The following is a 57671-nucleotide window of genomic DNA, read 5'->3' as shown; positions in this document are numbered from 1 at the left end:
ACTTGGAAACCGAGGGACTCGGCTACGTCACGCAGAGGAACCAGTACCGTTTGCTGACCTTTATCAAAAATCGCTGCCTGTTCGATATGCTCTCCATTTACGTTAACGGAAAGTTCCTTTACTGGTTCGGAGGTTGCCGATACTACGTTTGTTCCCAAAACGGCCAGAGCCGCCAACGTCATCATACCTGTACGTATTGTTTTCATGCTGTTTTCTCCTCCAATGTTTTTCCTACTGTGTAGTGTCTCTATAACTTGGACGACAGCATGCAACAAACGTTTCAAAATAATTTTTACGGCTGGGGCTGGATGATCTGTCCGCTGCGCGGCATCGGCACATCGGGCTTGCCTGACGGATTGTTGTAAAGATAGGTCGGAACCTTGCCGACAATCAACGCTTCGGTGATGGGAATCTGGGTAGTCACCGTCTGCTGATCGGTTGCGAACGGGATAATGACCCGCAGATCGACTTCTACGTAAATGTAGACGGTAACCAGCACCATGTTGATGCCCGCTTGCTTCATCCCGGTTTCCAGCCAGGTCTTGACTGCTCCGATGGGAACAAACGAGATCGGCACCTCAGGACCTAGATGCTCGAGAAATGCGTTTCTCGTCGCTACACCTAGCGGAACGGACATCTTGACGTTTTCGCTCTCAAATTCCTTTAGTCTGTTTTGAATCCGAGCAGTCGTCTCTCCAACAATGCGGGAATACTCCCGAAAGTTGAAATTAACGGCTTTGATATTCCCCGCCTGATCCTTTTCCATAAGCACGACCTGATTGAAATCCAGTCCTTGCTGGCTGAGCCTTTTGGTAATCGCGTCTGTAATAGCCAGCTTAGCCACTTGGTCGGCTTTCGCCTGGGCGATCAGCATCAGCGTAGGTTCAATCTGCTTTTCTGCCAACAGAAACAGTACGAATAATCCGATGATGGTGAACAAAGTCGTAGCCAGTATTCTCCTGCCCCGTCTTCGCCACCCGCCTGTTTTCTTACGCACGCTCCCAACCCTCTTTTCTGCTTCACGGCGAGAAGCCGCTTCGGTTAGTCAGGACGCACGGTACGCATGGACGAGCGTTTTTGCTTGCTGGTCTTTGGTCTGCCGCTTGCCAGAACTCCCCCGATTCCCGCCACAAAGGTAGGCACTCCAGAAGTGACCAGGATCAGTGCCCAATCGCGGAAGGACAGGTCCGTTGTTTTGAAAATCGGCTGCAGCGCATCGATGTAGACGACCCCGAGAACGAGCACTAGCGAAGAAATAACCGCCCAGACCAGATACTTGTTTTCAAACACATTGCGGTGAAAGACGCTGTACTGGCTGCGGCAGTCAAATACGTGAATAAGCTGAGCCATGACCAACGTAACGAAAGCAACTGTTTGGGCATGCACCAGATTGTTTGGATCCTCGCGCAGCGTCAGCCAGAAGGCAAGGAGCGTCATCGCCCCGATCAGGAAGCCACGGCTGATGATTTTCCATCCGAGTCCTCTGCTAAAGATGTTTTCCGCTTTATTCCGCGGGCGCTGGTACATCGTATCGGCCTCTGCCTGATCGACGCCCAGTGCCATAGCGGGCAAGCCATCTGTAACGAGGTTGACCCACAGAATCTGAATCGGCACCATCGGCAGCGGCAGGCCTAACAGCATCGCGAAAAACATGACGAGGATCTCACCCACGTTGGAAGCCAGCAGGTAGCGAATGAATTTGCGGATGTTGTCGTAGATGTTGCGCCCTTCCTCTACAGCTGCGACGATCGTCGCGAAGTTGTCGTCACGCAGCACGAGCGCGGCAGCTTCCTTCGTGACATCGGTACCCGTAATCCCCATGGCAATGCCGATGTCCGACGTTTTTATTGCAGGTGCATCGTTCACTCCGTCTCCCGTCATCGCCACGACATGCCCTTTGCTCTGCAGGGCGCGTACGATGCGCAGCTTGTGTTCCGGCGACACGCGTGCATAGACCGAGACTCTCTCTACGTATTCGGACAGCTGAGCGTCGGACAAATTATCCAGGTCACGCCCCTCCAGCACCTCACCATAGCCTCTTACCAGACCGATTTGTTTGGCGATCGCCTCAGCCGTCACTTTATGGTCACCGGTAATCATGACGGTTTTGATTCCCGCCTGGTGGCACAGATTGATCGCCGGGCGAACTTCCTCGCGAGGCGGGTCGATCATACCTGCCACCCCGACAAACACGAGGTTATTTTCCACTGAGCCGATAGGCTGAGCGGGACGGTAGCCCTGCATGGTCTTATAGGCAAAGGCCAAGACGCGCAATGCTTTCCCCGCCATGAGCTCTGTTTGCTCCAGGACTTGGTGGCGTATCGTCGCCGAGAGCGGCTGCAGCTCACCTTTCCACAGGATGTGCGTGGAACGTGCCAATACAGCTTCCACCGCACCTTTGGTAAGCAGAGAATGCACGCCGTCCGAGCCTTTCTCCACGACAGACATCATTTTCCGATCGGAATCAAACGGCAGCTCCTCTACGCGCACCGATTGGTGACCCATCTTCCCCCGATCGACAGTCCCGTTTTGTCCTTTTGCCGCGAGTACCTTGAGTGCTCCTTCTGTCGGGTCCCCCACAACATGCCAAAAGCGTGTCGTTTTTCCCATCCCCAGCAAATTGCGTGTGCTCTGTTCTTCGCAGGTCAGACGTGCGTTGTTGCATCGCTCTGCAATCCGAAGTATCTGGTTAAGCGCGCCATCACGAGTAGGAGAAACAGCTTTGCCCTGTAGCAAAAAGGAGCCCTCCGGCGCATAGCCGCTGCCGCTTATTTCATACAAGGTATTGCTGTGCCAAACCTGCGTGACGGTCATCTTGTTCTGTGTGAGGGTCCCTGTCTTATCCGAGCAAATGACAGAAGCGCAGCCGAGTGTCTCCACCGAGGGCAGCTTGCGCACGATCGCATTGCGGCGAATCATTCGCTGTACACCCAGCGCCAGCGCAACCGTCACAATCGCAGGGAGCCCTTCCGGAATCGCGGCAACCGCCAAGCTTACCCCGGCGAGGAACATCGTAAACAGCTCATGGCCATGCCACACCCCTGCCCCGATCACTACAATGGTGAGCAGCACCGCTACGACGACGAGAATCTTGCCCATTTGCTCCAAACGCAGCTGGAGAGGTGTCTCTGCTTCCTCTGCGGTGTTCATCAGGTGGGCGATTTTCCCGATTTCTGTGCCCATGCCCGTGGCAACTACGATGCCACTCCCCGTTCCCCCCGTCACCATCGTTCCCATAAAGGCCAAGTTTTTCTGATCGCCAAGCGGCACTTGGGCTGCAGCTGTAACCTCCAGTCGCTTAATTGATTTGCTGACGGGCACCGATTCCCCGGTCAGTGCCGATTCCTCGATCTCCAGACGATTGGCCGCGAGCAGGCGCATATCTGCAGGCACGCGGTCTCCAGCTTCGAGCAATACCAAATCCCCCGGTACTAGACGTGAGGCAGGAATCATCGCCAGGTGCCCTTCCCGCATCACCCTCGCCATTGGCGAAGCCAGCTCTTTCAACGCTTGCAGGGACCGCTCCGCCCGCGCCTCCTGTATAAAACCGAGAATCCCGTTGATGATGATAATGGCGATGATCGTGATGGCGTCCAGGTACTCCCCGAGAAAGTAAGAAATCAACGTGGCAATGAACAGGATGAGTACCATAAAATCCTTAAATTGATCGAGAAAGACTGTATAGAGAGGCTTGCGCTTGTTTTCAGCCAACTGGTTGGCACCTTGCTTTGCCAGTCGCCGCTCCGCCTCCTGCTGAGTCAATCCCTGCGCCGCATCGCTGTGAAGGGCTTCGGTCACGTCTGTCGCCGCCAGCGTGTACCATTTTCGAATTGGCTGTGTATCCACCTACATCTCCTCCATCCACTTCTCACTCCTTCTGATATGTATGCAGACGAGCCACAAAATAAAACAACCCATCCCTTGTGCTTGGGACGGGCAGATTAATTTACGCTATTTAAAACTTTTCGCAACCCCAATGCAGATCAAAAGAATCGGCGGCAGCCAGGTCAGCTTGGAAATCCATTTGCTTTGCCCGGCACGACGCCCCAGTGTCAGACCAATCTGCAGCAATAGTGCGCCCATCACCGCAATGCAGAGAGCGACCACCAAAGGAGAATAGCCGAGGAAGGTCAGGCTAATCCCCGCTCCAAAGGCATCCAGCGACAGCGCCAACCCGAGCATAACGGCTTCCCAGCCCATGATATGACCCGAACGGTCAGTATCCGCCTGGGCCGGATCGCGAAGAATCTGAATCATTACGCCAAATACGCGAAATTGCGAGAGCACCTTCCACTCGGGCTCTCCCTCTTTTTCCACGAGCGCTACATCCACTTTTGTGCTCTGCTCCTCCTCGGCGGTAGAGCGGGGAGAAACGAGCCTCCAAAGCGTAAATAGCCCCATCACAATCAAAACAGCCGCCCCGATTTGCTTTCCGATCTCCGGAGTCAGCCAATACGTGAGGGACGAACCAACCATCATGACACCATAAACAACGACAAACGAACAACCCGACACGACAATAAGCGACAGGAACGGCATTCTCATATTGCGCAGCCCATACGTCAACCCTACACTGACACTGTCCATACTGATGGCCAGGGAAACGAGCAGGAGCGAGAGCCATCCGCTCATATATGGTCACCTCTTTCTCGTTGCCTATTAGGTATACGCTGTTGGCCTATCCTATGTGCGGAAAAACGGAGAAAAAAGCTCCGGTTCGTAGGGCCACCCGCTCGGGGTCATCCCTGCACGGCTCCACTCAAAAGAGGAACTGCGTCCAAAAGCAGCCGTCTCCAGGAGCGTCCGCACGTTGGACGCAAAAAGATTGTTCCTCTTTTTTCTTTTCGCCTCGGCTGTGTCCCTAAGACCTCCGCTTTTTTCTCCGTTTTCCTTGGCGGCGTTTTTGAAAGGGAACACAGGGATGTCTACCTAACAAAAAAGCCACCCCCTGCCTCATCATAGGCAAGTGATGGCTTTTCCTATTGGTGTCTATTCTTACAGTTCTTCGTCAAATCCACCGAAGTCGAAACCGCCGTCGTCGCCGTCGTCGCCTTCGTCTCCGCCCATGTCATCCTCCGAAGCCATTTCCTCGTCACCGAACATCATTTCATTGAGCAGCATTCCTCCGAGGAAGCCTGCTGCCATACCGCCGATCATGCCGCCCATTCCGCTGCCGCGGTGACTGTGATGGCCGTATTGGCCTTGGCGGTAGGCTGCCATGGATACGTACGGGATTGCGCTTGGGTTGTTCGCGTATTCACGAATGGTCTCCAGCAGGAAACGGGAGAGCTCTTCTTCCTGCCCTGGCTGAAGCAGTCCTTGTGGGACCACGATTTCCGCTTTGTACTCCACCTCGCGTCTCAAGAAGCCTGTAGCGAGGTCCAGCTCGACCAGCAGCTTCAGCTCACCTGGCGCCGAGAAGAAGATGACCTCCAGCTCCTTCAGTGGCATCCCTAGCTGGGTAGCCGGGAAAAAGGAAAACTCCTGGCCATATGGGGTCAGCTTTCCGGAGTCCTGCTTTTGGCGCAAATCGAGACGCTCTAAGGCTTGCAGGACGCGTTCTACCGGTTCAGGCGGGAGCACCTGGATGAAGTCCATATCCGTCGGGTCCAGCGCCATCTCTACATCCAGCTTCGTATGCAGATAGTATTGAATGGACGGCGTGGACATAGCCAAACCTTCCGGCAATTCAAAAGCAAAAGGGATCTCCTGAACAGCAGGTTTTGGCTGAACCGTGAAATTGCTTCGTACCGGGTACAGTTGAACGGCCTTCCGCACTTCCTGTCCCTTTACATAGGCCTTCATCATCAGTACCGCGCTCAGATCGCTAATGCTCTGCTCGACATTGCCGCCTTCAATTCGCACGACACCCGTCATTGTTTCCCCGAGGCGATACCCGGAACGATCCAGCTGCAAATCTACCTTTGCTGCTCCAACACCCAATTTAGCCATCAGCTTTTTCAGCATAAAGCTTCTCCTCCTCCGCTCATAAGTAATCACTTATATCTTTAGTGTATCAGAAGAAGCTGCTCTCGCGCGAGTAGACAATACATTCGCCAGCAAATGAACAAGTCTTTCGGCCTGTTCTCCTGTCGTGTCTCGCAACGCAGAAAACTCCGTTACTTCGATGCCCACTACCCGTCGATCTTGCACCACCGCTGTCACCAAGCGTTCTGCCTCTGCCAGAGATAGTCCAACTTTGCTCGGTGCATACGCGGCAGCCATCGCTTCTTCATCCATTACATCTACGTCGAAATGGACAAGCAGTTTCGCATCTGCCGGAATTTTCTCCAAAACGGTGCGGACCCGATCCAGCAAATCAACCGAGCGAAGCTGGGCAAGTGTAACGATCTCTACGCCGTAGTTCTGCACGGGCTGCTCCTGGCAGCCAATCACTGTCATTCGCTCTGCCTTCCAGCCAGTATCCGCGATCCACGTATCACCGCCCTGCAGCAAAAACCAGAGTCCCATGCCCGCAGCCCCGATGCAGCGAGTCGCAGTGGGACGAACCGCATCGAAATGGCCGTCGATCACCAGCAAGTATGCTTTTTCTCCATACAACTGGCTGAAGGCTGCCGCTGTGCCTACGATCGTACTGCAATCTCCCCCGAGCAGAAGGGCAAAATCCTCACCCTTCAACCAGCTTCGTGCCTCTTCTGTGAGCAAGTCCCACAGCATGCGCGGTGCAGGCCAATTGCGAACCGGCGGAATATTGTGCCGTGGCAAATAATCCGGAAGCTTCAGATTTCCTGCATCCTGTACTTCCAGCCCGAGCCCTTGCATCTTTTCCACCAGACCAGCCTTTCGCAGTGCGTCTGGCGCAAGCTCCGTCCCCGAAACATACGCTCCAGCAAAATGAGGTATCCCCACCACGTTTACTTTTATCGCCAATCCCTCCTGATTACTGCTGTAAATGCCATCAGTATATCACAGCTTGCCATCCAAAAACTGGATTAACTCACTGACGGATGGACGCAGCCAGCGATCAGGAAAATTCGCCGCTTCTCCTTGGAGCAATTGACAGGCCAAAGCGTTGGGATGCACATCGCCGCTCAGAAAATAAACCTGTTGGGCGGGGATGGGCAGTGCAGCAATCGTTTCTACACATTTGCCCACATACGCCTGCAGCGCCTCCCGGTACGCAGGTGCCGTGAGCGCCGTGCCCGTCCACACCTCGATTCCCGTCAATTCTTTGGCATGTGCGGCATCCAGACTCTTCGAAAGGGAGCAGACGACAAACAGCAGCCGTTCAGGAGCCAGCTGAAACCGTTTTTGGTATTGCTTCACAAATCGTGCGATCGTCGCATTCCAAGAGTGGGTATCGTAGCTGCCCAAATCCGGAATACATTTGAGCACAGCCACGATCTCTTTATCCTTTTTGGCAAATAGCAACCCTTCCATAGCGTTAAACTCGTAGTCAGGCAGCCTCTGTGAGAGAAACACTCCAACCTTTTCGTGAATGACACGAGAAATACGCTGGGAGGACTTTCGCTTCAGCTTTTGCCTCACACGGATCTCTTCCTCATTCAAGTAAACCCGGGTCAGTAAAGCAAACAGTTGCTTTTCTGTACAGGGCTCTGACTGCTCTAAGCTCTGATGTCCATGACCCTCTAAGAACGTATCCAGCTGTCTAAAGGCGTCCGCCATCCTTTGCTCCCATCGTTCTTCCTTCTCTCCACCCATTTGTAATCCTCCCTTATCCGATGTCGGGTGTATGATCAGCTACGACCAGCACATCCATGTGGCGAACTTCCCGCAGCAGCCGCAGAATCACGGATCCTTCCCGAATTTCTTTCCACCTCGTCCTCGCTGATTGCCCAATGACAGCCTGTGTCGTTTGCCTGTCGTTCATTTGACTGACGAGCTGGGTAAAGACCTTTCGTCGGTTTGCTGCCTTCCCTTGTTCAAAAACTCCCCCAAGCCGTTCCGTCAGCTTCTTCAGCTTATCCAGCTGCTGCTGTTCCTCTGCAGTCAACGGCTCATGATCCTGTACGTAGGCTACGTACCACCTTGCCTTTAGCCGGTAAGCGATTCGAAACCCTCGACGAATCAGACGCTCACTGTCTGCACGCAAATTGACACAGACAAAAATGACTTCCTGCTGCCGCCACGGTCCGCGAAGTGTCCGCCTCTCCCAAGCCTCCAGACGCTCATCCACATCGTCCGCCACTTCGCGCAAAGCCAGCTCGCGCAAGGCGATCAAGTTCCCTGTTTTAAAAAAGTGATTTAGGGACTGCTCTACCTTTTCCATGGCGTAAATGTTTCCCTCACGCATTCTCTGACGCAAAGCTTTAGGGGAAATATCGATCAGCTCTACCTCTTCCGCCTGGTGGAGAATGTGATCGGGTACCGTTTCCCGCACACGGATGCCCGTGATCTGTTCCACACTGTCATTCAGGCTCTCCAGGTGCTGGATATTCATCGTGGATATTACAGAAATACCCGCCGACAAAATTTTCTCCACATCCTGATGGCGTTTTTCGTTGATGCTGCCCTGCACGTTGGTATGGGCAAGCTCATCGACCAGCACCACTTCCGGATTTCGGCGAATGATGGCATCCGTGTCCATCTCCTCGAGCACGACATTTTTGTACGGAATTTGTTTACGGGCGATGAGGGGGAGAGCTGCTACCTGCTCGAGCGTTTCCTTTCGTCCGTGGGTCTCCAGCAGACCTATGACTACATCAATGCCTTTTTGAGCCAGTTCGTTTCCCTCACGAAGCATCGTGTAGGTCTTTCCCACTCCCGGCGCGGCACCCACGTAAACCTTCAGTGTCCCTCGCCGAATTTTCCCGATTTCCTGCTCGACCTCTTCTTCAGACAAACGCCGATACGGATTTGGCTTCACGACGCTTCTTTTCGTCGGCAATACCCGCTCGCCATCCCGCTCTGATCGGTCCGCCACAATTAAGATGTCGATGTTCCTCGTCTTCCGCAAAATCCTGTGGACGACAGAGCCATACCAGACTTCTTCCCATCGCGTTCGCTTGGACTGTCCCATCACAATACGCGTAACGTTGTTGTCCATCCCGTAGGCGACCAGCTCATTCGCCACGTCCATATTCCGCTGCAAAGGGCGCTCCTCGAATACTCCCCCTACTTTTTCGACCAGCTTTCCGATGGAACGGCGAAAAGTTGCCTCTTCCTTCGTCAGCTTTTTCGCCTGTGACTGAAAGCAAACGACCAAGAGCTCTCCGCCGAGCCGCTTGGCCACCTGTTGGCCTCTTCTGACCAGAATCGATCCATTCCAATGATACTGGGCGGACACCAGCACACGCTCTGTTGCTCCCGAGGCACCAACCATTCCGTGCTTTTCCCGATAGTCCTCCAAGTCCTCGTTGACTCCATTGGCGACAAATCGCAAGGCAAGCTCCCTCAAGACGTGCAAATTGTCTCGCCGAAACAGGAGATTAGGTGTTTGCGCAGCCTCAATGTTCCCCTCCTCCAGCCGCTTCAGCATGGATTCAGGCGTCACATCCAAAAGCTTTACTTCGTCTGCCAGAGCGAGGGTGTCTTCTGGTACGCACTGGTCAATCCGTACCTCTGCCTTGGTCAAGCGTTCCGCCAGCTCCTTCATGCCAGCCAACTCGTAAACATTGACGGTGGCGATCACGCTGATATTGCGATTCAGTAAATACAGTACATCGTCCAGACGAGTCTGCCTGGGAGCATCCGCACGATTACGATGAGCGAGCCCGTCAACAAGTACGACCTCTGGATCACGAGCTACGATGGCGGCTACGTCCAGATCGCATTTTTCTTCGCTCTGTGCGATCCAGGAAATCGCCGGTACTTTCTCCAGCCCCTCGAGCTGCTCAGCCAGTTTCGGACGCGTGGCTGTCCCCAGCATACCGACCACCACATCGATCCCCTTCTTTTTCAAGCTCTGTCCTTCCATCAGCAAATGATAGGTCTTGCCGGAACCACTCACGGCCCCGAGGATGATTTTCAGCCTTCCCCGATGCATGTTGGAAATGGACTGCAGGATTTCTTCAGGGGACTTTCTCCGAAACTGCTCAGCCATGCGCACGCTCTCCTTTGTTTACGTAGAGAAATGATGGGTTTCCTTACTTAAGCTGATCCAGTGCCAGGTTCAGCTTCAACACATTTACCCGTGGTTCACCAAATACCCCCAGGCTTCTGCCTTCTGTCTGTTCATCAATCAGTGCCCGAAGCTTGGCTGGATCCAGGTTTCTCGCCTTGGCAATACGATCTACCTGTACCAAGGCAGCTTGTGGAGAAATATGCGGGTCAAGACCTGAGCCGGAGTTAGTCAACAGATCCGCTGGGATATCCTCCTGTTTGACACCCGGATTCGCTTCAAGAAAAGCAGCCAAATCCTTCTGTGTACGTTCGATAAGCGCAGGGTTGGAAGGCGCGTAGTTGTTGGAGCCAGAGCCTGCCGCGTTATTTTCTATAGAAGAAACGCGTCCAGAAAAGTACTTCGGATCCGTGAAGTTCTGGCCAATCAGTTCAGAGCCGAGCACCTCGCCATTTTCATCGACGATCAAGCTGCCGCTCGCCTGTGCAGGCATGACGACTTGGGATATGCCCGTCATCGCCAGCGGATACGCCAGACCGCAAATCAACAACAGAACGAAACTGAGACGCAGATTGGTAAGCCACATATATCTTCACCTTTGCTTTCTTTGCGTAAATGATGGTTACACCAGGCTAAACGTCGCGAGGATCATGTCGATCAGCTTAATTCCGATAAACGGTACGAGAATGCCCCCCAGACCGTAGATCACGAGATTGCGGCTGAGCAGCTTCGACGCACTCATCGGTGTGTATTTGACACCCTTCATCGCAAGCGGAATCAGGATCGGGATAATGATCGCATTGAAGATCAACGCCGACAAAATCGCACTTTGCGGTGTCGCCAGATTCATGATGTTAAGAGCACTCATTTGTGGAATCGCCAGCATGAACATCGCCGGGATAATCGCAAAGTATTTTGCTACATCGTTTGCGATACTAAAGGTTGTCAAGGCACCGCGAGTCATTAACAGCTGTTTGCCGATGGCTACCACCTCGATGATTTTCGTCGGGTCGGAGTCCAGGTCGACCATGTTCGCCGCTTCTTTGGCCGCGACTGTCCCCGAGTTCATCGCCAGTCCGACATCTGCCTGAGCGAGTGCTGGCGCGTCATTCGTTCCATCACCAGTCATCGCGACCAGCTTACCCTCTGCCTGTTCTTTTCGGATTAAAGCAATCTTGTCTTCCGGTTTCGCCTCTGCCACGAAGTCATCGACGCCGGCTTCTTTTGCAATAGTCGCTGCCGTCAGCGGGTTGTCGCCCGTACACATCACCGTACGAATCCCCATGCGGCGCAGCTCCTCAAAACGCTCGCGCATCCCCGGCTTGACGGTATCTTTCAAATAAATCAAACCCAGAATGGTCTTGCCCTCCACAACAGCCAGTGGCGTTCCGCCGGCTACCGCGATTGCATTCGCTTTCGTCTCCAAATCGGAGGGGATGCTGCCTCCCTGCTCGGTAACGTATTTCTTGATGGCATCTACAGCCCCTTTACGAATAAGCGAGCCGTCTGCCAGATTCGTACCGCTCATGCGGGTTTCAGCACGGAACTCTATTCCTTCTGAACCAGGCAGCTGCAGCGCTTCGCTAGACAAACCCTGTTTCTTGGCCAGCTCAATCACGGAACGACCTTCTGGCGTTTCATCGTACAGGGAGCTTTGTGCTGCTACTTTATTCAGCACCTCCAGTTTGGCTTTTCCTACGGTCACAAACTCCGCTGCCATCCTGTTTCCGTGCGTAATCGTCCCTGTCTTATCCAAAATGATGGTGTTGATATCACCAGATGCCTCTACAGCTTTCCCTGACGTGGCAATGACGTTGAATTGTGTCACACGGTCCATACCGGCAATACCGATCGCAGACAATAAGCCACCAATCGTAGTCGGGATCAGACAAACGAGCAAGGCAATCAGTGTTGCAACCGGAATGGCTGCATTTACAAATCCGGCAATCGGCAAGAGTGTCGTGCACACGATCAGGAATATCAGGGTCAAGCTTACTAAAAGCGTACTCAGCGCAATCTCATTCGGTGTCTTTTGGCGTTTCGCCCCTTCTACCAATGAAATCATACGGTCGAGGAACGATTCACCAGGATCTGTCGTTACTCGGATGCGGATCTGGTCGCTGACGACACGCGTGCCTCCTGTAACCGAGCTGAAATCCCCTCCCGCCTCTTTGATGACAGGAGCAGATTCACCCGTAATGGCAGATTCGTCAACGGAGGCTACCCCTTCGATGATTTCCCCGTCGTTAGGGATCAGCTCACCCGTTTCCACGATGACGATGTCACCTTTGCGCAAATCAGTGGAATTGACCATTTGCAGGGATCCGTCTTTGGCAATTCGGCGGGCCTTTGTTTCCTGCTTGGTTTTTTTCAGACTCTCCGCTTGTGCCTTCCCGCGCCCTTCCGCCAATGCCTCCGCGAAGTTGGCAAACAGGATGGTCACGAAGAGAATGAAGCTGACTACCGCGTTGAAAAGGGGTTTCGCTTCTCCGCCAAACAGGTTGGGAACGAAGGTGAGGAGCAGGGTTATGACAAACCCTACCTCCACCACAAACATCACCGGATTCTTCATCATGACGCGCGGGTCCAATTTTTTAAAAGACTCGACAAACGCCCTCCGATACAAATCTTTGGGAAGCGCAACCGTGCGCGTTCTGCTCATCGTAAAATCTCCTTTGCTTCTATAATTTTTAATCCGTTTGCCTTCTATCGGATGGTCAGCCATTCCGCGATCGGTCCCAAAGCCAGTACCGGCAAGAAAGTCAGTGCGCCCACGATGACGACAGTAGCAATTAGAATCACCAGGAAGACGTTATTGTCCGTCTGCAATGTCCCCATCGTTTCCGGTACAGGCGTTTTGGCAATCAAGGAACCTGCTACAGCCAGCATGGCAATGATCGAGATGTACCGACCGAACAGCATGACCAGACCGGTTGAAATATTCCAGAACGGCGTGTTGTCTCCCAGTCCTTCAAACCCGGAGCCATTGTTGGCAGCGGATGAAGTAAATTCATAGAGCGCTTGCGAAATGCCATGGAAGCCAGGGTTCGATATCCCGGCGCTGCCCATGTCCGTCGCCAAGGCAATAGCCGTAGGTGCCAAGATGATCAAAGGGTGCACCAGAATCGCGATTGCGATCAGCTTCATTTCTCTGCCTTCAATTTTTCGTCCCAAAAATTCCGGTGTGCGACCGACCATCAGGCCTGCGATAAACACAGCTAGGATCGCGTACATGAGGATGTTGATCGTTCCTACCCCGTCACCGCCAAAGACGCAGTTGAGCATCATTTCACCTAATGGCACCAGTCCACCAAGAGGTGTCAACGTATCGTGCATGTTGTTGACTGTCCCGGTAGTGGCCGCCGTCGTGACTGCCGTAAACAAAGCCGTCTGCGCTATTCCAAAGCGAACTTCTTTCCCTTCCATGCTGCCCATTGTCTGGGACAGACCCGCTCGCTCCAATGCCGGGTTGCCATTCATCTCGTTAAAGTACGCCAGAAGTAAAAATGCGAGGAACATAACTCCCATGGCACCAAAAATGATCCAGCCCTGCTTGCGGCTTTTCGCCATGAATCCAAAGGTAAAGGGCAGCGATGCCGGAATGAGAAACATCGAGAGAATTTCCAATAAGTTCGATAGCGGAGTCGGGTTTTCAAACGGATGTGACGAGTTGACTCCGAAAAATCCGCCGCCGTTTGTACCCAAATGCTTGATCGAAACAAGAGAAGCGACAGGGCCTCGAGCAATTTGCTGCTCTGCTCCCGTAATGGTAGTGGCGGTCGCCGTCGGTTCCATCGTTTGTGGAACCCCTTGTGCGACGAGCAGCAGTGTAACGATGATCGAAAGCGGGATCAGTACCCGTGTATGCGCCCGGATCAGGTCGACGTAATAGTTCCCGATGCTGCGCTTGCCTGTCAGCCCACGCATGAATGCCATGACAACCGCAATGCCTGTCGCAGGAGTGGTAAACATCAGATAAATAATGACAATCATTTGAGACAGATAAGACAGCCCGCTCTCTCCGCTATAGTGCTGCAGGTTGGTATTAGTCAAAAAGCTGACAGCGGTGTTAAACGACAGCAGCGGCTCCATCGCGGCAATCCCACTGGGGTTTGCTGGCAGTACACCTTGCAGTCGCAGTATGAGGTAGGCAATCGCGACCATCGTAATGTTGCTCACCAATACAGCCACGGCGTACTGCTTCCAGCTCATATCGGCCAGTCGTATGCCGCACAACTTGTAAATCAGTCGTTCCGTTCCGCCAAAAAAGCGATCCAACCGAGTCTCTTCCAACGCGAATGCCCGAGACAAATATCGCCCCATCGGTATGGCCAGCACGAGCAGTACGACCAAAACCAACGCTATTTGCAGAAAATCCACGACAGTTCCTCCTTAAGTCCCTGGTTAAAATCAATCAGACTATTTTAGTATTTTTCCGGATAGATCAAGGCATGGCACAAATACAAGGCCAGCGCCGCCATAATCAACAGCAACAAGATCATTTTTCCTTCCCTCCCTGTTCTCTCACCACGGCGTCACAAAATTGGATAAATCCGAAAAATACACCAAATGAAAGCGCCAAGAGCAATATGGAAACTACGTCCATTTCTTCCCCCTCCTTCTTCGATTCTTGTACGAAAGCGGCAATAAAATAGACCAATGCTTACCATTTCCCCGATAGATCGCCATGCAGTGGCTGGGCAGGCGAAACAAACGAACGCTCTCGTTTGCATCACGCGGCCTTAACGATCTTTCCTCGGAGAAAAAGTACTCATTGGTCTACCGAACGCCCAGCTGGCAGGGGTTTGCCATCTTTGCGTTTTGTCTCCCGTTTCCTTTTTCTTCAATACGGCTTATTCTTTTTTGAGGCAAAACAAAAAGACCTGCAGAATGTTTCGAGCAAAACTCTTCTCTCCTGCCAATATGGCAACAAAAAAGGCCTCCTCGAATAGGCGGTCTTTATGACCTCCCTCGCTTTAGCCGACGAAGTTAGCTGACGGGTAGGATGGCGAAAGAGTTTCTCATCCCTCCCACAAGAATGTGGGATTAACCCCTACTGATTGGGTCCTCCGTTCCCGAATGCCTCGGGATTTGGCCAGAATTTGCAATTGTTGGTTACGAGTCTCATTATACGTCCGGCATAACTGAATGTTAATGTCCTGTATCTGCCTGTTTCGAACGATTTACGGATTCTTTATTGATGTAAGCGTTTTAACGTCAACAAGCCTCATGCGCTCATGTTATTTCAAGGTTTCTCTTGCTTTTTCAAATGTCTGCGCTGATGACATCACTGATTTTTCAGATCAGGTCATCCGAATGAGACAAACCGTACTGAATCGATCGGATCGTAGCTTCGAGTTCATCTGCTAACATCTTTTGGTCCGTTTTCATTCAGAATCTCTCCATTGGTCTGCCACTCTTCTAGTTATACCCTTTTCCAAAACAGCCAATTTATGCAGGTGGGAGTCTTGCCATAGGTTCCGGTTGACAGCTATCGGACCCCTGAGTAATATAAGGCACAATAATAACTACGGGAGGAATGGCACTTGGCCATCTCTAACAAAAAGAAGCTGGAGGCCGAGATCAGCGAAGCCTTCATCAAGTTTCAGCGGGAATTGATTGGACGAGGCCCCCAGGAAGCCAAGACCTATATTGTGGGAGATATGGTCATCGCGCGGTTTAAAGGTGTACTCACGGTGGAAGAGAAGCACCTCTCCAGTCACGAAAAGGGCCGTCGTATTGTGAAAGAAATGCGCGAGGTCTTGCGGGAGATGTACAGCGAGGAATCGGAGGCGATCGTGGAGAAGCATACGGGGTGCAAGGTACTTTCCAGCCACAGCGATATTAGCACCAAAATGGGCGAGCGTATCGAGGTGTACGTGTTGGACAAGGACCTTGAGAAAATACTGGTCTGAGTCCATTTGGCAAAAACGAATTACATAAAACAAGGCTCCGTCTAATGAGAGAGACGGAGCCTTTTCCTTCTTTCATTCTAGATTTCTAGCTGCCGATCTGTACCGCAAGCCACTTGGCCGAATCTTGCTCGGGCAAGCTGAGGATCACGTGATTGGCGCCTAGTCGCTTGTATACGCTGACAAAGCTCTGCCGCAGCGTGTCGTGCGCCCCGCCAGCCTGATGTCAGTGAAAACGCGGCTGTCTTTGCCTCGAGAAAAGCTGGTTCCTTTCCATTGCTGAGCGTATGGACAAACGAATGGAATGCATCCCCTACACGCATACCTCTACTTCCACCTGCTGGTCATACCCAAACGGCTCGCGGGTATCCGTAACGACCTCCCACTCTTCCTCTCCTACACGGATGGAATACAGCCATTCTCTCCCCTGAAACTGAGCGTGCCGGACCGTGCCCAGAACACCGCCTGACCCCACTTCCCACGGACGCAGCTTGAGCTGATCGGGACGCACCGGTAGCACTTGATGCGCGTGAAATGCAGAGCAGTCGCGCGAGACATGGATTGGTATGGTTCCCTCACCGTTTGCTAGCATGAACGTCCTAGCGTCTGCCCAATTCCCCTGCAGGAAGTTGGAGCGACCGACGAACTTGGCGACAAAGGGAGACTGCGGCTCGTAGTAGATGGCATGGGGAGTCCCTGCCTGTTCGATTTGTCCCCCTCGCATCACCACAATCCGATCCGCCATACCCAAGGCTTCAGACTGATCGTGCGTGACGTAGATGATAGCGGTCCCGAGCTCACGGTGAATATGCTGGATTTCCTTGCGCATTTGCATGCGAAGCTCCGCGTCCAGACTGCTCAGCGGCTCGTCCATGAGCAGCAGGTTGGGGTTGAAAACGATGGCGCGTGCCAATGCTACCCGCTGCTTTTGGCCTCCTGAAAGCTGGCTCGGGTAACGGTTTTCCATCCCCGCCAGTCCGACCATCTCCAGCATGTTCGCTACTCGTTGGCGCGGATTGTCCCGGTAATCCGCTGGGACATGCTGCTGATATTGCAACGGGAACGCCACATTCTCATAAACCGTCATGTGCGGCCACAAGGCAAAGGACTGAAACACCATGCCAATACGCCGCGCCTCAGGGGGAATCATCCTCGTTTTATCCGCGACCCGCTCCTGATTGATCCAGATCTCCCCATCTGTCGGCGTCTCGAATCCTGCCAGCAGCCGCAGCAAGGTCGTCTTTCCGCACCCGCTTGGTCCGAGCAGCGCTACAAACTCCCCTCGTCCTACAGACAGATCGATATGGTTTAGAGCTGTGACATTGCCAAACTCTTTGGAAACGCCAATCGCCATCGCACTGTTCATTCTTCTATCCTCCGTTGCCATAGTTGTTTCAACCAGCTGCCCACTGAAAGGACGAGCAAAATCGCTGCGACGATCAGGGTGGACAATGCCGTGCTGTGAGTAGTCGAGCCTGCCTGCTCAAAGCTGAAAATAACCACACCAATGGTTTCAGAGCCAGACGTCCACAGCAGCGAGGAAATCGTCAATTCGGTAAAGGCAGTCAAAAAGACGAGAAACAACCCTGTCAGCATCCCTGGTGAATAGAGAGGCAGGAGCACCCGGCGCCATCTCGTCCAATAACGCGCCCCGTTGATTCTGGCGGCTTCCTCCACTTCTTTGCCCACCTGCATGATCGACACCGTGCTGCTTTTTACCTGCAGAATAAAAAATCGGATAACATATGAGAGGAAAATGAGCCACACGGTCCCGTACAAGCCCGGCTGCGACCCCGGAATCGGCTCGATCCACGTCAAAATCATTGCCAGACCCAGTACCATTCCCGGCAGGGCATAGGGCAGCGCGATGGCTCCTTCCATCGCTTTACCTGCAAAGGAGGGCCGCTGGATACGCCAATGAGCGAACCACGTACCCGCGATCAGGCAGAAAAGACCCGCCATCCCTGCAAGCATGAGACTGTTGCTGATGGCTGCCCGTGTTCCCGCATGATTTTGCAGGACGAACTCGAAGTGCTTCCACGTCAGATTCTCCCAGACAAAAGGCAATCCATACGCTTTGAGAAATGCAGTGGACGCCATCGACAATAGCGGCAGCACACTTGTGACCAGGAGAAACCCCCAGACAGCCAGCTCGGCTCCCGGGCGTCTGTTTCCCAAAGGCACGCGTACTGATTTATCGGCTGCACTGGTCTGATCCACCTTGCTTTTTCTGACGATCAGCCACTGCAGTCCCGTTCCGGCAAGCGCGAGAATGGCGAGCAGGATCGATAAAACCGATGCACGCGCAAACGCACTTGGGCCAAATCCAATCACCTGCTCGTAAATTAATGTACTCAGTACAGAAACATTCTCGGGTATTCCCAAAAAAGCCGGGATTCCGAAGTTGTCCAGGCCGGAGATAAACGCGAGCAAGCCGCCTCCTGCTATTCCTGGCAGCGCTAGCGGCAGAGTGACCTTGCGAAACATCAGGTATGCCCCTGCTCCCGAAGAGCGTGCGGCCCACTCCAGCTCTTTGGGGATACGATGCAGGACGGACAGTGTCAGCATGTACACCAGTGGATAGTGGGTCAAGCCCATCACGACAATGATTCCGTCCAGTCCGTAGACACTCCACAGCTCTACCGGGCTTCCCGAAAGCCAGCTCGCCACCCGGTTCAGGACCCCCTGCGGACCGGCCATCTGTGTCCAAGCCAGCGTCATTACATACGAAGGAATGAGCAGCGGCAAAAGCGCCAGGAGATGAACCGCTCCTTTGAACCGAATATCGGTATAAGCGCAAAGCCAAGCCAGCCCAACGCCAAGCAATAGCGCGATAACCGTCGAAGCTCCTGCCGCCGCGACAGTATGACCAACTGCATCCCATGTCCGCACATCTTTCAGTACCTCAGAGAAATACGCCAAGCCGAATCCGGTTTCCGTCTCGACAGAAAGAGCGAGCAGCTTCCACAGCGGGTAGACAAAAAAGAAGGCGACTGGCACCAATACAAGCCACGTCGTCATCTTTTCCGTGGACCAGGGGGCGGCCCATCGTCGCCCCTTGTCCGTCTGCTGCCCCCGCTCCGTCAGCGCGGTCTGCAGGTTACTTGCCACCCATCATCTCTCCAAATTTCTTTTTGTCGTCTTCTCTCGCCGCTTCCAGCTCATCGATGCTGGCTGAGAGCACTTTGATCTCTTCGATGGACTTCAAGCCTGCCGGTGCCGCCACTCCTTTGCGAATCGGCGTATAGCCGAGACTCGCCGCCAATTTTTGACCATCCTCCGATAGGACAAAATCGACGAACGCTTTTGCCGCTTCCTGGTTCTGGGAGGCCTTCATAATTCCGATCGGCTCTGTGATAACGGGTACACCTTCGCTCGGGTACACCATTTCTACTGGAGACCCTTCCGTTTTTGCACGAGCAACGAGATAATCGACGATCATGCCGTAATCCTTTTCTCCGCCTGCTACGCTCTTGAGTACCGCGCCGTTTCCTTTGATGACCGTCATGGCGTTGGTCTTCAAGCCTTGCATGTAGTCCCAGCCAAAATCAGCTTGGCGTGTCAGCACCCCTACGTTGTATGCCGCTGCTCCCGAGTAGAGCGGACTTGGCATGATTGCTTTGCCGGAAGCCTCTGGGCTGGTCAATACCTTCCAGCTGTCTGGCATCGTCTTGACCTTATTGCTGTTGACCGCAAGAACGGTTGCCATCACTTTCGTCCCCGTGTAAGCCCCATCTGCATCCTTGTAATCCGCTGGAATGTCGGCTGCCTCAGGTGAAGAATAAGACAGCAGCAGATCTTGTTTTTTCAAGCTGGCAAAGGTCGGAGCGTCTGCAACCAGCAGCACGTCTGCCTTGACTTGCCCAGCTTTCGCCTCTGCCTGCAAACGACTGACCACTTCCTCTGTCCCGGAGCGGAACAGCTCGACCTTCACATCCGGATATTTTTTCGTGAAGCCCTCAATCAATGCCGCTGCATCCGTATCGGGCTGAGAGGTATAGAAGCTCAAGGTGCCTTCCACTTTTGGCGCAGTCGTAGCTGGTGCAGGAGCAGGCGCAGCCGCCGGAGTCGTGCTAGGCGTCGAAGCGGATGGGGCCGGTGCAGACTGGCTCCCGCAAGCAGCCAATCCCACTACCGAGATCGCTGCAAATAAAGACAAGGTCCATTTACGAAGAGTGACACTTTTCATTTCTGATTCCTCCTAATCATGAGTGGATGCGGATAGCGCACTTTGCTTGACTCCCTGAAACCATTTGCTGATCTTGGTCTTCATGGCGATGTTGGTCATGTTCAGCTGAAGCGGAGTAACCGTGATGAAACCATCCCGCAGCTTGAAATAGTCGGACTCCTCATCCTCGAAGTACAGCTCACCCAGATTGTCGGACAGCCAGTAGCAGAGATAGCCCTGCGGATCGTTCATCCCGACATACTGGTAGCGCAGCACATCCATAGCCAGCGGTACTGCAGCTACGCCCTTCACCATCTCCTTTGACAGATAGGGCAGGTTGATATTGAGAACCGCCTCTGCGCTGAGCTTGTGGCTAAACAGCGTTTCAAACACTTCGTAGGCGAGTGGCTCCACGATGGAAAAAGAGGCGTTTGGCTTTAAGGTGGCGAGTGAGACAGCGATGGACGGAATCTGGTACATCGCGCCTTCAATCGCTGCTGAGATCGTACCTGAGTAAAACACGTCCCTCCCCAGATTAGGACCACGGTTTATGCCGGAGACGACGACATCCGGCTTCTCCCTGAGAATGACCTCGATAGCCATCTTTACACAATCCGCTGGCGTTCCATTGACCGCCCATGCTTCGATCGATGTATCGAAAAAGTTAACTTTGTTTGCCTTTATAGGCGATTTCAGCGTAATGGCGTGGCTGATCGCACTGCGTTCCTGGTCCGGGCAGACAACATAAACATTGCCAAAGGGCTGCAGCGACTTCGCTAGACTGAGAACACCTGCGGAAAAAATGCCATCATCATTGGTCACGAGAATATTCAAGATTTAGGAAACCTCCTATCACATTGAGACACAATCCGGATGCTGCAAAAAGAGCAGGTTTTGCTTGAGCATAGATAAATCACGTGAATCGTCGAAGCCTTCCACTACGACAGGGCAATGCTTTTCCCACAATAGCGGCCAAATCCCCGGAAGATCGATCTCTCCCGTCCCCAATGGAACATGCAGCTTCGTTGCCGTTGCATCGCTGACATGGATTTTGTCGATGCCATCAAGCTCCTGATAAAATTGCGTCAGCGAGCTGGTGAGCGGAACGTGGGCGATATCAAAGGTAGCCGATGTCGGGTAATCGAGCGAGGCGCGCAGTCGATTCAGGTCCGCTGGAGTCACGATCATTTCCTTTGGCAGCGGCTCGATATGCTCGATGGACAGCACCCTTCCCAACCGACAGGCTTCCTGCGCCAGCTCGTTGAGACTCTCGATCAGAATCGGTTCATGCCACCCACGGTTTTTGGCGGACAACGTCACACGCCCCGGATGAACCGTAACGCTTTTGGCCCCGATCTCGCGGGCCAGCGACAGCGAGCGCTTGATTTCCAGGATCGATTGTTTGCGAATCCCTTGGTTGAGCGAGCACATATTCAAGTCCCAGCTCGCTGCGTGCAAAGTCAGCTTCAGCCCGGAACGCTTCGCCGCATCCAGAATCTCCTGAGGATTGCTTTGATGAAACCAGACGTGCTCCGCCCATACCTCCATTCCTGAAAATCCGTACTGCCGGGCGATCAGGATGGCCGCCTCCACCGGGTACTTCCACATCAGTGTCGAGGAAACATACAGCATGCCCACCACTCCTTTACCTCCGCCGGAATCGCGACGCTTCCCACGGGATAAGGACTGCGAGAGCCGTGTCCGTGGAAATCACTTCCTCCCGAGCGAATCAGATGATGCTTTTTCGCCTCTCGCTCCCAGAATGCCATCTGTGCAGCGGAGTGACGGGAGTAATACACTTCGATCCCGTCCAGCCCATAATCGAGCAAGGACGCTAGCTTTACCTCAAACGAGTAAATGCCGGGATGGGCTAAAACGGCGATGCCTCCACATTCGTGGGTGTACTCGATGGCATCCCGAGCGGAAAAGGACGGACGAGGGACATAGGCCGCAGCCCCTTTGCGCAAATAGCTGTCGAACAGCCCCTGCACCGAGCTTCCATAACCGCGAGCGAGCAAAGCTTCTGCAATATGCGTCCGCACAATCACGCTGCCTTTTGCCCGCTCCAGACACTCTTGCGCTGTAATCGACATACCCAATCGATTACAGCGCTCCACGATCTCACTCACCCACTCGATGCGCTCCTGCTGCCTTTTGTCCATCAGGTGCAAGAGGCGTGAATCAGAGATATCGAAGCCATAGCCCAGAATGTGCAGCTCATCCTCTGGTCCATCGGTATTCCATTCAATTCCCGGCACGATCCGAATGCCCAGCTGCCGGGCTTCCTCCCGCGCTTTCAAATAGCCATCTATGGTATCGTGATCCGTAATCGCGATATGACTGACATCGCGTGACTTTGCCTCGGCCAGCAATTCCGTTGGCGACATTCTCCCATCCGAAGCCGTGGTGTGCATGTGCAAATCCATCATGCCCGTTGCCCTCCCATCCCTACCGTTTTTTCGCTTTTGTTTGATTTCATTGTAAATTCGCTTTTTTAACGACGTATAAAGGCAGAACCAAGCTTTGATAAAAATGAGAAGGCGCTCCTGACGCCTGTTTTCAGTCGAAACCTCCTCCTTTATGAAGCGGAAGTAAACTATTTACAGATTCTTTACAAATTTGTTCTTTCTCCAAACAAAAACACCAGCTTCACATGCCTCTGTGTCAGCTGGTGCTTTTCGTTTTCCTTTTTGCCATGCCTGATCCAAAACAAAAAGGCCGATGCACAATCCCTCTGAACCAGATGGTCCAAAAGAACAGCAGCATCGGCCTTTCCCTAGCTTGCGGCACCCGAATTCGCATGGACGGTGGGCGCCCTCCTTTTATCGTCCTTACACGACGTCGTAGCCTTGCTCCTCGATGGCTTCCTTGATTGCTTCCTTCGACAAGCCACTTTCGTCATAGGATACTTCAACGGTTTTCGCTGCCAGATTCACCTTGCCGGTAGCTCCCAGCTCTTTCAGTGTTTTCTCGATGGTGTTGACGCAGTGGTTGCAGGACATTCCTTCTACATTCAGGGTAATGGTTTGCATGATGATCTCTCCTTTGGATTTATCGATATAGTTATGCGGACAAAGCCGCTTGTTGCCTGATTTTTAAGATGTTACCGATTTACAGCTTCACCCTTTGCAGACGCAGGGCATTGAGTACGACAGACACCGAGCTGAATGCCATCGCTGCGCCTGCCAGCCACGGAGCTAGGAAGCCCAATGCGGCAAACGGAATCCCCAGCGTATTGTAGGCAAAGGCCCAAAACAGGTTTTGCTTGATGTTGCGAATCGTCCGCTTGCTCATCTCGATCGCATCGGCTACACTGGTTAGCTCGCCGCGCATCAGCGTGATGTCTGCTGCTTCCATCGCCACATCGGTACCTGTCCCGATCGCCATTCCAATATCGGCAGTAGCCAGTGCAGGTGCGTCATTGATGCCGTCACCGACCATGGCGACTTTTTTGCCCTGTTCCTGCAGCTTTTTCACTTCAGCCGCCTTGCCCTCCGGCAAAACTTCTGCGATTACGTGATCGATTCCTGCCTCGCGGGCGATCGCCTCGGCTGTTTGCCGGTTGTCACCCGTCATCATGATCACGGTCAGACCCATTGCTTTCAGGCGCTCTACCGCCTGTTTGGAGGTAGGCTTGATGGTATCCGCCACCGCGATCAATCCCGCCAGCTTGCCAGAGGCGACAGCCAGCATTGCTGTTTTTCCTGCCTTCTCCAGCGCCAGCATCGTTTCCGCTACAGGCGTAAACGAGATACCTTCCCGCTCCAGCAGACGGCGTGTTCCCACCAGGACATCATGTCCGTCTACCTCTGCACGAATCCCGTATCCAGGGATGGCTTCAAAAGAGGTAGTTTGGGTGAGCGCGATTCCCTTCTCGCCAATGCCTTTCACGATAGCCTGCGCCAGTGGATGCTCGGAGTTTTTCTCAGCGGCTCCCACCAGTGCCAGCAGCTGTTCCTCATTCATTTCGATCGCCAAAACATCTGTCAGCTCGGGCTCGCCTTTTGTGACGGTACCCGTTTTGTCGAGAATGATCGTATCCAGATGGTGTGCGGTTTCCAGATGCTCGCCGCCTTTAAATAGAATACCTAGCTCAGCCGCGCGTCCCGAGCCCGCCATGATCGATGTCGGCGTCGCCAAACCGAGGGCGCACGGGCAAGCGATGACGAGTACGGCAATTGCCTTTTCCAATGCCTCGGCGAAATTGCCAGGGATGACCCAGAAATACCATGCGACGAAGGTCAGGACTGCGATACCTACCACAATTGGCACAAACACACCCGAAATACTGTCTGCCAGACGCTGGATTGGCGCTTTCGTTCCTTGCGCTTCCTCTACGACCTTGATGATCTGCGCCAGTGCCGTTTCCCTGCCTACCTTGGTGGCTTTCACTTTCAAAAAGCCGTTTTTGTTCAGAGTCGCACCGATGACAGAATCCCCTGCCGCTTTATCAACGGGAATGCTCTCGCCTGTCAGCATCGATTCGTCAACAGCCGATTGCCCTTCCAGAACGACACCGTCGACAGGAACCTTCTCGCCCGGTTTCACGTGCACGATGTCGCCTTGTCTCACTTCTTCCAGCGGAACGGTCATCTCCACGCCGTCACGTACGACGACAGCGGTCTTGGCTTGCAGTCCCATCAGCTTGCGAATGGCTTCGGATGAGCGGCCTTTCGCTTTTACCTCAAACAGTTTGCCCAGCAAGATCAGGGTGATCAATACCGCGCTGGTCTCGAAGTACAGCTCGAGCATGTGCGCGTGAGTCCCGATCGAAGAGATCGCCACATACAAGCTGTAGAAATAGGCGGCAGATGTACCGAGTGCGACCAGCACATCCATGTTGGCACTCTTGTTACGCAGTGCCTTGTACGCGCCGACGTAAAACTGTGCGCCGATGATGAACTGGACCGGTGTCGCCAAAGCTAGCTGAACCCATGGATTCATCAAGGCATCCGGCAGCCAGATAAACGAGGTAAAGGAGAAGTGGCTGACCATCGCCCAAAGTAACGGCAGCGAAAAGAGCAGCGAAACCCAAAACTTGATCGTTTGACGCCGGATCTCCATTTGCCGGCGGTCTGCTTGCTCCTGTTCCTTCCCTTCCTCCTTGCGTGCTGCCTGATACCCCAGCTTTTCGACCTGGCGGATGAGATCAGCCGTACCGATCTGGGAAGCATCATACTCCACTTGCGCTGTCTCCAAAGCCAGATTGACATTCGCCTTCAGGACGCCAGGCAGTTTGTTCATCCCTTTTTCGATCCGGGTCGCGCAAGCCGCGCATGTCATTCCGGTAATGTTCAGCTCTACTTTATCTGCTGCCACACCATACCCGAGCGATTCGATTTTCCCGCGGATATGATCCAGATCGGTAACAGCCGGATCGTAGACGACGGTGGACTTTTCCAATGCCAGATTGACATTTGCCGTCTCCACACCCTCCAGCTTTTTGAGACCTTTTTCTATCCGCAGTGCACAAGCCGCGCACGTCATTCCGGATATCGGCACTGTCGCTTCAGCTGTTTTGGCACTCATTTTGCTTCACCTCTAGATACCCCTCGAGGGTATATTTTTACGTATTGTTCCCCCAACGTTGTTTCGTTATCACATCTTTACTATACAATACCCCCTCCGGGTATATCAAGTGGTTAAATGAAAAAAAGCCCCATTTTTTCGGGGCTTTTCCTGAGCGATCGCAATTGCGTGCTTGTGTCGCTTCGTTAGTTTGCTTGGTTCGCTGCTTGCTGGTAGGCAACTGCGATTTTTGCAGCTACCTCTGCGTTGTGCTTCACCAGTGCAATATTGGTTTGCAGGCTTTTGCCTTCTGTCAGCTGCTTCACTTTGTCGAGCAAAAATGGCGTTACCTTTTTACCGGCGATGTTGTTGTCTTTCGCTTCTTTCAGCGCTTGCAGAATCACCGCTTCGATCTTCTGATGATCCAGAGCGTCTGCTTCAGGCACCGGGTTGGCGATGATCATACCGCCGTTCAGGCCCAGCTTCCATTTGGTATCCATCAAGGTTCCCACTTCTTCCGGGGTATCCAGGCGGAAATCTACCCCAAAGCCGCTTTCACGGGCAAAGAAGGAAGGGAATTCTGCCGTACGGTATCCAACGACAGGTACGCCGTGCGTTTCGAGGTATTCCAGCGTGCGTCCGATATCCAGGATCGATTTTGCGCCCGCGCATACGACTGCCACGTTTGTTTGCGCCAGCTCGGTCAGGTCAGCGGAAACATCCCACGTAATCTCGCCTTCGCGGTGTACCCCGCCAATTCCTCCGGTCGCAAACATGTGGATGCCCGCGAGCTCAGCTGCGATCATCGTCGCTGCTACGGTCGTCGCTCCGATTTTTCCGCTCGCCAGGATGTATGGGAAATCACGACGGCTCACTTTTTCTACCGATTTGTTCGTCGCAAACTCTTCCAGCTCGCTGTCCGACAGACCGATCTTGATTTTTCCGTTCATGATCCCGATCGTTGCTGGTACGGCTCCGTTGTCGCGGATAATTTGCTCAACCTCTTTGGCCATTTCGATGTTTTGCGGATAAGGCATACCGTGCGAGATAATGGTGGTTTCCAGCGCAACTACTGGCAGGTTGTTCTCCAGAGCGTGACGTACTTCCTCGGTAAAGGTCAGGTATTGTTTCATAAGTTATCTCTCCTTTTCGTATTGGTCTACGGTTTGCTCGAGCTGTTCGGGTCGCAGCAGCGGAGATACCGACTGCTCTGTTTTCAAGGTCAGAGCAGATGCGGCCAACCCCAGCTGGCAAGCTCGTTCAAAAGATTCTCCATTCACGTATCCATACAGCAGGCCAGAGGCAAACGCATCTCCTGCTCCCGTCACATCCACTACCTCCGTTGGGTATGGAGTGAACTGCTCGTCTGCATCCTCTGCCTGATAGTAAATGCCTTGCTCACCCATCGTGACGATGACACGCTTGACGCCGCGTTCCCTGATCCTGCGGCAAGCCTCGGCACACTCCTCGATCGATCCGATGCTCATCCCCGCCAACAGCTCGGCTTCCTCCCGATTGGGCAAAATTGCTTCTACTCCGTCCAATCGCTGTGGCAGCTTTTTGGCTTTAGCAGAAGAGACCGGGTCCACAAAGAGCGGAATACTCTCTTTTCGGCAGCGTTCGATGATGTAGGCTAAGCAATCTGCCGGTACGTTTGTATCCAGGAAAATTGCTTGGGCCGAAGCGATGTGCGACCATTTGTCCGCGTACATCTCAGGTGTCAGCGCATCGTAAATGTCCATATTCGCGAGGGAGACAACCATCTCTCCGTCGATGTCCAGCAGTGCTGTGTACGTACCTGTCCGCTGGGTAGGCAGTCTCCACACCTGGCTGATATCAACGCCATGCTTACGCGTTTCCTGCAGGATCCATTCGCCTTCCTTGTCTTCCCCGATGCTGGTAAACAGCGAAGTCTTGCAGCCCAGCCTGCCCAGATTCTCTGCGATATTGCGGGCGACCCCTCCGCACGATTCCATGATCGTCACGGGATTGGAGGAATGCAGGCGCACTTGCTGTTTGCCGCGCGCCTTGCGATCCAGATTGGCGCCGCCGATGCAGGCAATCGAGCCTTCGTCGCGTAGTACGTAAGCCCGTCCCTTGATCTCGCCGCGCTTGGTTAGCTGGGCGATATAGCCTGCGACAGCCGAACGGGAGATGCCCATGAGATCAGCCAATTCCTGCTGGCTGATAAACGGATTGTGGCGAATATGCTGCAAAATCTGCATTTCTTTATCCACGGTCATCCTCCTTTCTTCCTCAGTAGCATTCACAGCTTCGTTTACAAACAAAAGTCTATCACTTAAACAAAAGTTTTGCAACCAGGTGAAATATGTCTAATTTGCTAACGCGAGGCTTTCGTGGAGGGGCGTGCGCCATACGACAGTAGCCGCCACGCGGAGCATGAATAAAAGGGTCCGACCCAACAAGTGCTTGCGAGCGACGAGCATGAATCGCACGGATTGGAGAACAATAGGAAAAAAGACAAGGAGGATTGTCATGCCAGATCAGCGCCCTAAACAAGCGAAAAAGGACCCGCCGGAATACTTTTATTTTGACCTTTCCGATGAAGGACATGAGAAATTGCTGCAGCGCGAGCTTGAAGAAGCAAATACGAATCCCCTTTCTCCATTAGAAGAGGTAACCAAAATCGAATACTAAAGCACAGCCCTCCCTGACGCTATTTATCTAGGTCAGGGTTTTGTTTGACAAGCCTAAATCAATCATGTACCATAAACATTATCTTAAATTAAAGATATTCACCTGAAAGGAGGGGGAGCCATGTCAGAACAGTATGTTCGAGACGATTCCCTCGATCTGATGGTCGTCCTGTCGAGATCGTACAACTGGGTAACTGCCCATACCAATCGTGACATTCGCCGGCACGGACTCAATCCTACCGAGTTTGGCGTGCTGGAGGTTCTTTTCCATAAAGGACCGCAGCCTTTGCAGCAGATTGGCGAAAAGATCCTTATCTCCAGCGGAAACATTACCTACGTGGTGGACAAACTAGAAAAGAAGCAGCTTCTGATCCGCAAACCCTGTTTGGAGGATCGCCGGGTCATATATGCAGAGCTGACGGAAAAAGGAAACCAGCTACTGGCGGATATTTTCCCTTCACACAAGACAGCCATTGAAAGAGCAGTCAGCGGTCTTACTCCGGAGGAACAGAAACAAGCTATCCAATTGTTAAAGAAACTGGGTCGTGCCGCACAGGAGAGCTATTAGCCGAAGCGGTGCGGCCACGCTCCACCAAAAAAGCGCTTGACAAAACCTTCAATGCATAATAGTCTTAAAATCAAGATTTACGAATTTAATGTTAGCGACTTACAAAACGAAAGGGGAATATTCCTTCCATGAGTAAAGTACTATTGATTAAAGCAAACGATCGACCAGTCGAGCAAGCAGTGAGTGTAAAACTTTACGAAGCTTTCGCTCAAACTTATAAAGAAACTCACCAAAACGATGAAATCGTTGAGTTGGACCTGTTTGCTGAAAACCTGCCATACTACGGCAACGACCTGCTGACTGCTATGTTCAAATCAGGCAAAGGTATGGAACTGTCTGCAGAAGAGCAAAAAGGCGCTGAGCTGGTTAAAAAATACCTGACTCAATTTGCTGAAGCGGATAAAGTTGTGATCGCGTTCCCAATGTGGAACTTCACTGTACCAGCTCCTCTGCACACTTACATGGATTACCTGTCCCAAGCAGGCATCACATTCAAGTATACAGCGGAAGGCCCTGTAGGTCTGATGGGCGACAAAAAAGTGGCTCTGCTGAGCGCACGCGGTGGCGTTTACTCCGAAGGCCCAATGGCAGCTATTGAATTGGCTAACAAATACGTTCGCACCCTGCTTGGCTTCTGGGGCGTTTCCAACATCACTGAAGTGATCGTGGAAGGCCACAACCAATTCCCAGACAAAGCAGAAGCAATCGTGCAAGAAGGCATTACAAAAGCTGCAAAACTGGCTGAAACATTCTAAGACTTGCTTATGCAATAGAAAGCCTCGACTGAGGCTTTCCCTTAGTCAAAATATCTCAAATTTAAAATACTATAATTTAAAACATTTAAGGAGAGATGAAACATGATGGATCTTGGACTGCTTATTATTCGTTTGGTGATAGGTTTGACTTTCGCTGCGCACGGTACACAGAAGCTGTTTGGTTGGTTTGGTGGTTACGGCTTGAAAGGAACGGGCGGTTGGCTTGACTCTATCGGTGTTAAACCTGGTGTCTTGATGGCGCTGCTCGCAGGATTGGGTGAGCTTGTTGGCGGTCTGTTGTTTGCGGCTGGTGTCGGTACTTGGATTGGAGCGATCTTGATTGCATTTACCATGCTGATTGCGATTGTAAAAGTTCACGGTCAAAACGGATACTGGGCTACCTCTAACGGCTATGAGTACAACCTCGCTTTGATCGCGGTTGCCATCGGTGTAGCTTTGATCGGACCTGGCGCTTACGTTCTGTTTTAATCGACCAGACTTTTCTTGGACGCCAATGACTTGAACTAAAGGAGGCAGAAATCATGGATATCCGCATCTACACACGAGATGAACAAGCAAAAGGGCATTTTGGCGAAGGAGAAATCGTGGAAAACAAACCGATTGGCTTTCCCCGTGAAGGATCGGCAGTCACCCGAGTGGGTCCCCTCTTTTACTGGGCCTGGGCCAAATCATTGAAAACCTTTGAGATTCCGCTGCATCCGCACTCCGGCTTTGAAATTTTAACCTATGTCTTGGATGGCACAGTTGGTCACCGCGATACCTTGGGCAATGTTCAGCGAGTTACCACGGGCGGTGTCCAGATCATGCAGACTGGTTCAGGCGCCCATCACGCGGAAGAACTGAGTCAGGATTCGGAGCTGTTTCAGATCTGGTTCGAGCCGCATCTCAGAGCTGCCGTGAAGCGTCCGCCGACCTACAATCAATACGATCACGAAGCATTTCCTGTTGATGGAGAAGGCAGCGTACTAATCAAACGAATCATCGGACCAGATACGCCGATCGAGCTCGTTACGGACTCTCGAATGAGCGACATCACGATCCCGGCTGGCCAGTCCTATCGCCTGAGTCTTCCTGCTGGGTACGCCCATGCAGTGGTAGTGGTCTTCGGTGACGGCACCATCGAAAGTGACGAGCTTCAGGAGGAGCAATCGATGACACGAGGTGATTTTGTAGTTGCATCGTCCGATTCCGATAGTGAATTGGTCTATGAGGCTTTCGGGAATACCCCCCTCCGACTTGTCCTGATTCAGGTGCCAACAGAAGTTGATTATCCGCTGTATCGGAAATAATCCTACTCCTTTTCCTTCATTAGAAAACTTGGCTCCGCCAAGCCATGTGGCGGAGCCTTAGTTGCACTTATACTGGCTAAGAATCTTATCTAATCTTACTGTACGAAAACAGGGCTCCTCAGAGCAGTTCATCTGCTCCGCGGGGCCCTCTTTTTTATGCTTTCGCCTCTAATAGAAAAACAGATAAAAATTTCTTTACACTAATTCGGCACTTCGTTGTTTTCTCTCCTGCCTCTAATTCCTGCATGCGCATCCGTACCTCTTGAAAGTCAAACAATCGGGGCGCGAAATGCTCAAAGGTGGGATTGGCGTAATCGGTCAGCCCCAACGAGGACAAATGGGTAAAAGCCTGTATCACCATGCGCCGAATACGCTGCTCCATGGCGCGGACTTCCTTTACGATCGATTGCTCGTCCAGATTCCCGTGCAGTTTTTGCAGGATGAACGTATACAGTTCCTTGAGCTGCAATTCGCGAAGCTTATCTCCCCTCTGCTCCTCCTCGCCTAGCCAGCGCATGATCAGCAAAAGATCAGGGGCGCCCGCCTCGCTGGCAATACCGAGCTGCAGCAGCAATTGCCGCGCCTTTTGCTCCAGACTGCTTTCCTGCGAAATTTTGCTTTTATGGTCTGCATCTACAGGTTCTTTGGCCTTCACGTCTAAGATCTGCAGTGATTTGCGGATGGATTGCAAGGAAGCTTCCAGTGAAAGATGATCCACTACGCGCTTCAACACCGACATCACTTCCAAGCGATTGATAGGCTTTTGGATAAACGTATCGATCCCTTGCAAGTACGCCTCGCCAATCATCTCTTTATTCTCCACCTGTGACACCATGATAAATCGACCGGCAAATCCTTCCGATCGCAGCTTCTTGATCGTCTGGATACCGTCCTGGCCCGGCATCAGCAGATCGATCAGCACGATATCGACACCGTACAGTTGATCGATGGACACGCCGATGCCATCGCTCGCCTGCCCTGCGATTTCCCCCAGATTGCATTCCATGATGATGCGCTCCAGCATTCTCCGTATTACAGGGTCATCCTCAATAAGAAAGAAACGTATCATCATACGCCCTCCTTTCGTAAAAGTTGATCCGTCGGGAGGCTCACTTTAAAATGTGTGGTTAGCCCCCAGTCGTTGATAATCTGCAGGCTTCCTTGCAAACTGTGTACGATCCCCTTTGCATGTGTTAACCCAATTCCCGTCGAGGCATTCCCGGTCTCGTCAAACTTCGTGGTATACCCTGGCTGAAACACCCATTCCCTTTCCTCACTAGGTATCCCCGGTCCGTTGTCTACGACATGAAATAGAATGTTCCGCTGATCCAGCTTCACCTCAAGCTCGATCCAGCCGGAGGAATAGATCGCTTCTACTGCGTTCGACACTAAATTGTTCAAAACAGATAGCAGTGCGTAAATCCGGCTCGTACTCAAATTTACGTCACACCGCAAAGAAAATTCGATATCTTTTCCCAGCATTTCGGCATATTTACGATTCGCTCGCATCACCAGCCCACACAGCTCTGCGATAGGAAGCTGCGGCGCAAGCACCTCCTGATTGATCAGCTTGGACAAACCGGCCAGCATGCGCTGGGAATCCTTTTTCACCTCGTGGACATTTTCCGCGATGAGAAGAGCCGCTGACGATTCCGTATTTTCAGAAGAGAGAAGCCGTGTATACAGCTGATAGCTATCCCGCGTGATCTCTTCCAATTGCGACATGGACTTTCGCAGATAAAATGCTTCTTGATACAGCTCCGTGTTGATCATCCGCAGCTTCTCCAACTCTTGTTGGCGCACCTCTCCTACAGCCCTGACCTGACGGATCGAAAAGCTGTTGTACAAACCCACGGCAAAAAAACTGCGCAGGACCCCAAAAAAGAGAAGCATAAAGACACTCTCCCAGGTAATGGGAGGGAAATCATTAAACAAATGCCTCACCTGAAGCTCCACCATATTGGAAACAAAATCGACGGAGGCACCAATCAAACCGACGATCAACGGAGCTTCCAAAAACCGCCTTGCCTTAAGGAAATGAAAAAGCAATGAAAAGCTGAAATAGTAAAAGGCGGACGGCAAATGGATCTGCAGGCTCTCCATCCATCCTACTTGGCTGAAGATGTGATCAAGCCCGACCCGAAACCCGAGAATGAATGTCCCGGTGAGAAAACCAGTCAGCAGCACCGGCACCGACTGGAACCACAGCAAACCAAAAAAGAAAGCGGCAATTCCCAGTGAGAAACGAAAAGAGCCCCCTAAAGGGTTTACCTTCATTTCCCCAAAGAAGGCGGTTGCCAGCATAATAATGAAAAGTACCAACAAACGCTCTCGCATAGACGCCCCTCTCTCCATAGAAAAGATCTCCCATTCCTATTGTACTGAGAATCGGAGACCTGCAAAGTGTTAAAGATTAGGCGTGTCTATTTTCCAGGCGCTTGGAGATGATGGACAGCGCATAGTTCACCACAAAATACATGACCGCTACCAGCAGGAATGTCGGAATGACGTAGTTCACGTTTCGGCCGTTGATGATTTGTGCGTGGTTCATCAGCTCTGGGAGGGCAATCACGACCGCCAGCGACGTATCCTTCAAAAGCGAAATGAATTGGCTCACCATTGGCGGCACCATGCGGCGAAGAGCTTGTGGCAGCACGACATGCCACAGCGTTTGCATGTAGGTAAGACCAGAGGAACGGGCCGCTTCGATCTGCCCCTTTTCGATTGAGTTCAAACCACTGCGCACGATCTCAGAAATCATGGCCGATTCAAAAATGACCAGTGCCAGAATCGCCGCATAAAACTTATCCAGCTTGATGCCGATTTCCGGCAATGCGAAGTACGTGAAGAAAATAATCAGCAAGAGAGGCAGGTTTCGAACGAGCTCTACTGCTGTGGCAAGTACTTGAGACAACACTGGAATGCGTGCATAGCGTATGACCCCGACGATAACGGAAACGACAAAGCTTAGAGCAATGGACAGGAAAGCCACCTGCAGTGTGACCCAAAAACCTTCAAGCAGGAAGGTAAGATGACTGGGAGCATATGCGCCAATAAAGTCCATGGATTACCCTCCTTTTATCTGGCTCTCGCCAAGCGCCGCTCCAGGTATCCTACGAGCAGACTCAGCGGAAGAGTGAGTATCAAGTAAAAAACAGCCACAAAGATGTACACGTCAAATGTAACGAAAGTATCTGCCGAAATCAGATCGCCGAAATACATCAAGTCGAGACCTGCGATTACGCCCAGCACAGATGAGTTTTTCACCAGATTGATAAACTGGTTGCCCATCGGAGGAATCACGATCTTGATCGCTTGCGGCAAAACAACGTAGCGCATGGTTTGGACATAGGTAAGCCCAGAAGAGCGAGCAGCCTCCGTTTGTCCTTTGGATACAGCCAAAATCCCTGCACGAATGGTTTCCGCGATGAAAGCTGCGGTGTATACAGTGAGCCCCAGCGTCCCAGCTACAAAGGATTCCAGACGGATACCAATGGCAGGAAGTCCGACGAAGAAGACAAACACAACGAGAATTAACGGGATATTGCGGATGAATTCCACATACGCTGTCCCCAGCCAGTTCAGAGGGCGTACAGGCGCAATCCGGAAGACAGCCATGAGCGTACCTAACAGAAAACTTCCAATGAGTGCAAGCAAGCTCGCTTTCAGTGTGTTGCCGAATCCTTGGAGAAACATATCCCAGTGATCAAACAAGATGGACATATCAATCATCGCTATGATCGATCCCCCTTTGCCAGTTAGAAATAAGTGGATGAGCGGTAGGGTATCCGCTCATCCTTCTTGAAGTCCTACCGCTTTACTTTTTCGGTTTTTCGCCTATCCATTTTTCATAGATCTTGTCGTATTCACCATTGTCCTTCATTTCTTTCAACAGGTCGTTCACCGTCTTCACGAATTCTGCATCGCCTTTGTTGATCGCGATACCGTATGGCTCTTCGGTGAACGTCTCTTCGGTTACACGGTAATTCGGATCTTGCTTGGCCATGCCGTACAAGAGAGCGTTATCCGTAGTCAGCGCATCGCCTTGTCCCGCTTTCAGTGCAGTGAAGGCTTCCGCGTAGTTTTCAAATTCCAGCACTTCTACGTCTGGTGCTTTTTCACGGATGTTTTTCGCAGAAGTAGAGCCTTTGGCTGTTACAACCTTCATGCCCTTTTGCAAATCTTTGAGTCCGTTGATCGGGCTGTCCTTTTTCACCAAGAGGGATTGACCCGCCATGAAATAAATATCTGAGAAATCGACTTCTTTTTTGCGCTCTTCCGTTACGGTCATCGTCGCGATAATGGCATCAATTTCACCGTTTTTGAGCATCGGGATCCGCGTTTTGGAAGTAACCTCTTTCAGTTCGATTTTGTTTTCATCACCCAGTACCTTTTTGGCGATAGCTTTGGCGATATCGATATCAAAGCCTTCAACGTTTCCTGTAGCAGGATCTTTTAAGCCAAACAAGTTCAGATCATACTTCACGCCAACAACGAACTTGCCTCTTTCCTTGATTTTCGCCACTGTGCCAGCTGCTGCTCCAGAAGCTGCTTGACCGCCTTGGCTTGCTCCCTCGGAGGTTTTGCCCGCGCCACAGCCTGCCAAAACGCTTGCGCCGAGCATCAATACCAGGCCCAAGCCCGTTACTTTCTTCCAAACACTTTTTTTCATGTGAATGCCCCTTTTCTCTATGTTTTGAAAGCTTGTTACCTCTGCGTAAAAACTAGTGATTCAAGATGCGGCTTAGGAACAGACGCGCCCGCTCTTCACGTGGGTTGGCGAAGAATTGGTCAGGCGTGGACTCTTCCAGAATCTGTCCTTGGTCCATGAACACGATGCGGTCCGCGACTTCACGGGCAAAGCCCATCTCGTGAGTAACCACCACCATCGTCATGCCTTCCTGCGCCAAGCGTTTCATGACGTCGAGCACTTCACCGATCGTCTCTGGATCGAGCGCTGACGTCGGTTCATCAAACAGCATGATTTTCGGCCTCATCGCCAAACCGCGGGCAATCGCCACGCGCTGCTGCTGTCCACCCGATAGTTGCAGCGGATATTTTTCAGCCTTTTCAGGAATACCTACTTTTTCCAGGTAGTACATTGCGGTCTCGATTGCTTCCTTTTCAGGAATCCCGAGCACCTTGATGGGAGCCAGCGTAATGTTCTGCAGCACGTTTTTGTGAGGATACAGGTTGAAATGCTGGAACACCATGCCAATATCGCGTCGCAGCTTGTTGATGTCGGTGCCCTTGTCATTCACCTTCACATTGTCAACGACTAGCTCACCGCTTGTAATCGTTTCCAAACGATTGATGCAACGAACCATCGTGCTCTTCCCCGACCCGGATGGTCCGATTACCACGACGACTTCGCCCTGGTTGATGTGCAGGTCAATGTTCTTCAAGACGTGGAAGCTTCCGTAATGTTTGTTCACTTGATGAAAACTGATCAACCAGAATCCCCCTCTTCTCTGTTTGTTAGACATATCGTAACGGGACTCTACACGAAACTACACGAAAAGACGAAAGAAATATCTCTCTCTTTGTAATTTTCTAAATACAAACGGTTACATAATCACTTCCCCGAATTGGGATATGACCAATTGCTGTTTACCATTCCATGCTGCTGTCTGGTTAGATGTGCGGATTTGCGTACTGGTTCCCGGCATCATTGACTTCTGGCGGCTTTTTTTCCAAGCTAGACATTCCTCATTCGCAAAAGTCTCGCAAGCATAAAGGAACTTGCAGCTGCGTTCCAGCAACAAAAAACCCGCCGAGGCAGTGCGCCAGGCGGGTTTGCATTTTCGCTATTGTTGAATCGCTTTGATTTATCGCTTTCGGTTTATCGCACTAGGGCTGGTTCTTGCTCCAGCATGGTACCTTCCTCAGCATAGCGTACGTGCCACGCAAGTGCTTTTTCCAAAACGTGTGGGGTATGTCCACCGCGTGTAAGAGCTTCCGCATAGTAGGCACGCAGCTGATCACGATACATCGGATGCGCACAGTTGTCGATGATTTTCAGCGCGCGCTCACGAGGAGCCAGTCCACGCAGATCAGCCAGTCCTTGCTCGGTCACGATGACGTCTACGTCATGCTCGGTATGATCCACATGAGACGCAAACGGAACGATGCTGGATACCTTGCCGCCTTTTGCGATGGACTTGGTCACGAAAATACCCAGACGTGCGTTGCGGGCAAAGTCGCCTGAACCGCCGATCCCGTTCATCATTTTCGTCCCCGAAACGTTGGTGGAGTTTACGTTTCCGTAGATGTCCGCTTCGATCGCCGTGTTGATGGCAATCAGACCTAGTCGGCGAATGATTTCCGGATGGTTGGTGATCTCCTGTGGACGAAGCAAGAGCTTATCACGGTATTGCGCGAAATTTTCCGTTACGTGCTTCATTTTTTCATCCGTCAGGGTGATCGAACAGCCGGAAGCAAAGGCAATCTTTCCTGCATCCAATAGATCAAATACGGCGTCCTGCAGAACCTCGGAGTATACCGTCAGGTCCGTAAATTCGGAATCCAAAAATCCGTTGAAAACCGCATTCGCGACTGACCCGATGCCCGATTGCAGCGGAGCGAGATTTTGCGGCAATCGCCCTGCTTTTACCTCATCCCGCAGGAAATTAATCAGATGGGCTGCGATATGAGCGGTTTCCTCGTCAGGCTGTACAATGGAGGATGGCGAGTCCATGATGTTGGTTACCACGATTCCTTTGATCTTGTTCGGATCAACCGGAATTCCTTTTGTACCAATACGCTGGTCTACAGCAGCGAGCGGAATCGGCTCGCGCTCTCCTTGTTTGGCAGGTGTGTAAATGTCGTGAATGCCTTCCAGCGCATCTGTCTGCGCCAGGTTCAGCTCGATGATGACGTGGTCAGCCTGCTCTACAAAAATATTGGAGTTGCCCACTGAGGTCGACGGAATGATCATGCCATCCTCTGTAATTGCAACCGCTTCCACGATCGCGAAATCGATGTGCTTCAACGCACCATTGCGAATCAGCTCTGCCGTATGCGATAAATGCTGATCGACAAACATGATGCTGCCATCGTTAATTTTTTTACGCATTGTCGCATCAGCCTGGAATGGCAAGCGTTTGAGCACGATACCTGCTTCCGCCATCACTGAGTCAACATCGGCTCCCATTGAAGCCCCTGTATATACATTCACCCCGAAAGGCTGATTCTCATGTTTTGCCCGTTCTGCCAATGTCACTGGCACCACTTTGGAATCCCCTGCGCGAGTAAAGCCACTTAGCCCGATCGTCATGCCATTCTCGATCCAGCTCGCTGCTTCCTCAGCTGTCACGATTTTTTCTGCCATCCGTTTATCGCGTAAGCGCTCCCACATGATAGTGACCCCCTCGAAATGTTTCATTCTGATTGTATCTACCCTAGCACATGCAATCTGAGCGCACACTCGATTTCGGACAAAACAGAATTTGTAGAGGCAAAGTCAGAAAAACAGGCTGCAAACCATTCTCATTTACCGCGGGATTAAAAGCCCAATAATTGGCGGAACGAACTGGAATACGTTTGGCTTACAGGTACTCGTGTTTTCTGTTTATCTTTCATTTCCAGCAGAAACGTGGAATGAAAATGCGGGTGAATGAATCCGATCGCTTCCATGTTCACAAAATAAGAACGATGACAACGGACAAACTGGGTAGGCGGCAGCATGCCTTCCAGCTCAGCCATGGAAAATTTGTTGGCGTACGCCCCTGTCGCCGTGTGCAAAAGGGTCCTGCCCTCGTTGGAGCTGATATACACAATCTCACTTAAGGAGAGTGGCAGCCAGCCATTTTCATCCTTCCCGATCAAAACGGTTACGCGGGGCTCCTGCGGTGCAGCCAACGGCAGCGCCTGTGGAGCATAAATAGCCGTAATGCATCCCATGACTTGACCATGACTGACCAGTGGCAGGGAAAGGCCGTAGTAGGCCACTCCAAAGACGCGGCTTTCTACATAATGCGCCACTTTTCCCATCTCTTGCAGTGCTTTATAGGTAGCAGACCCGACCGGTACAGAATCGCCTGGTGTGATTTTCAGATCAATGATGGAGCTTGGCTGGTAGTACAGGTAGTGTGCACCATCTGATATCGCGATAGATACGCCGTCAGGCACGACTTCGCCAATCATCTGCAGCACTTCTGGCACCAATGAGTTCTCCATTATGATTCCCCCTGCTCCCACGCAATTAGTCTTTCCTTATATTAAACCACATTTCAAGTGCCTCCGAACGAGCCTTGTCTTTCCATTCTGTGTACATAATCCCCAAGCTGGGGCCACCCGGTATGCTATCATAAAAGGCAACCGAGAAGGAGCCTCTGCTGAGGTCTGTACGTTGGAAAAGGCGGTGCAGCATGGAACATACCATAGTCTTGATTGCCAAAGGCACAGATACTTTGGATTTTTTGCTCAAAGAATTGAAAGCGTACTTCGAACCCTATTGTCGTGTCATCGGCTACGCCACACACCAGCACATCCCGGATTTGCGCCACGCTTCCCACGTTTTTCTTACGACCAAATCCCCGGAGCTGTACACGATCGCTCGCCAGGTCGTCGCTGATGAGGTTCCCATCACGGTTCTGAACCGCGTCTTTGAGCTTCGCAAGCTGAAGGCTTTGATGCAAATTCCTCCAGGCACGACCGTACCCGTCATGAACAATTCGCCTGTCACAGCCCAGGAAGTCATCCAAAACTTGCTGGAGGCAAACGTGGATCACCTCCACTACATTCCGTTTCATCCCGGCTGTACATTTGATGACCCCACACTTCAATATGCTGTCATCATGAGCATTCCCGATGTACCGCCCCCGCCCCATCTGGAGCTGATCGATCTGGGCTTTCGCAAAATTCATATTCACGATCTGATTGATATTGGTCGCAAAATAGGGATCCCTGTCGAGTGGGAGCGCGAGTACCTCTCTGCCTATATCGCGGAAATGTCGGAGCTGTCCAAGCTGCTGGGCACTTCCTACGCGGAGGTGCAAAAGCTGAACAGCCAGCTTCAGTCCACGTTTCAAGCGGTTCGCGATCCCGTGATTGCCTGCAACCAGCAAGGCATGATTACCTTCATTAACGATGTCGCGACCCAGCTTTTCTGCCCGCACGAGGCAGCTGTCGTTGGACAGCCCTACACGGTGCTTGCAGAGCACAGCTTTCTTGCGCCGTTTTTCGAGCAGGAGGGCCAGGAAGATACGTTGGTCACACTCGCCAGCAAGCAATTCATCGTCAGCAGCCAGAGCATCCGCCGACGCCAAGAGCGTCTCGGTTTCGTCTGCACCCTAAAGGACGTCACCGAGCTGCAGCGTCTGCGCACACAGCTTGTTCAACGCGGGCACACAGCGACATATAACTTTCAGGACATCAAAGGAAAAAGCGAACCGATCCAGCATGCGATCGAAGTCAGCAAAAAAATGGCGCGAAACAACCAGACCATCCTGCTGCTCGGAGAAAACGGGACGGGGAAGGAGCTGTTCGCCCATGCGATTCACCAGCACTCCCTGCGCAAAAACGGCCCTTTCGTGGCGATCAACTGTGCGTCCCTCCCGGAGAATCTACTGGAAAGCGAGCTGTTTGGCTACGAAGATGGCGCTTTTACCGGAGCGCGCAAAGGTGGCAAGCCCGGTCTGTTTGAACAGGCGGATGGCGGTTCGATCTTCCTCGACGAGATCGGGGATATCTCCCCCGCCATTCAGGTCAAGCTGCTGCGTGTCCTGCAGGAGAAGCAGGTCATTCGGGTAGGTGGTACGGGCATTATCGCCGTGGATTGCCGTGTCCTTGCAGCTACGAACCGGGATTTGGAGAATGCAGTAGAGCAAGGGCATTTCCGCGAAGATCTGTTTTATCGCCTCGCTGTCCTGCCGATTGAAATCCCTGCGTTGCGCGAGCGGATCAGTGATCTTCCTTTATTGATCGAGGATCATTTGAGCAGTCAGGGCTTGCGAAAAACGTGGTCGCAAGAAGTCATGGAGCTCTTGCACAGCCATGATTGGCGCGGAAACATCCGTGAACTGAAGAATGTCGTGGACTATGCGACTGCGGTCAGCGAAGGACCAGTCATTACTATCGAGGATTTACCCAAGCGTTTAACCCAGCGGCTGGCTCAAAAGTCGTATGAAAATGCAGCTTCTTTCCGGGCAAGCGATGAGCGAGACGTCGATCTTTTGCTGTGCCTGTACCAATATTACATCACCAACAAACCGGTCGGACGTTACCAGCTAGCGAACTCCCCTGTCCTGCGGTCAACAGGCTGGACGGAAAGCGTTCTACGCAACAAGCTTAAGCAGCTGGAAGAGCGCGGGCTTGTACGCTCAGGAACGACACGGCAAGGTACGACCATTACAGCGGACGGAATCGAGGTTCTGCGCAGTCTCGCTCGTATCTAGGCCTTTTTTATTCGGTCATTATTAGGTGTTATTAGGAGCGCGGAAACCTAATAAACATTCCTAAAAGGACGCCCATCCTATTTTGACCCAGGAAAAACGCCTGAGAAATCGCCCTTTTCAGGTTTTGTCGAATCTTGGCACGCACCTTGCAATTCACCGAGATGTAACCATTCATAGCGAGGTGACCTCATGACTCCGAACAAAGTTCCAGCCAAAAAACGTTTTTCTGTGCCTCATACCTATGCCATTCTCTTCATCATGATCGTATTGGCAGCGCTTGCTTCATACGTGCTCCCTACTGGGGAATTCGAGCGCATCAAGGACGCGACCTCCGGCAAAACCATCGTCGTGAACAACAGCTACCATGCAGTCGAAAGCAGCCCCGTCGGATTCTTTGACATGTTCAAAGCGATTCCGGACGGGATGCAAAAAGGTGCGCAAATCATTTTCTACATCTTTATCGTCAGTGGGGTTTTCGGCATCATTCGTTCTACCGGTGCCATCGAATCGGGGATTCACAAAGGCGTACGCCATTTAGAGGGACGGGAAAAGCTGTTGATTCCGGCCTCCATGTTCCTCTTTTCCATTGGTGGCTTCACGATGGGGATGGCGGAAGAAAGCATCATCTTCGTGCCGATCGGGATCGCGCTTGCCCGTGCGATGGGCTTTGACGCTGTTACCGGTACGGCCATGATCACCATGGGGGCAGCCAGCGGCTTCATGGGCGGGATGCTCAATCCATTTACAGTAGGGGTCGCTCAATCTCTTGCCCAGCTCCCTCTTTTCTCTGGCCTTGCTTTCCGTACAGTAGTCTATATCATCGTCCTCGGCTTTGCCATTTGGTACGTCATGCGCTATGCCTACAAGGTAAAAGCTGACCCGACCAAGAGCGTGATTTACGAAGTAGAAAAGGAAGCCGTCGCTGAAAAAGTAGAAATGGATATTCCTGAGCTGAATATTCGACACAAGCTGGTATTTTTGGTCATGGTGATTGGACTTGCTTGCAACGTCTACGGTGTCTTCAAATACGAATGGTTCCTGACCGAGCTGACCGCTTCCTTCCTGATCATGGGTCTGGTCGCAGGTCTCGTCGGTGGACTCTCGGTTAACAACCTGTTTGATTCGTTCGTGGGAGGCGCCAAAGCCGTTACGTTCGGTGCTCTGATCGTCGGCTTTGCCCGCGCCATCACGGTGGTCCTCGAGGACGGCAAAACGATTGATACCATGATTTACGGTCTGACCTCTGCCATCGGACATTTGCCAGATGCAATCAACGTAGTGGCGATGTTCTTGATCCAGGCGGTTCTCAACCTGTTTATCTCCTCCGGAAGCGGACAAGCTGCGACGACCATGCCTATCATGGTGCCGATTGCCGACCTTTTGGGCATCCAGCGTCAAGTAGCGGTACTCGCCTTCCAATACGGAGACTCGGTTACCAACTCGATCATCCCGACTTCTTCCGCATTGATGGGCTATTTAGCTGTCGCGGGTATCCCTTATGAGAAATGGGTCAAATTCATCTGGAAGCTGCTCTTGGGCTGGGCGCTGATCGCCTGCGTCGCGCTGATTGCTGCCGTTTATCTCGGCATCGTCTGATCTTCGTGACTACATCCTGACACCCATCCTAGGAGGAATCATGCGTACCACTATCGAACAATTACGCCCTGTCATCTTTTCACTGTACGACCACTTGCATCAGCATCCAGAAGTGAGCTGGCAGGAGCAGGAGACCACCACGTTTATCGCGGATTTTTTGCGTAAGCACGGCTGCGACGTCACCACCTTTGAGGATGTGACCGGCGTCGTAGGAGACTATGGCCCCGCTGCTCCCGGCTCGATCACGGTGGGAGTGCGCGCTGATATGGATGCCCTGTGGCAAGAGGTCGACGGTGTCTTTCGCGCCAATCACTCCTGCGGGCATGATGCCCATATGACCATGGCGCTGGGGGTTCTCTTGGTACTCCAAGCCCAGAACATCCAGCTGCCTGGTCGGCTGCGTTTCATTTTTCAGCCAGCCGAAGAAACCGGGAACGGTGCGCTCACCCTCGTGAACAAGCAGGTAGTGGACAACATCGACTATCTGTACGGCGTTCATTTGCGTCCCATTCAGGAAATTCCAAATGGAACGGCGGCCTCAGCCATCCTCCACGGTGCAGCAGGTACCATCTCCGGTCACATCCAGGGAAGCGACGCACACGGAGCGCGCCCTCACCTCGGAGTCAATGCGATCGAGGTCGCTGCCGCCATTGTGGAGCAGCTCAAAGGCATTCACCTGGATCCACTGATCCCGTATTCCGTCAAAATGACGCAGCTGTCCGCCGGTGGAAAGAGCACAAACATCATTCCCGGTTCGGCGCATTTCCATCTCGATTTGCGGGCGCAGACGAACGAAGCGATCCATGCGCTGTTTACGAGGGTCGAGCACATCCTGCAGAATATCGCCAAGCTGTATGATGTACCCGTCCACTACGACATCACCGAGCGAGTCTACGCCGCCGAGGTGCACGAGGAAGCCCGCCAGATCATGGCCGAAGCGATCTCGCAGACATTGGGACCTGCTAATCTAGAAGCTCCCATCTCCACTCCTGGCGCCGAAGATTTCCATTACTATACAAAGGAACGGCCGCATCTGCGCGCTACGATGCTCGGACTCGGCTGTGGTCTTCATCCCGGACTGCATCACCCGCAGATGACCTTTGATCGGGAAGCACTGCTTTCCGGGATCGAGATTCTGACCCGAACTGTCTTGTCCACCTTCGAACGCCATAGCTGATCCACCCTATCCCATTGCCTAGGAGAGATGATCATGAAAATCGAACGCGTTGACCTGCAGCGTATCAAAATCCCGTTAACGGCTCCGTTTGTTACAAGCATGGGCCTCGAAACGCACAAAGAGTGCATCCTCGTCCGCGCCTACAGCGGTCCATACGTCGGTTTTGGGGAAAGCGTTGCGATGGACGTCCCGGTCTACAACGAAGAGGACGTAGATACAGTGTGGTACATGCTGGAGAAGTATTTGATCCCGCAGCTGTTCACCCGCCAGATCGAGCATCCTGACGATGTCTCCCGCCTTTTTTCGTGGATGCGCCGCAATAACATGGCCAAAGCTGCGCTGGAAGGCGCCATCTGGGATCTGTATGCGAAAATGAACGGCATCTCCCTCTCCCAAGCATTGGGCGGTACACGCACGCAGATCGATGTGGGCGTGAGCATCGGGATCGAGCCGACCATCGAAAAGCTGCTGGAGCGCGTTGACGGCTTTATCCGTGACGGCTACAAGAAGATCAAGGTTAAAATCAAGCCGGGCGCTGACGTAGAACCGATGCGGGCGATCCGCCAAAAGTTTGGTCCAGATGTTCCGCTTATGGCGGATGCCAACTCGGCCTATACGCTCAAGGACATCGCTCTGCTGAAAGAGCTAGATGAATTCGGACTGATCATGATCGAGCAGCCTCTGGCTCATGACGATATCATCGACCATGCGACCCTGCAAAGAGAGCTGAAAACGCCAATCTGTCTGGACGAGAGCATCCACACCGTCGAGGATGCGCGCAAAGCGATCGAGCTCGGAAGCTGCCGAATCATCAACATCAAGATCGGGCGTGTAGGCGGACTGACCGAAGCGAAAAAGGTACACGACCTTTGTCAGGCGCACAACGTCCCGGTTTGGTGCGGCGGCATGCAGGAAGTCGGGATCGGACGCGCTCACAATATCGCGATCGCCTCCCTCTCCAACTTCACGATTCCGGGTGACACCTCGCCATCCCATCGCTACTTTGCAGCGGATGTCGTCAGCCCGATGATCGATTTCGCGGCTCCGGGTGTTCTGGACGTACCGACTGCTCCAGGGATCGGGATGGTCATCAACGAAGATGTCGTCCGCGACGCCCTTATTGAGCACAAAAGCTATTTCGCCAACCGCGAATCGACCACGACTGTCATTCCCAACTTTTAAATACGAATAAGAAAAGGGAGATCCTCAGCGATCTCCCTCTTTCATGATTGCGAGACGGATTACATTATCGTGAGCAGCTTGCATACCTCATGCTCGGCTTTAGCCCGCTTTTTCTGCGGCAACCGTTTCAATAAATCCAGAGCAGCATACGGGACCTTGAGCGCATGCGGATCGCTGTATGTCTTTGCCCAGTACACCGGGGAGGTAATTTGCTCAAAAGCTGGCTCCCTCACTTCCTCCGCCAAGACAAAGTCAGGGATTTGCCGATTGAGCTGTAGCTGCAGGCGGTGATTTTTCATGCCCATCTCTGTCAGCTCACCATACCCGAAGCGCTCCAAATCCGTAAGTGCATGGGCATGGGTAATTCCGTGCTCCACTTCCCCCGCCAGATGATAGACGACCCCTTCAATGGCACGCCCACGCGCGATGGGAGGAATGGTCTCAAACGTCCTTTCTGCCATCTCCAAAGTCGTATTGTAAGCCGCCACGTCTTGGATGTCATCGTCAGTCAGGTCGAAGTAATTCGGAACACCCCAGTAACGACCCGGTTTGTCTTCCAAGGTCTTTTTCAAAAGGGTGACCAGACCGTCCACAACAGAGGGACGAATCAGATCCGGACGCTCACGCAAAGCCTTCAAGGCAAGCACCCCAAGCGCGAGCCCATGGCCAGAGGTACGCAGCTTTTGCACGTTTTCCTTCAAGCCATCCAGGACCTTTTGCAGAAGAGCTGGATCTGCGGCTTCACCCTCATCTGACGGTTCAAACCACTCCGGCTTCAACAGGCGATACGACTCACAGGTACGCTCGATGCCCTCGATGACATGCTCTGGCAAATCGTGCTCGCGCGTCATGAAATAGCCTGCAAGCAGCGCCGCTCCGTAGTGACCCCCGAACCAACCCGATGCGGCTGCCCGTGCCATTCCAACTACCCCAAGCTCCAAGTAAGAATCAACCAAACGTCCCATCTTCCATTTCCTCCCTTTTCTTTTGACTATGCATTCATAATATAACAAACATTTTTATTTGTTAAGTATTTAAATCAAAAAAATAAAAAAGCCCCGAGCATTTCGGAGCTTCCCGTAAAAGGATTACGCTATCCAATAACGCAAAAGCATAATAGTGACAATGCCAACCACGACCGTTCCTAGCAGGCTGCGCGTTTTGATCGCCACCAAAAATGTCGGGATCGCTGCGAGCAGCTCCACGTTTGACGATAGGGGAGCCCATTTCCCATCGCTTAAGAACAGCTCCTGCCCAACCAAGGCCGCCATCACGGAGATCGGGACATGACTCAGCCAACGTACTCCCCATTCAGGCAGTGTCATACGGCTGAGCAGCATGAGAGGCACTACTCTCGGGAGAAAGGTAACGAGCGCTGAACCCAAAATAATGATGAGGACATCCCATCTCACTTCCATCTTTCTATCACCATCCCTATCGTTGACGCAATCAAGGTCGCAGCGATTACCCCAATATTTCCACCCAATACGAGTGATACTCCTACCGCAAGTACCACTGCGCTGATCCCGACCACGATATCGAGACGCCACTGTTTTCGGCTAACCATGGACAGCACCAGCAACCCGATGAACATGGCTGGCAGGGCAAAATCCAGACCGAACTTCTCCGGATCGGCAATCCACTGTCCCAAATACGCCCCTGCGATATTGGCAATGATCCAGTTGGCATAAGCAGTAATATTGAGACCGTGCATCCATTTTTCACTGATCCGTTTGCGCTTGGCTGCTTCATTGATCGCTACCCCAAACGTCTCATCGGTTAGCAGCGAACCGATCAGCATATTGCGCACCGGTGTGAGATGCCGAAAATAGGGTGATAAAGCGGCGCTAAGTAAAATATGCCTTAGGTTTACAAAAAAAATCGTGATAATGATGGCAGATGCTGAACCGTTGGCGGCCATCATCCCCGCTGCTATGAACTGAGCGGAGCCTGCGTATAGACAAATGGACAGCAAAGCGATCTCTGTGATGGAAAGCCCTGCCGTTTTTTCTACGACGCCTGCAGCAAATCCGATACTTAAATAACCGAGCAACGTGGGGATACAATCCTTTACACCTGCAAGAAAGGTTTCTTCTCCCTCTATGACTGCTTCTGCTTTCAGTCGAATGTTTTGCTCCCTCATTACGCTTCCCCTTTTCGTTTCTATCCCTTTACTTGAAGCGCTTCCCCGTTACCACGTGATAGAGATCCGGCCTTGTTCTCCAAAGCGCTTCTACTTTCTCAGGTCCCAACTCTTTGGTCACTTCTGCAAACATGATGTCATGCCTGATGTACTCCATTGCTACCAAAACCAGGGCAGGATCTCGCGTTTTCACCGCCCACGCGCTCTTGCCAGGTGCAAAATTCCCGATCAACACTTCCTCCACATCACGGGCGGCAATAGTCAAACGTCCCCCCATGCGTTCCTCTGCCACTTCTGGAGACATGTAATCATGATGATAGGTGTTTCCCACTCTCGTTTCTGCCTTTCCGAAAAGGACGGTAAAAACATCAATCCCCTCGTCACAGCAACCATCGATTTGTGTTTGGATAAATGGTACCTGCAGCTCCCAGATGGACAGCCAGAGCTCTGCTTTCGCATTTCCGATCAGCTCTTTCATTTCCGCGATCACCAGCTCATCCCCATCGATCCGCTTGATGACATCCACTTCCCGTTCACTTTCCATGGCAGCGAGCTCTTTTTCCAGATAATCAAACGATTGTTCAAATTGCCGGCGTTGCCGGGCAATCAGCTCTCTGGCCGGCAAAGGCGAATACGTCACGGGCTCGGAAGGTACGATATAGACGGCCCCTTTTTCAACAAGCTTCCCAACCACCTCGTAGATCATTGACCGAGGCACACCGGTTCTTTTGCTGATTTCATACCCGGTAATCGGATGATGTTTCAGCAGTCCAATGTAGGCTTTGCATTCGTACTGGGAAAATCCCAGCCTTTGCAGCTCCTTATAAATTTCTTCCATAGCCGCTCCTTTAGTAGTTAGTATTATACTTACTATAAAATCGCTCGTTTGCCCCTGTCAATTGGAAAAAGAAAAAAGCAGAGGAACACGTCCCCTGCCTGTTGATGATGGCACTTGATGCTGTTATGTCAGTTTAAAATCAACCTCGTCTGTCGCGGGCAAGTAATCGACCGTCAAGCCCTGCCCATTCATGTACCACAGCTCATCCTTCTCCATGTAAAAGGTAATGCCGTCCACTGTTGTGGAAAGCCCGATTTCGTTCGGCTGCTCCTTGGCGATCCCCATGGAAAACGAGTCCTGCACCGTGCTGACTCCTCCATAGCGAACAAAAAAGCGAATGGTATCCCCAGCCTCACAGCCCCATTCCTGGCGAAACCAGTCCACTGCTGCTGCTGTTACGTTTAGATTCATCTATTCCACACTCCTCTTCGGAAAGCTCTCTTTCGTAGTATTCCTCTCCTCAGTAGTTTACCTCACTTTCTAAATATGTACAGTAAAAAAGTATAGAAACGCAACTTTCGGGAGAGATGCTCACGTCGTTTCTCCTTTCGGAAGCAATAAAAAAGCCGATCTCCCTGAAAAGGGAAAACGACTCCTTGCCCAGAATGCCATTACTTTATGGGGAGAGAGAGATAAAAGCTTGTTCCCACTCCTTCTTCACTGCTTACCTGAATCTTGCCATGGTGTGCGTCGACAATCCATTTGGCGATGGATAATCCCAAGCCGGTCCCTTCCGTTTGCCGTGAACGCATCTTATCTACGCGGAAGAATCGATCAAACAAATACGGGATGTCGTCCTTGGGAATGCCGATTCCCGTATCCTTGATCATGACAGTCACTCTTTGTCCCTCGCGCTTGCAGGAAACGAAGATCTTGCCGCCTTCGTTTGTGTACTTGAGCGCATTGTCCAGCAGGATGACCAAAAGCTGATGCAATCGCTCTTCATCCCCGACAATTTCCAATGGCTGCTCGATCTCTGTCTCCAGGTTGATTTCCTTGACGATCGCCATCTGGGCAAACACCTGGGTGCACTTTTGCACGAGCTCGTCCAGCCGCAGCTTCTGCTTCATGATTTGCAATTCGTTGGAATCACTGCGAGCCAGTGTCAAAAGGTCTGCTACGAGCTTGCTTAGTCGACGTGTTTCCTGCATCCCGATCATGATTTTCTCGCTCTCTTGTTCAATCGTATGATCCGGATAGCGAAACAGCCGCTCCAGATTGACGAGGATAGCAGTCAACGGTGTACGCAGCTCATGGGACGCATCGGCGATGAACTGCTGCTGCTTTTCCCAAGAGACTTGGATGGGGATGAGTGCCCTTCTCGCCAGAAAAAGACCTGCTACAATGGCAATCACTACACTCACCGCATCCCCGATCGCCACGACGTAGAGCAGGCTGCTTAGCATGTTTTGTTCCGGTGCCAGATTGTACACAACTTGATACTGCATGGCGATCTGAAGCCGATCACCGACGATCACCTTTTTCGGCATGGTGACCGTGTGCACGCGAAAGGTCTCGCCATTGAAGGAAAGCGTCTCAATTCCATCCTGTTTCGCGACGCTCCGAAAACGCGGTAAATCCTCTGGCTCTAGCCGTTCTCCAAAAGCGGTTCCGATAGCCGTCCCTAAACTGTCCCAAGCGATCAGGGCATATCTGCGGTCCATCTCGTTGAATTTTTTTCGATCCATGCGATTGTAGGGGAACTGATCCTCGTTGTTCCGCTGCAAGCGTGGCAAGGGATCGACCATCAATCGCTGCGCCACTTTGGCCAGTTCCCGGTCCACCTGCGAGTACAGGCGATACTTCATCGTAAAGTACACCGCGCTCCCTAGACCGTTTAACAACAGAAATACAACGATAACGTTTAAGGTTACCAGGCGAATCCGGGTTTTTTGAAACATTATCGCTCTTCCTTTTTCAAAATGTAGCCTACGTTGCGGATCGTGCGGATAAAGCTCTCGTAGGGCCCTAGCTTCTTCCGCAAATAGTGGACGTACAGATCGACTACCCCGTAGTTGGCGTCCGAATCAATGCCCCACACCCGGTCAAAGATTTGCTGGCGCGTCAGAATTTGCTCCCGGTTTTGCAAAAAGTATTTGAGCAGCTCGTATTCCTTGCTCGTCAGCTTCATCGGCTCGTCGTCGATAAAGCCGTCGTACTCATTCACTTTCAGAGAGAGAGGGCCATAAGCCATCTCCCCCTCTGCTCCTGTCTTTCCATTGCGCCGCAATAGCGCTCTGGCCCTTGCACTCAGCTCCTCTGCAGCAAAGGGCTTGACCAGATAGTCATCTGCTCCCGCGTCCAAGCCTTCCACACGGGACTTTACACTGTCCTTTGCCGTCAAAAACAGCACAGGAGTCGTAATTCCTTTGGCACGCAAAGTTTTGACCAGTGTCAGTCCATCCATTCCTGGCATCATGATGTCGAGTACCAGCAGGTCGTAGATGCCTCTTTGCGCCAGCAACAGTCCGTCGTCACCACGATCGGCCGTGTCCACTTGATAGCCTTCATCCGTCAGGACTCCGGCAATTGCCTGAAGCAGAGCCTGTTCATCCTCCACTGCGAGAATCAGCATATCTATCCCTCTTTCATCTGTACAAAGCCTCTTGCGAACGCTCGTTTATTTTTCAATGCCCACCGTCTTCGGTTTGCGGAACGGCAAGGTGATTCGTACGGTTTTCTTCAATCGGACTGTCATATCATCCAGAATAGCATAAACGACTGGAATCACAACGAGTGTCAGCATGGTAGAGAACAGCAAACCGCCGATAACCACCGTCGCCATCGGAGCCTGGCTTTCTGCACCTTCTCCCAAGCCAAGCGCCAAAGGCAGCAGCGCCAAAACGGTACAAAATGTCGTCATTAAGATAGGACGCAGACGTACAGGGCCTGCGGTGAGCAAGGCTTCCGTCCGACTCATGCCTTCCCGGCGCATAATATTGGTAAAGTCGATCAATACAATCGCGTTTCGAACAACCAGCCCTGCGAGCAAGATCAGCCCGATAAAGGCTGGTACGCTGACCGGTCTTCCCGTTACCCACAGGCTGAACGTAGCCCCAAAGATCGACAAAGGAACGGACAGCATGATCGAGAGCGGATAGACCACAGACTCGAACTGGGCAGCCAGGATAATATAAACCAGGACGATCGCGAGTCCAAACGCAATCAGCATGCTTTTCGTAGACTCATCCATCTGTTGATTTTGTCCTTGCTTCTCCAGTGTATACCCCGGCGGCATCGGATACGTCGCCAGCACCTGATCGATCGACGCCGTAACCGTACCCAGGTCTTGCCCAGGCGCTGTGGATGCCGTGACATTGACCACGCGCGTCTGGTTGTAGCGCTGGATCGCTTGCGGACCATTCGCCATCACGACTTCTGCTACGTCTTTGATCTGAATCAGCTCGCCTTTCGGTGTCGTCAGGAGCAGATTGCCGATTTCCTGCATGCTGCTGACCTGTCCGTCACCGAGGCTAAGCGTCACATCTACTTCTGTACCGGCTGTTTCATATTTGGTCGCGACCTGATCTCTCAAGGCCGTTTGAATCGTACTGGAAATGAGGCTTTGTGTTACTCCCAGATCAGCTGCGCGCACACGGTCCAGCTTGACCTGAATTTCCGGACGGGATTCCTCGAGGTTGTTGTCTGCCTCGCGAACACCTGGTACCTCACTGATGGCAGCCGTCAAGCCTTCTGCCACTTCCTTCAGTGTATCCTCGTCGTTTCCGCGAATCGCGTAGGAGATCGGCGCAGCTCCACCGAACGATCCTCCCCCACCGCCGCCCATACCTGGCAGGGTCGTGCCTCCTGCTTCACTGACACGTAGCCTTGCTCCTGGGAAGCGATTCAGCTTTTGTCTGATTTCATCTGTGACCTCGGCAGTCGTACGTTGACGCTCTGACTTGTCGGACAAGATCAGCAGGAACGATCCGGCTGAGGTAGAAGCAGAGTTCCCGCGTGTCGCGTTAGTCGAGCCCAAAGCGGTAAAGATCGTTTTGACCTCCGGAATGGTCGCCAAAATGGCTTCTGCCTGGGTGACAGCTTCTCTTGTTTTCTCCAGCTCCGTTCCGTTCGGCATGGAAATCGAAACGTTGATTTGTCCCTGATCAGAGGTAGGCATAAACTCGGAGCCGATGAACGGGATCAGTCCTACACCTGCTACCAGAGAAGCGAGGCCAATAGCGAGAACCGATTTGCGATGATGCAGCGACCAGTTCAAAATGCGGCGATACATAGCAAGGCCGCGCGACTCTTTGCTTTTCACACCATGTGCAGCTGCCTTCAGCGTTTCCTTTTTATGCGACCTCGTCCATTTTGAAGTCAGCATTGGCGTGACCGTCAGCGATACGATCAACGATGCCAAGAGGGAGAAGGATACTGTGACACCCAAATCCCGGAACAGCTGAGCAGTGACTCCCTCTACGAATACGATCGGGAAGAAAACCGCAACGGTGGTGAGCGTAGCGGCAATAACCGGCATCGCTACTTCCTTCGTCCCTTTCACCGCTGACTCCTTGATAGACAGGCCTGTCTCGCGATGGCGATGAATATTCTCCAACACAACGATCGCATCATCGACGATCATCCCGATCCCGAGAGTCAAACCACCCAAGCTCATGATGTTAATCGACATGTCAGCAAAGTACATGAGCGTAAACGTAGAAATGACAGAGATCGGAATTGCAGTTGCGATGATGACGGTATTGCTTGCGCTTTTCAGGAAAAGCAGGATGATCAGGATCGCCAGCACCCCACCAATCAGGGTGTCGTGAACCAGCGTGTCAATCGACGCACGTATGAACGACGACTGATCCGAGAGTGCCATGACAGACATCGACTGCGGCATGCTGGCTCGCTGCTTGTCTATCTCCGCATAAAGCTCATCGGCGACAGCAACCGTGTTGGTGCCGGACTGCTTCATGATCGACATGGTAACAGTAGTCTGTTTGTTCATTGTATTTTCGATAGAAGCTTCTTTAAAGCCATCCTGGATGAGAGCCAGCTCTTCGAGGAAGATGCGGCTGCCATCCTTCAAAGGAATGGATACTTTGCGAATATCATCTACCGATTTGAATTTCCCTAAAGAACGGACGGTGTAAGATACGCCGCCTTCCGTGATGTTCCCACCTGACGAATCTAGGTTTTGACTTTTCAACTGCGAGCTGATGTCGGAGATCGAGATGCCGTATTGCTCCAGTTTCGCTTGGTCAACGACGATCTTAATTTCCCTGTCCAGCCCGCCTGATACCGTTACGGAGGCGACTCCGTTCACACGTTCGAGGGAAGGAGCCATCTGGTCTTGCACGTAGCTTTTCAGCTGGTCAGCTCCCATGTCTGCAGAGACAGCCAGCGTTAATACAGCTGTACTGTTCGGATCCATTCGGGCAACAGTCGGAGAATCTACATCATCAGGCAGCGAGCGCTTCGCACGCTCGACCTTTTGTGTTACCTCTGTCACTGCTTTATCCAGGTCGGTTCCGTAGGAAAACTCGACGATCACCATTGATGAGCCTTCCCTGGACGTAGATGTTATCGATTTGATACCAGCTACGGAGGCGACTGCTTGCTCTACCGGTTTCGTCACCAGGTTCTCCATCTCTTCAGGACCTACTCCTGAATAGCTGGTGATGACGGCAATCGTTGGTATTTCAATTTTGGGGTACAGATCGATGGGAATCCGGGTCAATGACATAATTCCCAAGATAAGCACGATGAGGACTCCCATCATTACCGTGACGGGACGACGAATAGCGCGTTCCGATATATGCATGGGGCTCACCTATCCTTTTGGGGTTGCCGAAGGCTCGGGGTTCCCTGTACTGTTTGTTTGTCCTGATGGGTTTGCTTGACCTCCCGGGTTGGCTTGGTCCCCAGTGCCGCCTTGGTTTCCTTGTCCGCGTTGCCCGCCTTGTCCATTGCCTTGGCCTCCACCTTGACCCTGCCAGCCGCCATTCCCTTGTCCATTGCCTCCAGACTTTTTGCCGGCTGCATTCTTCGCTTGATTCGGATCGATTACGGCGACAGTAGCATTTCCGGTCAGCGTATTTTGACCTTGTACCACGACAGACTCTCCGCCCTGCAATCCGGTCAGAATTTCAATTCTTGTTCCATCGGACTCCCCGGTTGTCACGGTTACTTGCTTGGCCTTGTCGCCTTCGACTACAAAGACATACGAGTTCTGTGCCTTCGTGATAACGGCTTCACGCGGGACGAGAATCGCCTGATGCGGATTTCCTTTCACTTCAACCGAAGCAACCATGCCCGCCTTTGCTTTCAAATCCGTATTGGCTACCTCAATCTCAATCGGGTACGACTTGCTCGAATCCGCCATTGGGCTCACCGAAGTGATTTTTCCATTAACGGTTACATTAGCAGAAGGAATTTTTACCGATACGCTTTGTCCCGGCTCGAATTGTCCTACCTGCCCTTCACTTGCTTTGGCAGTTACTTTCATCGTAGATATGTTAATGACCTGGGCGACAACTGCATTATTCGAAACGTTTTCCCCGACTGTTGCCGTCAGTGATCCTACGATGCCATCAATGGGAGATTTGATCGTTAAATTCGAAACATTTAATTGAGACAGGGCGTAATCAGCCTCAGACTGCTTCAATGTCGCGACCGCCGAATCCAATGCTGCCTGAGTTGGTCCCTTTTTCTCCTGTTGGGCTTTTTGTTTTTGATTCTCTAGATTCGTTTGTGCAGTTGCGAGCGCCAATCTGGCTTTCTCTACCTCTGCCGTCGAAATGGCCCCTTCACTAAACAGCTTCTGGGCACGCTCCAAGTCTACTTTAGCTGCGTTCGCTTTATTTTGCAGATCTGCCAAGGAATTGGCTGTTTGCGCAAGCACCTCTGCTTCGGTCCCTTCAGTCGCCTCTGCATATCGAGCCTTGGCTGACATCATAGAAGCCTGGGCCTTTTGCATCTGAATTCGCAGTTCTTCCCCATCCAAGACCACAAGGGGCTGTCCACTTTTAACATTATCTCCTACCTTCACGAGAAGCTGCTGCACTCTCCCCGTCGCTTTCGTAGGAATCTCTACCTGCTGGATGGCTTCCAACCGTCCAGAGAGCGACATTTGTACGGCGAATTCCTCTTTTACTGCCTTTTTCACTTCAACAGGCACTGCTCGGGCTGCCTGAGCATTTCTCCTATTTGCACCTTCAGGATTGCTAGAGCACCCACTCACCACAGCCAGTACCAATAGACCCATGGTGATGTTACGAATCATTCGATTCACCTTGCTTTCCTCCGTTTCGTCTGCGATCTGGCTTGGGCCAAAAGGCAGGCATATGTATAGATAAATTCATTAGAGCATGGATTTTTTTGAATTAAATTTGAAAAAACAAAAGATACCGCTTTCTCCCTGGTAAAACAAAAAAAGCTGCATTCTCCATCACTTTTTCAAGTAATCGAGAATGCAGCCTTTTCATTTCCGTACCTTCAAAACTGGATCTGCATGTTTGCTAAGAGTGTGGATAAGTCCTCGACCGATTAGTATTCGTCAGCTCCACGTGTTACCACGCTTCCACACCGAACCTATCAACCTCATCGTCTATGAGGGGTCTTACCAGCTTGCGCTGTGGGAAGTCTCATCTTGGAGGGGGCTTCACGCTTAGATGCTTTCAGCGCTTATCCCGTCCGCACATAGCTACCCAGCTGTGCCACTGGCGTGACAACTGGTGCACCAGCGGTGCGTCCATCCCGGTCCTCTCGTACTAAGGACAGCTCTCCTCAAACTTCCTACGCCCGCGACAGATAGGGACCGAACTGTCTCACGACGTTCTGAACCCAGCTCGCGTACCGCTTTAATGGGCGAACAGCCCAACCCTTGGGACCTACTTCAGCCCCAGGATGCGATGAGCCGACATCGAGGTGCCAAACCTCCCCGTCGATGTGGACTCTTGGGGGAGATAAGCCTGTTATCCCCAGGGTAGCTTTTATCCGTTGAGCGATGGCCCTTCCATGCGGAACCACCGGATCACTAAGCCCGACTTTCGTCCCTGCTCGACTTGTAGGTCTCGCAGTCAAGCTCCCTTCTGCCTTTACACTCTACGAATGATTTCCGACCATTCTGAGGGAACCTTTGGGCGCCTCCGTTACCTTTTGGGAGGCGACCGCCCCAGTCAAACTGCCCACCTGGCATGGTCCTCTCGCCCGATAAGGGCGACGAGTTAGAAACTCCGTACATCAAGGGTGGTATCCCACCGACAGCTCCACAGAGGCTGGCGCCCCTGCTTCTCAGCTTCCCACCTATCCTGTACATGATGCACAAAGTTCCAATACCAGGCTACAGTAAAGCTCCATGGGGTCTTTCCGTCTTGTCGCGGGTAACCTGCATCTTCACAGGTATTATGATTTCACCGGGTCTCTTGCCGAGACAGCGCCCAAGTCGTTACGCCTTTCGTGCGGGTCGGAACTTACCCGACAAGGAATTTCGCTACCTTAGGACCGTTATAGTTACGGCCGCCGTTTACTGGGGCTTCGGTTCAAAGCTTCGCTTGCGCTAACCCATCCCCTTAACCTTCCAGCACCGGGCAGGCGTCAGCCCCTATACTTCGCCTTGCGGCTTCGCAGAGACCTGTGTTTTTGCTAAACAGTCGCTTGGGCCTTTTCACTGCGGCCCCCTCGGGCTATTAACCCTACCGAGGCGCCCCTTCTCCCGAAGTTACGGGGCCATTTTGCCGAGTTCCTTAGCAAGAGTTATCCCGCGCACCTTAGGATTCTCTCCTCGCCTACCTGTGTCGGTTTGCGGTACGGGCACCTTGTTCCTCGCTAGACGCTTTTCTTGGCAGTGTGAAATCAGGGACTTCGGTACTAAAATTTCCCTCGCCATCACAGCTTGCCCTTACGGTGTGCGGATTTGCCTACACACCAGGCTTGCTGCTTGGACGGCCATCCAGTAGGCCGCTCACCCTATCCTCCTGCGTCACGCCATTGCTCAAGCGGAACAGAGGTGGTACAGGAATATCAACCTGTTGTCCATCGCCTACGCCTTTCGGCCTCAGCTTAGGTCCCGACTAACCCTGGGAGGACGAGCCTTCCCCAGGAAACCTTAGGCTTTCGGTGGACAAGATTCTCACTTGTCTTTTCGCTACTTACACCGGCATTCTCACTTCCAAGCGCTCCACCGCTCTTTCCAGTACGGCTTCACTGCTGCTTGGAACGCTCCCCTACCCAGTCCGTAAGGACTGCCATAGCTTCGGTGATACGTTTAGCCCCGTTACATTTTCCGCGCAGAGTCACTCGACCAGTGAGCTATTACGCACTCTTTAAATGGTGGCTGCTTCTAAGCCAACATCCTGGTTGTCTGGGCAACTCCACATCGTTTCCCACTTAACGTATACTTGGGGACCTTAGCTGATGGTCTGGGCTGTTTCCCTTTTGACGATGGATCTTAGCACTCACCGTCTGACTC

General features: G+C 52.2%; 50 protein-coding genes, 1 rRNA gene and 1 riboswitch (2 of these 52 cut by a window edge). Of the genes, 10 read left to right on the top strand and 41 right to left on the bottom strand.

The window, feature by feature from the left end; all coding sequences use genetic code 11:
• The 12 genes from ACLIN2_RS02315 to kdpF form a co-directional block, all read right to left on the bottom strand.
• A protein-coding gene (locus ACLIN2_RS02315; protein WP_400586968.1) for a copper amine oxidase N-terminal domain-containing protein crosses the window boundary here: on the bottom strand, nucleotides 1-206 show its 5' portion. The gene continues 778 nt to the left of window position 1, outside the view; the window shows 206 of its 984 coding nt (coding positions 1-206); it begins with the start codon at nucleotides 204-206; its stop codon lies off the left edge, out of view.
• Between the two features lie 86 nt (nucleotides 207-292).
• Nucleotides 293-997: a sporulation protein YunB gene (gene yunB / locus ACLIN2_RS02310; RefSeq protein WP_092270611.1), complete on the bottom strand. Its 705-nt coding sequence runs from the start codon at nucleotides 995-997 to the stop codon at nucleotides 293-295.
• Between the two features lie 44 nt (nucleotides 998-1041).
• The gene (locus ACLIN2_RS02305; protein WP_411503130.1) at nucleotides 1042-3846 is read right to left on the bottom strand and encodes a calcium-translocating P-type ATPase, SERCA-type; all 2805 of its coding nucleotides are present in this window, start codon (nucleotides 3844-3846) and stop codon (nucleotides 1042-1044) included.
• A gap of 105 nt (nucleotides 3847-3951) precedes the next feature.
• Complete coding sequence (gene ytaF, locus ACLIN2_RS02300; RefSeq protein WP_411503129.1) at nucleotides 3952-4632, bottom strand: sporulation membrane protein YtaF; 681 nt, start codon at nucleotides 4630-4632, stop codon at nucleotides 3952-3954.
• Nucleotides 4633-4995: 363 nt separating this feature from the next.
• On the bottom strand, nucleotides 4996-5967 hold the full coding sequence (locus tag ACLIN2_RS02295) for a sporulation protein (RefSeq protein WP_411503128.1): 972 nt from the start codon (nucleotides 5965-5967) through the stop codon (nucleotides 4996-4998).
• Nucleotides 5968-6000: 33 nt separating this feature from the next.
• A complete protein-coding gene (locus ACLIN2_RS02290; protein WP_411503127.1) occupies nucleotides 6001-6891 on the bottom strand; it encodes an arginase family protein in 891 nt (296 codons plus the stop codon).
• A 36-nt stretch (nucleotides 6892-6927) separates the two neighbouring features.
• Nucleotides 6928-7683, bottom strand: a complete 756-nt coding sequence (locus ACLIN2_RS02285) for a hypothetical protein (protein ID WP_411503126.1) — start codon at nucleotides 7681-7683, stop codon at nucleotides 6928-6930.
• Nucleotides 7684-7696: 13 nt separating this feature from the next.
• Entirely contained in the window at nucleotides 7697-10024 is a 2328-nt protein-coding gene (locus ACLIN2_RS02280; RefSeq protein WP_411503125.1) for a histidine kinase, read from the bottom strand.
• Between the two features lie 43 nt (nucleotides 10025-10067).
• The gene (gene kdpC, locus ACLIN2_RS02275) at nucleotides 10068-10628 is read right to left on the bottom strand and encodes a potassium-transporting ATPase subunit KdpC (protein WP_411503124.1); all 561 of its coding nucleotides are present in this window, start codon (nucleotides 10626-10628) and stop codon (nucleotides 10068-10070) included.
• Nucleotides 10629-10664: 36 nt separating this feature from the next.
• Nucleotides 10665-12704 carry a potassium-transporting ATPase subunit KdpB gene (kdpB, locus tag ACLIN2_RS02270; protein ID WP_411503123.1) on the bottom strand — a complete coding sequence of 680 codons (2040 nt, stop codon included), beginning with the start codon at nucleotides 12702-12704 and terminating at the stop codon, nucleotides 10665-10667.
• Nucleotides 12705-12748: 44 nt separating this feature from the next.
• Nucleotides 12749-14422: a potassium-transporting ATPase subunit KdpA gene (gene kdpA, locus ACLIN2_RS02265; protein WP_411503122.1), complete on the bottom strand. Its 1674-nt coding sequence runs from the start codon at nucleotides 14420-14422 to the stop codon at nucleotides 12749-12751.
• A gap of 44 nt (nucleotides 14423-14466) precedes the next feature.
• The gene (gene kdpF / locus ACLIN2_RS02260; RefSeq protein ID WP_122925751.1) at nucleotides 14467-14544 is read right to left on the bottom strand and encodes a K(+)-transporting ATPase subunit F; all 78 of its coding nucleotides are present in this window, start codon (nucleotides 14542-14544) and stop codon (nucleotides 14467-14469) included.
• Nucleotides 14545-15005: 461 nt separating this feature from the next.
• Nucleotides 15006-15149: riboswitch (cyclic di-AMP (ydaO/yuaA leader) on the bottom strand.
• Nucleotides 15150-15588: 439 nt separating this feature from the next.
• Here kdpF and ACLIN2_RS02255 point away from each other — a divergent pair.
• Nucleotides 15589-15957, top strand: a complete 369-nt coding sequence (locus ACLIN2_RS02255) for a DUF2294 domain-containing protein (protein ID WP_092270581.1) — start codon at nucleotides 15589-15591, stop codon at nucleotides 15955-15957.
• A 77-nt stretch (nucleotides 15958-16034) separates the two neighbouring features.
• Here the strand turns inward: ACLIN2_RS02255 and ACLIN2_RS02250 are convergent, their stop codons facing one another.
• The 11 genes from ACLIN2_RS02250 to ACLIN2_RS02200 all read right to left on the bottom strand — a co-directional run bounded on the left by ACLIN2_RS02250 (nucleotide 16035) and on the right by ACLIN2_RS02200 (nucleotide 27867).
• On the bottom strand, nucleotides 16035-16277 hold the full coding sequence (locus tag ACLIN2_RS02250) for a hypothetical protein (protein WP_411503121.1): 243 nt from the start codon (nucleotides 16275-16277) through the stop codon (nucleotides 16035-16037).
• On the bottom strand, nucleotides 16268-17320 hold the full coding sequence (locus ACLIN2_RS02245) for an ABC transporter ATP-binding protein (protein WP_092270575.1): 1053 nt from the start codon (nucleotides 17318-17320) through the stop codon (nucleotides 16268-16270). The genes ACLIN2_RS02250 and ACLIN2_RS02245 overlap by 10 nt, the downstream gene beginning before the upstream one ends.
• On the bottom strand, nucleotides 17317-19065 hold the full coding sequence (locus ACLIN2_RS02240; protein WP_411503120.1) for an ABC transporter permease: 1749 nt from the start codon (nucleotides 19063-19065) through the stop codon (nucleotides 17317-17319). Before ACLIN2_RS02240 ends, ACLIN2_RS02245 begins: the two co-directional genes overlap by 4 nt.
• Nucleotides 19055-20143 carry an ABC transporter substrate-binding protein gene (locus ACLIN2_RS02235; RefSeq protein WP_092270569.1) on the bottom strand — a complete coding sequence of 363 codons (1089 nt, stop codon included), beginning with the start codon at nucleotides 20141-20143 and terminating at the stop codon, nucleotides 19055-19057. Before ACLIN2_RS02235 ends, ACLIN2_RS02240 begins: the two co-directional genes overlap by 11 nt.
• Nucleotides 20144-20155: 12 nt before the next feature.
• On the bottom strand, nucleotides 20156-20956 hold the full coding sequence (gene surE, locus ACLIN2_RS02230; RefSeq protein ID WP_092270566.1) for a 5'/3'-nucleotidase SurE: 801 nt from the start codon (nucleotides 20954-20956) through the stop codon (nucleotides 20156-20158).
• Nucleotides 20957-20974: 18 nt separating this feature from the next.
• Nucleotides 20975-21754: a sugar phosphate isomerase/epimerase family protein gene (locus ACLIN2_RS02225; protein WP_092270563.1), complete on the bottom strand. Its 780-nt coding sequence runs from the start codon at nucleotides 21752-21754 to the stop codon at nucleotides 20975-20977.
• Nucleotides 21730-22551 carry a PHP domain-containing protein gene (locus ACLIN2_RS02220; RefSeq protein ID WP_411503119.1) on the bottom strand — a complete coding sequence of 274 codons (822 nt, stop codon included), beginning with the start codon at nucleotides 22549-22551 and terminating at the stop codon, nucleotides 21730-21732. The genes ACLIN2_RS02225 and ACLIN2_RS02220 overlap by 25 nt, the downstream gene beginning before the upstream one ends.
• A 402-nt stretch (nucleotides 22552-22953) precedes the next feature.
• The gene (locus ACLIN2_RS02215; protein ID WP_122925620.1) at nucleotides 22954-23154 is read right to left on the bottom strand and encodes a copper ion binding protein; all 201 of its coding nucleotides are present in this window, start codon (nucleotides 23152-23154) and stop codon (nucleotides 22954-22956) included.
• A 79-nt stretch (nucleotides 23155-23233) separates the two neighbouring features.
• Nucleotides 23234-25651: a heavy metal translocating P-type ATPase gene (locus ACLIN2_RS02210; RefSeq protein ID WP_411503118.1), complete on the bottom strand. Its 2418-nt coding sequence runs from the start codon at nucleotides 25649-25651 to the stop codon at nucleotides 23234-23236.
• Nucleotides 25652-25836: 185 nt separating this feature from the next.
• Entirely contained in the window at nucleotides 25837-26763 is a 927-nt protein-coding gene (locus ACLIN2_RS02205) for a pseudouridine-5'-phosphate glycosidase (RefSeq protein WP_092270550.1), read from the bottom strand.
• A 3-nt stretch (nucleotides 26764-26766) separates the two neighbouring features.
• A complete protein-coding gene (locus ACLIN2_RS02200) occupies nucleotides 26767-27867 on the bottom strand; it encodes a carbohydrate kinase (RefSeq protein WP_400586997.1) in 1101 nt (366 codons plus the stop codon).
• Nucleotides 27868-28126: 259 nt separating this feature from the next.
• Here ACLIN2_RS02200 and ACLIN2_RS02195 point away from each other — a divergent pair, with 259 nt between their 5' ends.
• From ACLIN2_RS02195 to ACLIN2_RS02175, 5 genes are all read left to right on the top strand, one after another.
• The gene (locus tag ACLIN2_RS02195; protein WP_170184351.1) at nucleotides 28127-28288 is read left to right on the top strand and encodes a hypothetical protein; all 162 of its coding nucleotides are present in this window, start codon (nucleotides 28127-28129) and stop codon (nucleotides 28286-28288) included.
• A gap of 120 nt (nucleotides 28289-28408) precedes the next feature.
• Nucleotides 28409-28855 carry a MarR family winged helix-turn-helix transcriptional regulator gene (locus tag ACLIN2_RS02190; RefSeq protein WP_122925617.1) on the top strand — a complete coding sequence of 149 codons (447 nt, stop codon included), beginning with the start codon at nucleotides 28409-28411 and terminating at the stop codon, nucleotides 28853-28855.
• Nucleotides 28856-28983: 128 nt separating this feature from the next.
• The gene (locus ACLIN2_RS02185) at nucleotides 28984-29610 is read left to right on the top strand and encodes an FMN-dependent NADH-azoreductase (RefSeq protein WP_092270544.1); all 627 of its coding nucleotides are present in this window, start codon (nucleotides 28984-28986) and stop codon (nucleotides 29608-29610) included.
• 102 nt (nucleotides 29611-29712) lie between these two features.
• Nucleotides 29713-30099: a DoxX family protein gene (locus ACLIN2_RS02180; RefSeq protein WP_092270541.1), complete on the top strand. Its 387-nt coding sequence runs from the start codon at nucleotides 29713-29715 to the stop codon at nucleotides 30097-30099.
• Nucleotides 30100-30152: 53 nt separating this feature from the next.
• Entirely contained in the window at nucleotides 30153-30920 is a 768-nt protein-coding gene (locus tag ACLIN2_RS02175) for a pirin family protein (protein ID WP_411503117.1), read from the top strand.
• A 154-nt stretch (nucleotides 30921-31074) separates the two neighbouring features.
• On the opposite strand, the gene ACLIN2_RS02170 is transcribed toward ACLIN2_RS02175, so the two are convergent.
• The 8 genes from ACLIN2_RS02170 to ACLIN2_RS02135 all read right to left on the bottom strand — a co-directional run bounded on the left by ACLIN2_RS02170 (nucleotide 31075) and on the right by ACLIN2_RS02135 (nucleotide 39098).
• Nucleotides 31075-31989, bottom strand: coding sequence for a response regulator (locus ACLIN2_RS02170; RefSeq protein ID WP_411503116.1), 915 nt, complete (start codon nucleotides 31987-31989; stop codon nucleotides 31075-31077).
• Nucleotides 31989-33257 carry a sensor histidine kinase gene (locus ACLIN2_RS02165; protein WP_411503115.1) on the bottom strand — a complete coding sequence of 423 codons (1269 nt, stop codon included), beginning with the start codon at nucleotides 33255-33257 and terminating at the stop codon, nucleotides 31989-31991. Before ACLIN2_RS02165 ends, ACLIN2_RS02170 begins: the two co-directional genes overlap by 1 nt.
• A 76-nt stretch (nucleotides 33258-33333) precedes the next feature.
• Complete coding sequence (locus ACLIN2_RS02160; protein WP_092270529.1) at nucleotides 33334-33984, bottom strand: amino acid ABC transporter permease; 651 nt, start codon at nucleotides 33982-33984, stop codon at nucleotides 33334-33336.
• Between the two features lie 14 nt (nucleotides 33985-33998).
• Complete coding sequence (locus ACLIN2_RS02155) at nucleotides 33999-34652, bottom strand: amino acid ABC transporter permease (protein WP_092270526.1); 654 nt, start codon at nucleotides 34650-34652, stop codon at nucleotides 33999-34001.
• A gap of 85 nt (nucleotides 34653-34737) precedes the next feature.
• Nucleotides 34738-35592, bottom strand: coding sequence for a transporter substrate-binding domain-containing protein (locus ACLIN2_RS02150; protein ID WP_092270523.1), 855 nt, complete (start codon nucleotides 35590-35592; stop codon nucleotides 34738-34740).
• Between the two features lie 52 nt (nucleotides 35593-35644).
• Nucleotides 35645-36373 (bottom strand): amino acid ABC transporter ATP-binding protein, encoded by a 729-nt coding sequence (locus ACLIN2_RS02145; RefSeq protein ID WP_092270520.1) that lies wholly within the window; start codon nucleotides 36371-36373, stop codon nucleotides 35645-35647.
• A 389-nt stretch (nucleotides 36374-36762) separates the two neighbouring features.
• The gene (locus tag ACLIN2_RS02140; protein ID WP_411503114.1) at nucleotides 36763-38277 is read right to left on the bottom strand and encodes an acetyl-CoA hydrolase/transferase family protein; all 1515 of its coding nucleotides are present in this window, start codon (nucleotides 38275-38277) and stop codon (nucleotides 36763-36765) included.
• Nucleotides 38278-38423: 146 nt separating this feature from the next.
• Nucleotides 38424-39098 (bottom strand): LytTR family DNA-binding domain-containing protein, encoded by a 675-nt coding sequence (locus ACLIN2_RS02135; RefSeq protein ID WP_411503113.1) that lies wholly within the window; start codon nucleotides 39096-39098, stop codon nucleotides 38424-38426.
• Between the two features lie 191 nt (nucleotides 39099-39289).
• On the opposite strand from ACLIN2_RS02135, the gene ACLIN2_RS02130 reads away from it, so the two are divergent.
• From ACLIN2_RS02130 to menC, 4 genes are all read left to right on the top strand, one after another.
• Entirely contained in the window at nucleotides 39290-41317 is a 2028-nt protein-coding gene (locus tag ACLIN2_RS02130; protein WP_411503112.1) for a sigma 54-interacting transcriptional regulator, read from the top strand.
• A 189-nt stretch (nucleotides 41318-41506) separates the two neighbouring features.
• A complete protein-coding gene (locus ACLIN2_RS02125) occupies nucleotides 41507-42913 on the top strand; it encodes a YfcC family protein (RefSeq protein WP_411503111.1) in 1407 nt (468 codons plus the stop codon).
• Between the two features lie 40 nt (nucleotides 42914-42953).
• A complete protein-coding gene (locus ACLIN2_RS02120; RefSeq protein ID WP_411503110.1) occupies nucleotides 42954-44090 on the top strand; it encodes a M20 peptidase aminoacylase family protein in 1137 nt (378 codons plus the stop codon).
• Nucleotides 44091-44123: 33 nt separating this feature from the next.
• Complete coding sequence (gene menC / locus ACLIN2_RS02115) at nucleotides 44124-45272, top strand: o-succinylbenzoate synthase (protein WP_092270501.1); 1149 nt, start codon at nucleotides 44124-44126, stop codon at nucleotides 45270-45272.
• Nucleotides 45273-45331: 59 nt separating this feature from the next.
• Here the strand turns inward: menC and ACLIN2_RS02110 are convergent, their stop codons facing one another.
• The 10 genes from ACLIN2_RS02110 to ACLIN2_RS02065 form a co-directional block, all read right to left on the bottom strand.
• Entirely contained in the window at nucleotides 45332-46237 is a 906-nt protein-coding gene (locus tag ACLIN2_RS02110; protein WP_411503109.1) for a hypothetical protein, read from the bottom strand.
• 123 nt (nucleotides 46238-46360) lie between these two features.
• Nucleotides 46361-46690, bottom strand: coding sequence for an AzlD domain-containing protein (locus ACLIN2_RS02105; protein WP_411503108.1), 330 nt, complete (start codon nucleotides 46688-46690; stop codon nucleotides 46361-46363).
• On the bottom strand, nucleotides 46681-47415 hold the full coding sequence (locus tag ACLIN2_RS02100; RefSeq protein ID WP_092270492.1) for an AzlC family ABC transporter permease: 735 nt from the start codon (nucleotides 47413-47415) through the stop codon (nucleotides 46681-46683). Before ACLIN2_RS02100 ends, ACLIN2_RS02105 begins: the two co-directional genes overlap by 10 nt.
• A gap of 28 nt (nucleotides 47416-47443) precedes the next feature.
• Nucleotides 47444-48253, bottom strand: a complete 810-nt coding sequence (locus ACLIN2_RS02095; RefSeq protein ID WP_411503107.1) for a TrmB family transcriptional regulator — start codon at nucleotides 48251-48253, stop codon at nucleotides 47444-47446.
• 123 nt (nucleotides 48254-48376) lie between these two features.
• A complete protein-coding gene (locus ACLIN2_RS02090) occupies nucleotides 48377-48664 on the bottom strand; it encodes a HesB/YadR/YfhF family protein (protein ID WP_400587021.1) in 288 nt (95 codons plus the stop codon).
• 200 nt (nucleotides 48665-48864) lie between these two features.
• A complete protein-coding gene (locus ACLIN2_RS02085; RefSeq protein WP_327932298.1) occupies nucleotides 48865-50154 on the bottom strand; it encodes a sensor histidine kinase in 1290 nt (429 codons plus the stop codon).
• Nucleotides 50154-50828 (bottom strand): response regulator transcription factor, encoded by a 675-nt coding sequence (locus tag ACLIN2_RS02080; protein ID WP_092270481.1) that lies wholly within the window; start codon nucleotides 50826-50828, stop codon nucleotides 50154-50156. Before ACLIN2_RS02080 ends, ACLIN2_RS02085 begins: the two co-directional genes overlap by 1 nt.
• Nucleotides 50829-50873: 45 nt before the next feature.
• Nucleotides 50874-54023 carry an efflux RND transporter permease subunit gene (locus tag ACLIN2_RS02075; RefSeq protein WP_411503106.1) on the bottom strand — a complete coding sequence of 1050 codons (3150 nt, stop codon included), beginning with the start codon at nucleotides 54021-54023 and terminating at the stop codon, nucleotides 50874-50876.
• A gap of 9 nt (nucleotides 54024-54032) precedes the next feature.
• Nucleotides 54033-55484, bottom strand: coding sequence for an efflux RND transporter periplasmic adaptor subunit (locus tag ACLIN2_RS02070; RefSeq protein ID WP_411504505.1), 1452 nt, complete (start codon nucleotides 55482-55484; stop codon nucleotides 54033-54035).
• Between the two features lie 243 nt (nucleotides 55485-55727).
• A 23S ribosomal RNA gene (locus tag ACLIN2_RS02065) occupies nucleotides 55728-57671 on the bottom strand; it runs 983 nt beyond the window's last position.

This window comes from Brevibacillus centrosporus (assembly GCF_046622605.1).
GTDB lineage: Bacteria > Bacillota > Bacilli > Brevibacillales > Brevibacillaceae > Brevibacillus > Brevibacillus centrosporus.
The sequence above is the reverse complement of the archived record's forward strand: the minus strand, read 5'-3'. Positions and strand labels throughout refer to the sequence as shown.

Bases quoted from the DNA above. Each gene is read 5' to 3' on its own strand.
- ytaF (WP_411503129.1), bottom strand. From the start codon at position 4,632: ATGAGCGGATGGCTCTCGCTCCTGCTCGTTTCCCTGGCCATCAGTATG.
- ACLIN2_RS02295 (WP_411503128.1), bottom strand. From the start codon at position 5,967: ATGCTGAAAAAGCTGATGGCTAAATTGGGTGTTGGAGCAGCAAAGGTA.
- ACLIN2_RS02285 (WP_411503126.1), bottom strand. From the start codon at position 7,683: ATGGGTGGAGAGAAGGAAGAACGATGGGAGCAAAGGATGGCGGACGCC.
- ACLIN2_RS02280 (WP_411503125.1), bottom strand. From the start codon at position 10,024: ATGGCTGAGCAGTTTCGGAGAAAGTCCCCTGAAGAAATCCTGCAGTCC.
- kdpC (WP_411503124.1), bottom strand. From the start codon at position 10,628: ATGTGGCTTACCAATCTGCGTCTCAGTTTCGTTCTGTTGTTGATTTGC.
- kdpB (WP_411503123.1), bottom strand. From the start codon at position 12,704: ATGAGCAGAACGCGCACGGTTGCGCTTCCCAAAGATTTGTATCGGAGG.
- kdpF (WP_122925751.1), bottom strand. From the start codon at position 14,544: ATGATCTTGTTGCTGTTGATTATGGCGGCGCTGGCCTTGTATTTGTGC.
- ACLIN2_RS02250 (WP_411503121.1), bottom strand. From the start codon at position 16,277: ATGCGTGTAGGGGATGCATTCCATTCGTTTGTCCATACGCTCAGCAAT.
- ACLIN2_RS02245 (WP_092270575.1), bottom strand. From the start codon at position 17,320: ATGAACAGTGCGATGGCGATTGGCGTTTCCAAAGAGTTTGGCAATGTC.
- ACLIN2_RS02235 (WP_092270569.1), bottom strand. From the start codon at position 20,143: ATGAAAAGTGTCACTCTTCGTAAATGGACCTTGTCTTTATTTGCAGCG.
- ACLIN2_RS02225 (WP_092270563.1), bottom strand. From the start codon at position 21,754: ATGCTGTATGTTTCCTCGACACTGATGTGGAAGTACCCGGTGGAGGCG.
- ACLIN2_RS02220 (WP_411503119.1), bottom strand. From the start codon at position 22,551: ATGATGGATTTGCACATGCACACCACGGCTTCGGATGGGAGAATGTCG.
- ACLIN2_RS02215 (WP_122925620.1), bottom strand. From the start codon at position 23,154: ATGCAAACCATTACCCTGAATGTAGAAGGAATGTCCTGCAACCACTGC.
- ACLIN2_RS02210 (WP_411503118.1), bottom strand. From the start codon at position 25,651: ATGAGTGCCAAAACAGCTGAAGCGACAGTGCCGATATCCGGAATGACG.
- ACLIN2_RS02205 (WP_092270550.1), bottom strand. From the start codon at position 26,763: ATGAAACAATACCTGACCTTTACCGAGGAAGTACGTCACGCTCTGGAG.
- ACLIN2_RS02195 (WP_170184351.1), top strand. From the start codon at position 28,127: ATGCCAGATCAGCGCCCTAAACAAGCGAAAAAGGACCCGCCGGAATAC.
- ACLIN2_RS02190 (WP_122925617.1), top strand. From the start codon at position 28,409: ATGTCAGAACAGTATGTTCGAGACGATTCCCTCGATCTGATGGTCGTC.
- ACLIN2_RS02185 (WP_092270544.1), top strand. From the start codon at position 28,984: ATGAGTAAAGTACTATTGATTAAAGCAAACGATCGACCAGTCGAGCAA.
- ACLIN2_RS02180 (WP_092270541.1), top strand. From the start codon at position 29,713: ATGATGGATCTTGGACTGCTTATTATTCGTTTGGTGATAGGTTTGACT.
- ACLIN2_RS02175 (WP_411503117.1), top strand. From the start codon at position 30,153: ATGGATATCCGCATCTACACACGAGATGAACAAGCAAAAGGGCATTTT.
- ACLIN2_RS02170 (WP_411503116.1), bottom strand. From the start codon at position 31,989: ATGATACGTTTCTTTCTTATTGAGGATGACCCTGTAATACGGAGAATG.
- ACLIN2_RS02165 (WP_411503115.1), bottom strand. From the start codon at position 33,257: ATGCGAGAGCGTTTGTTGGTACTTTTCATTATTATGCTGGCAACCGCC.
- ACLIN2_RS02160 (WP_092270529.1), bottom strand. From the start codon at position 33,984: ATGGACTTTATTGGCGCATATGCTCCCAGTCATCTTACCTTCCTGCTT.
- ACLIN2_RS02155 (WP_092270526.1), bottom strand. From the start codon at position 34,652: ATGATTGATATGTCCATCTTGTTTGATCACTGGGATATGTTTCTCCAA.
- ACLIN2_RS02150 (WP_092270523.1), bottom strand. From the start codon at position 35,592: ATGAAAAAAAGTGTTTGGAAGAAAGTAACGGGCTTGGGCCTGGTATTG.
- ACLIN2_RS02140 (WP_411503114.1), bottom strand. From the start codon at position 38,277: ATGTGGGAGCGCTTACGCGATAAACGGATGGCAGAAAAAATCGTGACA.
- ACLIN2_RS02135 (WP_411503113.1), bottom strand. From the start codon at position 39,098: ATGGAGAACTCATTGGTGCCAGAAGTGCTGCAGATGATTGGCGAAGTC.
- ACLIN2_RS02130 (WP_411503112.1), top strand. From the start codon at position 39,290: ATGGAACATACCATAGTCTTGATTGCCAAAGGCACAGATACTTTGGAT.
- ACLIN2_RS02125 (WP_411503111.1), top strand. From the start codon at position 41,507: ATGACTCCGAACAAAGTTCCAGCCAAAAAACGTTTTTCTGTGCCTCAT.
- ACLIN2_RS02120 (WP_411503110.1), top strand. From the start codon at position 42,954: ATGCGTACCACTATCGAACAATTACGCCCTGTCATCTTTTCACTGTAC.
- menC (WP_092270501.1), top strand. From the start codon at position 44,124: ATGAAAATCGAACGCGTTGACCTGCAGCGTATCAAAATCCCGTTAACG.
- ACLIN2_RS02110 (WP_411503109.1), bottom strand. From the start codon at position 46,237: ATGGGACGTTTGGTTGATTCTTACTTGGAGCTTGGGGTAGTTGGAATG.
- ACLIN2_RS02105 (WP_411503108.1), bottom strand. From the start codon at position 46,690: ATGGAAGTGAGATGGGATGTCCTCATCATTATTTTGGGTTCAGCGCTC.
- ACLIN2_RS02100 (WP_092270492.1), bottom strand. From the start codon at position 47,415: ATGAGGGAGCAAAACATTCGACTGAAAGCAGAAGCAGTCATAGAGGGA.
- ACLIN2_RS02095 (WP_411503107.1), bottom strand. From the start codon at position 48,253: ATGGAAGAAATTTATAAGGAGCTGCAAAGGCTGGGATTTTCCCAGTAC.
- ACLIN2_RS02090 (WP_400587021.1), bottom strand. From the start codon at position 48,664: ATGAATCTAAACGTAACAGCAGCAGCAGTGGACTGGTTTCGCCAGGAA.
- ACLIN2_RS02085 (WP_327932298.1), bottom strand. From the start codon at position 50,154: ATGTTTCAAAAAACCCGGATTCGCCTGGTAACCTTAAACGTTATCGTT.
- ACLIN2_RS02080 (WP_092270481.1), bottom strand. From the start codon at position 50,828: ATGCTGATTCTCGCAGTGGAGGATGAACAGGCTCTGCTTCAGGCAATT.
- ACLIN2_RS02075 (WP_411503106.1), bottom strand. From the start codon at position 54,023: ATGCATATATCGGAACGCGCTATTCGTCGTCCCGTCACGGTAATGATG.
- ACLIN2_RS02070 (WP_411504505.1), bottom strand. From the start codon at position 55,484: ATGATTCGTAACATCACCATGGGTCTATTGGTACTGGCTGTGGTGAGT.